This is a genomic window from Pedobacter sp. KBW06, assembly GCF_003852525.1.
Lineage (GTDB): Bacteria > Bacteroidota > Bacteroidia > Sphingobacteriales > Sphingobacteriaceae > Pedobacter.
In genome coordinates, this window is the sequence record NZ_QAJL01000001.1 from 230,687 (window position 1) to 288,357 (window position 57,671).

The 57,671-nt window shown below is 43.2% G+C and carries 50 protein-coding genes (2 of these 50 running past the window's edge); 19 read left to right on the top strand and 31 right to left on the bottom strand.

Features of this window, described 5'->3' with window-relative positions:
- A protein-coding gene (locus tag DBR43_RS00855; protein WP_124577014.1) for an NUDIX hydrolase crosses the window boundary here: on the bottom strand, positions 1-390 show its 5' portion. The gene continues 318 nt to the left of window position 1, outside the view; the window shows 390 of its 708 coding nt (coding positions 1-390); it begins with the start codon at positions 388-390; the stop codon falls past the left edge of the window.
- Between the two features lie 227 nt (positions 391-617).
- Here DBR43_RS00855 and DBR43_RS00860 point away from each other — a divergent pair, with 227 nt between their 5' ends.
- Positions 618-1,454, top strand: coding sequence for a hypothetical protein (locus DBR43_RS00860; protein WP_124577016.1), 837 nt, complete (start codon positions 618-620; stop codon positions 1,452-1,454).
- A gap of 114 nt (positions 1,455-1,568) precedes the next feature.
- Here the strand turns inward: DBR43_RS00860 and DBR43_RS00865 are convergent, their stop codons facing one another.
- The 3 genes from DBR43_RS00865 to DBR43_RS00875 form a co-directional block, all read right to left on the bottom strand.
- Entirely contained in the window at positions 1,569-2,054 is a 486-nt protein-coding gene (locus DBR43_RS00865; RefSeq protein WP_124577018.1) for a DUF4112 domain-containing protein, read from the bottom strand.
- A 115-nt stretch (positions 2,055-2,169) separates the two neighbouring features.
- Positions 2,170-2,979, bottom strand: coding sequence for a hypothetical protein (locus DBR43_RS00870; protein WP_124577020.1), 810 nt, complete (start codon positions 2,977-2,979; stop codon positions 2,170-2,172).
- Positions 2,980-3,167: 188 nt separating this feature from the next.
- A complete protein-coding gene (locus tag DBR43_RS00875; RefSeq protein ID WP_124577022.1) occupies positions 3,168-3,962 on the bottom strand; it encodes an alpha/beta fold hydrolase in 795 nt (264 codons plus the stop codon).
- A gap of 516 nt (positions 3,963-4,478) precedes the next feature.
- On the opposite strand from DBR43_RS00875, the gene DBR43_RS00880 reads away from it, so the two are divergent.
- The gene (locus DBR43_RS00880) at positions 4,479-11,789 is read left to right on the top strand and encodes a LamG-like jellyroll fold domain-containing protein (protein ID WP_124577024.1); all 7,311 of its coding nucleotides are present in this window, start codon (positions 4,479-4,481) and stop codon (positions 11,787-11,789) included.
- Positions 11,790-11,837: 48 nt separating this feature from the next.
- Here the strand turns inward: DBR43_RS00880 and DBR43_RS00885 are convergent, their stop codons facing one another.
- Entirely contained in the window at positions 11,838-13,226 is a 1,389-nt protein-coding gene (locus DBR43_RS00885) for an aminopeptidase P family protein (protein WP_124577026.1), read from the bottom strand.
- A 269-nt stretch (positions 13,227-13,495) separates the two neighbouring features.
- On the opposite strand from DBR43_RS00885, the gene DBR43_RS00890 reads away from it, so the two are divergent.
- From DBR43_RS00890 to DBR43_RS00915, 6 genes are all read left to right on the top strand, one after another.
- Positions 13,496-13,975 (top strand): hypothetical protein, encoded by a 480-nt coding sequence (locus tag DBR43_RS00890; RefSeq protein ID WP_124577028.1) that lies wholly within the window; start codon positions 13,496-13,498, stop codon positions 13,973-13,975.
- 436 nt (positions 13,976-14,411) lie between these two features.
- Entirely contained in the window at positions 14,412-15,293 is an 882-nt protein-coding gene (locus tag DBR43_RS00895) for a DUF6694 family lipoprotein (RefSeq protein ID WP_124577030.1), read from the top strand.
- A gap of 269 nt (positions 15,294-15,562) precedes the next feature.
- Positions 15,563-16,120, top strand: a complete 558-nt coding sequence (locus tag DBR43_RS00900; protein WP_124577032.1) for a hypothetical protein — start codon at positions 15,563-15,565, stop codon at positions 16,118-16,120.
- A 1-nt stretch (position 16,121) separates the two neighbouring features.
- The gene (locus DBR43_RS00905; RefSeq protein ID WP_124577034.1) at positions 16,122-16,748 is read left to right on the top strand and encodes a T6SS effector amidase Tae4 family protein; all 627 of its coding nucleotides are present in this window, start codon (positions 16,122-16,124) and stop codon (positions 16,746-16,748) included.
- A gap of 77 nt (positions 16,749-16,825) precedes the next feature.
- Positions 16,826-17,350: a GNAT family N-acetyltransferase gene (locus tag DBR43_RS00910; RefSeq protein ID WP_199756925.1), complete on the top strand. Its 525-nt coding sequence runs from the start codon at positions 16,826-16,828 to the stop codon at positions 17,348-17,350.
- A 175-nt stretch (positions 17,351-17,525) separates the two neighbouring features.
- Positions 17,526-18,650 (top strand): serine hydrolase domain-containing protein, encoded by a 1,125-nt coding sequence (locus DBR43_RS00915; protein ID WP_124577038.1) that lies wholly within the window; start codon positions 17,526-17,528, stop codon positions 18,648-18,650.
- Positions 18,651-18,695: 45 nt separating this feature from the next.
- On the opposite strand, the gene DBR43_RS00920 is transcribed toward DBR43_RS00915, so the two are convergent.
- The 6 genes from DBR43_RS00920 to DBR43_RS00945 form a co-directional block, all read right to left on the bottom strand.
- Positions 18,696-19,076, bottom strand: coding sequence for a PH domain-containing protein (locus tag DBR43_RS00920; RefSeq protein WP_124577040.1), 381 nt, complete (start codon positions 19,074-19,076; stop codon positions 18,696-18,698).
- A gap of 26 nt (positions 19,077-19,102) precedes the next feature.
- Positions 19,103-19,447, bottom strand: coding sequence for a DUF6370 family protein (locus DBR43_RS00925; protein ID WP_124577042.1), 345 nt, complete (start codon positions 19,445-19,447; stop codon positions 19,103-19,105).
- Positions 19,448-19,555: 108 nt separating this feature from the next.
- Entirely contained in the window at positions 19,556-20,491 is a 936-nt protein-coding gene (locus tag DBR43_RS00930) for a helix-turn-helix domain-containing protein (RefSeq protein WP_124577044.1), read from the bottom strand.
- 21 nt (positions 20,492-20,512) lie between these two features.
- Positions 20,513-21,616 carry an efflux RND transporter periplasmic adaptor subunit gene (locus DBR43_RS00935; protein WP_124577046.1) on the bottom strand — a complete coding sequence of 368 codons (1,104 nt, stop codon included), beginning with the start codon at positions 21,614-21,616 and terminating at the stop codon, positions 20,513-20,515.
- A 36-nt stretch (positions 21,617-21,652) separates the two neighbouring features.
- Positions 21,653-24,931: an efflux RND transporter permease subunit gene (locus tag DBR43_RS00940; RefSeq protein WP_124577048.1), complete on the bottom strand. Its 3,279-nt coding sequence runs from the start codon at positions 24,929-24,931 to the stop codon at positions 21,653-21,655.
- Between the two features lie 11 nt (positions 24,932-24,942).
- Positions 24,943-26,340: a TolC family protein gene (locus tag DBR43_RS00945; protein WP_124577050.1), complete on the bottom strand. Its 1,398-nt coding sequence runs from the start codon at positions 26,338-26,340 to the stop codon at positions 24,943-24,945.
- A 234-nt stretch (positions 26,341-26,574) separates the two neighbouring features.
- On the opposite strand from DBR43_RS00945, the gene DBR43_RS00950 reads away from it, so the two are divergent.
- Positions 26,575-28,038 (top strand): hypothetical protein, encoded by a 1,464-nt coding sequence (locus DBR43_RS00950; protein ID WP_124577052.1) that lies wholly within the window; start codon positions 26,575-26,577, stop codon positions 28,036-28,038.
- A 2-nt stretch (positions 28,039-28,040) separates the two neighbouring features.
- Here DBR43_RS00950 and DBR43_RS00955 read toward each other — a convergent pair whose 3' ends face one another.
- Both DBR43_RS00955 and DBR43_RS00960 read right to left on the bottom strand, forming a co-directional pair.
- Entirely contained in the window at positions 28,041-29,519 is a 1,479-nt protein-coding gene (locus DBR43_RS00955) for an arylsulfatase (RefSeq protein ID WP_124577054.1), read from the bottom strand.
- Positions 29,509-31,023 carry an alpha-L-fucosidase gene (locus tag DBR43_RS00960; protein ID WP_124577056.1) on the bottom strand — a complete coding sequence of 505 codons (1,515 nt, stop codon included), beginning with the start codon at positions 31,021-31,023 and terminating at the stop codon, positions 29,509-29,511. The genes DBR43_RS00955 and DBR43_RS00960 overlap by 11 nt, the downstream gene beginning before the upstream one ends.
- A 157-nt stretch (positions 31,024-31,180) precedes the next feature.
- On the opposite strand from DBR43_RS00960, the gene DBR43_RS00965 reads away from it, so the two are divergent.
- The 4 genes from DBR43_RS00965 (at position 31,181) to DBR43_RS00980 (ending at position 34,340) form a co-directional block, all read left to right on the top strand.
- Positions 31,181-32,038, top strand: a complete 858-nt coding sequence (locus DBR43_RS00965) for an EamA family transporter (RefSeq protein ID WP_124577058.1) — start codon at positions 31,181-31,183, stop codon at positions 32,036-32,038.
- Between the two features lie 46 nt (positions 32,039-32,084).
- The gene (locus DBR43_RS00970) at positions 32,085-32,846 is read left to right on the top strand and encodes a helix-turn-helix domain-containing protein (RefSeq protein ID WP_124577060.1); all 762 of its coding nucleotides are present in this window, start codon (positions 32,085-32,087) and stop codon (positions 32,844-32,846) included.
- A 30-nt stretch (positions 32,847-32,876) separates the two neighbouring features.
- Positions 32,877-33,278: a VOC family protein gene (locus DBR43_RS00975; protein WP_124577062.1), complete on the top strand. Its 402-nt coding sequence runs from the start codon at positions 32,877-32,879 to the stop codon at positions 33,276-33,278.
- A gap of 105 nt (positions 33,279-33,383) precedes the next feature.
- Complete coding sequence (locus tag DBR43_RS00980; protein WP_124577064.1) at positions 33,384-34,340, top strand: NADP-dependent oxidoreductase; 957 nt, start codon at positions 33,384-33,386, stop codon at positions 34,338-34,340.
- A gap of 5 nt (positions 34,341-34,345) precedes the next feature.
- Here DBR43_RS00980 and DBR43_RS00985 read toward each other — a convergent pair whose 3' ends face one another.
- Positions 34,346-35,191 carry an AraC family transcriptional regulator gene (locus DBR43_RS00985; protein WP_233602793.1) on the bottom strand — a complete coding sequence of 282 codons (846 nt, stop codon included), beginning with the start codon at positions 35,189-35,191 and terminating at the stop codon, positions 34,346-34,348.
- Positions 35,192-35,351: 160 nt separating this feature from the next.
- Here DBR43_RS00985 and DBR43_RS00990 point away from each other — a divergent pair, with 160 nt between their 5' ends.
- Positions 35,352-37,031 carry a GMC oxidoreductase gene (locus DBR43_RS00990; RefSeq protein WP_124580352.1) on the top strand — a complete coding sequence of 560 codons (1,680 nt, stop codon included), beginning with the start codon at positions 35,352-35,354 and terminating at the stop codon, positions 37,029-37,031.
- Positions 37,032-37,035: 4 nt separating this feature from the next.
- Positions 37,036-37,641, top strand: a complete 606-nt coding sequence (locus DBR43_RS00995) for a gluconate 2-dehydrogenase subunit 3 family protein (protein ID WP_124577068.1) — start codon at positions 37,036-37,038, stop codon at positions 37,639-37,641.
- 71 nt (positions 37,642-37,712) lie between these two features.
- Here DBR43_RS00995 and DBR43_RS01000 read toward each other — a convergent pair whose 3' ends face one another.
- The 5 genes from DBR43_RS01000 to DBR43_RS01020 form a co-directional block, all read right to left on the bottom strand.
- Positions 37,713-38,978, bottom strand: coding sequence for an ATP-binding protein (locus DBR43_RS01000; protein ID WP_124577070.1), 1,266 nt, complete (start codon positions 38,976-38,978; stop codon positions 37,713-37,715).
- A gap of 45 nt (positions 38,979-39,023) precedes the next feature.
- Positions 39,024-39,338 carry an antibiotic biosynthesis monooxygenase family protein gene (locus DBR43_RS01005; RefSeq protein ID WP_124577072.1) on the bottom strand — a complete coding sequence of 105 codons (315 nt, stop codon included), beginning with the start codon at positions 39,336-39,338 and terminating at the stop codon, positions 39,024-39,026.
- Positions 39,335-39,793: a DinB family protein gene (locus tag DBR43_RS01010; protein ID WP_124577073.1), complete on the bottom strand. Its 459-nt coding sequence runs from the start codon at positions 39,791-39,793 to the stop codon at positions 39,335-39,337. Before DBR43_RS01010 ends, DBR43_RS01005 begins: the two co-directional genes overlap by 4 nt.
- A 57-nt stretch (positions 39,794-39,850) precedes the next feature.
- Positions 39,851-40,363 (bottom strand): hypothetical protein, encoded by a 513-nt coding sequence (locus tag DBR43_RS01015; RefSeq protein WP_124577075.1) that lies wholly within the window; start codon positions 40,361-40,363, stop codon positions 39,851-39,853.
- 97 nt (positions 40,364-40,460) lie between these two features.
- Complete coding sequence (locus tag DBR43_RS01020; RefSeq protein WP_199756926.1) at positions 40,461-41,426, bottom strand: prolyl oligopeptidase family serine peptidase; 966 nt, start codon at positions 41,424-41,426, stop codon at positions 40,461-40,463.
- 212 nt (positions 41,427-41,638) lie between these two features.
- Between DBR43_RS01020 and DBR43_RS01025 the strand changes: the two genes are divergently transcribed.
- A complete protein-coding gene (locus tag DBR43_RS01025) occupies positions 41,639-42,181 on the top strand; it encodes a GIN domain-containing protein (RefSeq protein WP_124577077.1) in 543 nt (180 codons plus the stop codon).
- 72 nt (positions 42,182-42,253) lie between these two features.
- On the opposite strand, the gene DBR43_RS01030 is transcribed toward DBR43_RS01025, so the two are convergent.
- The 10 genes from DBR43_RS01030 to rpiB all read right to left on the bottom strand — a co-directional run bounded on the left by DBR43_RS01030 (position 42,254) and on the right by rpiB (position 54,866).
- Complete coding sequence (locus DBR43_RS01030) at positions 42,254-43,606, bottom strand: PhoH family protein (RefSeq protein ID WP_124577079.1); 1,353 nt, start codon at positions 43,604-43,606, stop codon at positions 42,254-42,256.
- Positions 43,607-43,739: 133 nt separating this feature from the next.
- Complete coding sequence (locus DBR43_RS01035; protein ID WP_233602794.1) at positions 43,740-45,617, bottom strand: alkaline phosphatase; 1,878 nt, start codon at positions 45,615-45,617, stop codon at positions 43,740-43,742.
- On the bottom strand, positions 45,617-47,140 hold the full coding sequence (locus DBR43_RS01040; RefSeq protein ID WP_124577081.1) for a RagB/SusD family nutrient uptake outer membrane protein: 1,524 nt from the start codon (positions 47,138-47,140) through the stop codon (positions 45,617-45,619). The genes DBR43_RS01035 and DBR43_RS01040 overlap by 1 nt, the downstream gene beginning before the upstream one ends.
- Positions 47,141-47,158: 18 nt before the next feature.
- The gene (locus tag DBR43_RS01045; RefSeq protein ID WP_233602795.1) at positions 47,159-50,545 is read right to left on the bottom strand and encodes a SusC/RagA family TonB-linked outer membrane protein; all 3,387 of its coding nucleotides are present in this window, start codon (positions 50,543-50,545) and stop codon (positions 47,159-47,161) included.
- 131 nt (positions 50,546-50,676) lie between these two features.
- Positions 50,677-51,633, bottom strand: coding sequence for a FecR family protein (locus DBR43_RS01050; protein WP_124577083.1), 957 nt, complete (start codon positions 51,631-51,633; stop codon positions 50,677-50,679).
- Between the two features lie 63 nt (positions 51,634-51,696).
- Positions 51,697-52,266 carry an RNA polymerase sigma factor gene (locus DBR43_RS01055; protein ID WP_124577085.1) on the bottom strand — a complete coding sequence of 190 codons (570 nt, stop codon included), beginning with the start codon at positions 52,264-52,266 and terminating at the stop codon, positions 51,697-51,699.
- 82 nt (positions 52,267-52,348) lie between these two features.
- Complete coding sequence (locus DBR43_RS01060) at positions 52,349-52,903, bottom strand: GNAT family N-acetyltransferase (RefSeq protein ID WP_124577087.1); 555 nt, start codon at positions 52,901-52,903, stop codon at positions 52,349-52,351.
- 511 nt (positions 52,904-53,414) lie between these two features.
- Entirely contained in the window at positions 53,415-54,113 is a 699-nt protein-coding gene (locus tag DBR43_RS01065; protein WP_124577089.1) for a DUF2931 family protein, read from the bottom strand.
- 1 nt (position 54,114) lies between these two features.
- Entirely contained in the window at positions 54,115-54,426 is a 312-nt protein-coding gene (locus DBR43_RS01070; protein WP_124577090.1) for a hypothetical protein, read from the bottom strand.
- Positions 54,420-54,866, bottom strand: coding sequence for a ribose 5-phosphate isomerase B (gene rpiB / locus DBR43_RS01075; RefSeq protein WP_124577091.1), 447 nt, complete (start codon positions 54,864-54,866; stop codon positions 54,420-54,422). The genes DBR43_RS01070 and rpiB overlap by 7 nt, the downstream gene beginning before the upstream one ends.
- A 181-nt stretch (positions 54,867-55,047) precedes the next feature.
- On the opposite strand from rpiB, the gene DBR43_RS01080 reads away from it, so the two are divergent.
- A complete protein-coding gene (locus DBR43_RS01080; RefSeq protein WP_124577092.1) occupies positions 55,048-55,758 on the top strand; it encodes a DUF4397 domain-containing protein in 711 nt (236 codons plus the stop codon).
- Between the two features lie 63 nt (positions 55,759-55,821).
- Here the strand turns inward: DBR43_RS01080 and DBR43_RS01085 are convergent, their stop codons facing one another.
- Complete coding sequence (locus DBR43_RS01085) at positions 55,822-56,346, bottom strand: hypothetical protein (protein WP_199756927.1); 525 nt, start codon at positions 56,344-56,346, stop codon at positions 55,822-55,824.
- Positions 56,347-56,388: 42 nt separating this feature from the next.
- Complete coding sequence (locus DBR43_RS01090; RefSeq protein WP_199756928.1) at positions 56,389-56,994, bottom strand: hypothetical protein; 606 nt, start codon at positions 56,992-56,994, stop codon at positions 56,389-56,391.
- A 237-nt stretch (positions 56,995-57,231) separates the two neighbouring features.
- On the opposite strand from DBR43_RS01090, the gene DBR43_RS01095 reads away from it, so the two are divergent.
- Both DBR43_RS01095 and DBR43_RS01100 read left to right on the top strand, forming a co-directional pair.
- On the top strand, positions 57,232-57,510 hold the full coding sequence (locus DBR43_RS01095) for a hypothetical protein (RefSeq protein WP_124577094.1): 279 nt from the start codon (positions 57,232-57,234) through the stop codon (positions 57,508-57,510).
- Between the two features lie 9 nt (positions 57,511-57,519).
- Positions 57,520-57,671, top strand: partial view of a response regulator transcription factor gene (locus tag DBR43_RS01100; RefSeq protein WP_124577096.1) — the 5' portion only. It continues 523 nt past the right edge of the window; only the first 152 of its 675 coding nucleotides appear in the window; it begins with the start codon at positions 57,520-57,522; its stop codon lies off the right edge, out of view.

Here is a 57,671-nt window from a genome sequence, read left to right on the forward strand (position 1 = left end):
CAGTGCGGGAAGGTCATAAATATTGAACCAGGCAGCTTCTGAGGCATCTGTGGAGGCAAACAAACTGAAATCAGCAGATTTAACCAGTCCGAAGTAAGCAACGGAGATGATGCGGGTTCTGGGGTCACGGTCGGGTTTGCCAAAGGTAAAGAGCTGCTCCAGGTAATTGATCTCGACTCCTGCTTCCTCCTGAAGCTCTCTTTCTACCGCCGCTTCCAGGCTCTCCCCATTGTGTACAAATCCACCGGGTAGTGCCCAGGCCCCTATAAAAGGTTCAATCTTCCTTTTGATCAGGAGTACGGAAATTCCATTTTCCTGATTGTAGCCAAAAACAATAGCGTCAACGCTCACTTTTATATCCTGTTTAATGGCAGATGTAGTTTTATTCATTTGTAGAGATAGCTTGCTGCAAAGTAATAACATTAATCGGGGAATCGGAAAAGAAGAAGAAAACTTCGGATAGCAAAAGGAAAAGCGAAAAGCAACCGGAAATCACCAGGCCCATCCGGAAACAGTACAATTCACAAAATAAATATTTTTTGTTTCATTCCGACTATGGAGTTATATTCGTTTAATCAATTCTATTATTATTAAATTTCCCAAATAATCACCCGTTTATGAACGAGCAAAAGGATTATATCGTTGTCCCCTTCCCAGAAATCGAGGGCCGGTTTGGCCTGAATATTCAAGACTACAGTTCCGGATTGTTTTTATCTAATAACCCGGCGGATCCGGCAGTATATGAAGATCCGGGAGCGAATACTTTTGCGGTTTATGAGGGCGACACCAGGATGGATATTTTAGACCTCAGTGTTTTAGGACAGGGATTGGCGCAGGCCCAAAACAGGGCAATCCTGGTGGTCGGGAATCTTCATGTAAATCAGCACATCAACATGTACGGAACAGATGTCGGTTATCCGATATGTCTGTATGTGACCGGAAATTTAACGGTCAATAATGTGGTGATGAGCTCATTGTCTGATCTTGTTGTACTGGGTAATATTGAAGTGAAAAACGCTCTCTATGCCGTAAATACGGAATGCGGCTATATTGCCTGCGGAGGAAACTTTAGTGCAGCGAATGTATACCTGGAATCCTTTGGTTTAACCGTTAAAGGCAATTTAAATGTTCCGGATTTTCATTATTATGTGAATCTGAGCAGAACAGACATCGATACTCCATTAGAAGATTTGGACATAAATATTGGTCAACTGGCCGGGGCAGCCCCCATTGCCTGCGGAGAGAGCGGCATTAAATATTTTGACCTAATGGAGGATATTGAAAATGGAGATCTTGATTTTGATGATCTGGATGAAAATGAAATGAGTAAAGTGGATGCACTTTATAAGGAACACTTCGTTTTTAAAGCTCAGTATTATTCTAAACACAATGAATTTGACGTATCGAACAAGGTGTATCAGGAAATACTCAAGGGCGAGGATATTTTTGGATAAAGTTTTGAGCAGCTAACATTTTTTACTGCCCAGGTAATTTCTTCTTCTACCTGATTTTTTAAGACTTTAGCCTTTTCTCTGTTAAAGTACATACCAAAAATAAAGATTAATCATCTAAAACAAACTGATGATCCAGGCTGCAACATACCACAGGATAACCAGAAGTATGATGAAGATGATAAAAAGCACAGCCAAAGCCAAAAGAATGGTACTTTTCCCACTTCCCTGATGCTTTCCTTCATGGTAATACTCTTCCATGAGCTTCATGTTCCTGGTATTTGATTTAAAGAAGAAATCCCAAACCTGGCCGATTCCTGGGATCGCACCTATGGTGGCATCAAGAAAGATATTGAGGCACATCAAAACAACGATCTTACTGGTTAATCCTTTACCGGACATCGCCAGAACTAACCCTCCGGAGATGATGAATCCGGCGAAATCTCCTGCAAAAGGAATGAGGTTCAGGATTGGGTCAAGTCCGAAGCGAAACTGCGTTCCCGGAAGCCGAAACTGCTCATCCATGAGGTAAGAAAGCTTCCTTACCGTCCTGATGGTCGGGGAATCGGGAATTTCATTTTGGTGCTGGGCAGTCTTTGACATTTAAGGTAAACGGAATCTGAAGCCAAATGTTTTAGCGAGGTGGGTTATTGAATGTTATTTTACAACCCGCATGGCCTGATTGCTCAAATCATGCGGGTGTTCAGTTTATAAAAGTCTAAGGCATTGCATTTAACTGATTAGCCCAGCTTGGTTTTGTTGAATTGAACAAAGCATTGCGCTCTCCGTATTTCACCCCATACATATGAAGTGTCCCACCGCCCAATTCCTCTAAATCCAATACCTGACCAGCGAATCTGGAAGCGATATAAAAATATTCAGAATAGGCGATTTTCACATATTCTATAATTCCTGCAGGCAATGTCCCTGGGTAAGAAAGGAGTGCTGCGCGCTGTTCTGTAAAGGAACCTGGCACAGAAACTACTTTTTCCGGGTGCGGAAAAACCTGAAGAATAACTTCGTTATAACTTCTTAATCTTTCTTTAATTGCCGGTATTTCCTGTGGAGCAAGCACGGAACCACTTGCCCCCCCCAGTGCGTACCAATAAAGGTGCATAAAGGATTCCTCTCCGATTTCAACCTTGCATGTAATACAACCTCCCTCTTCCAGCAGCTTTTTCTTTTCTGCTTCTGTAGTTGGAATTTTATTCTTTCCGCTTAAGGCCCCAGCCATACACTTCTCATAGTTGTCGTTTGCTGCTGCCCAACCCGGAGAACCCCATTTCTGCTTTTTCATCTCATCGCCCAGATTTATGGAGCAGCCAATTGTTCCTCCCACCCATTCGATTTCGTCGGGCCCCAGGATTCCTACGCCCGGATCTATTCCTACCCCGCCGGTAGCAGACTTTTTCGACAATACCTGAGCTTCGGGTAAACCTGAGGCCGCTTTTTTACAACTCCATAAAGTAGCAGTTAAAACTAGCGCAAAACAGCCCCCTGTGATTACATTTTTAAATTTCCTCGACATACATTTTAAATTATTTGGTTTTTAACCGACAAGATAAGCCAACAATTAACAATACAAAACAAAAAGGCATTAAAAAAGTAAAATATTTTACTTTTTTAATGCCTTTAGATAAACAAATTGAAAATAAAGCAGAAAATCTCTATAAATTATAAATGCAAAAAATTTATAGAAAATCTGGTTTTGCTCCGCTATAACCTGATGGCATTTATCGTATCATTTAGGGCTTCATTGAATGCGTCCGGATGTTCGATCATTGGGTAATGGCAGGTTCCTGCGATTTCTTTTAACTCGAAACCATGAACCGCATTCTTTTGTAATGCTTCAACATTAGTGGGGTAATAGCTTACATTGATCAGGTAGATTTTCAGCTTTAAAAGGGGAAGCAAAGCCTTTTCGATCTGATCCAGTTTAAAAAACTCAGGCATCGTTGCCTGGCCCAGCGGCTCATAGGTATTCCTGTAGTCAGCTACAATTCTATCGGTAACCGATAACGGAGTATTAGCGCTTACCAATGCCATCCTTGCATATTGCTCATTGGTTCCTGCAAAGTCTTTCCTCAGACTGTCGATGATCCCTCCTACCTGAGCCTGAAATTCCGGGGCCAAAGGGGTAGCGACATTCTTAAAATTATCCACCACGATAAACCCGATAACAGGATCCGGAAATTTTGTTGCCGCAATCAGGTTAAGGTCAGCACCCAGAGAGTGACCAATCAGGATCACTTTTTCCAGCTGATGGTATTTGATTAAAGCGACGATATCATCCGCGAGGCCTTCAATTGACCAATCAGCGCGTGATCTTCCTGATTTACCATGACCGGCAAGGTCTAAAGTAACCACCGTATAATCACGTTTGAAAAAGTCTACCTGCGCTGCCCAGTAACTTTGGTCAATGTAGGCACCATGAACGAATAACAGGGTAATTTCTCCTTTACCCTCAATATGGTGGTTAATCGTAGTTCCATTGTTTTCGAATTCTCTCATCTTAATGTATTTTGGCGACAGCAATTTAAGATTTTATCGTTCAATATGTTTTTTTTCCTGATTTTTTAATCCTGAATTAACGAAGTAGAAACAAGGTTATCAAAAGAAAAGACCAGTTCCTGTCAGTTCATGCAAACGTTTGCGTTGAAATACACAGGGTTGCATTACAATACGAATATGAGCGCAAAACCAGCGTTATTATATACTGATTTAGTAGATTTTATACCCTAAACTTCGTTAAACTGTGGCTGATCCCGGAAAAATATCCATCTCATTTTATGATCCTGACAAAAAAGCCCTCAATTGGCTTAATTAAATCAATATCAATCGTTTGCGCAATGATAAAAAACAGATTCCAAACAAAAGCCCTTAAATTGGATTTACCAAACCAACCATCCTAAATCTTCTCTTATGAAATCTCTCCTTCATTACCTCTTCCTCTTCAGGAAATCCCCTGTACTCCTTTACATTCGAAGTACCCCACAGCGCTAAACCAATCAAACCCTATATACCATTATGAAGAAAATTTTATTATTTCTTTGGGGCATTCTTGTGCCTTTATTTTTAGCTGCACAGGTTGGGAAGCCTGTCGAAAAAGACTTCCGGATCCTCCATACCAACAAAGAATTTAAGCCCGAAAAAGGCTTTCGTTCTGATCAGAGTGGCAATATGACGGACCAGAAAAAAGGAAGGGTAAAGTACAGCAAAGGCGAATACTTTCTCGTCCAGTTTGAAGAACTTCCTGACGCATCACAAAAGGAAAAGCTAAAAAATCTGGGCATAAGACTGCTCGACTATGTGCCCAATTATTCCTATTACGCACACTTTAAAAAAGAACTCAGCTCAGATCAGTTTCCCGCCCTGGGCATCAGAACGGTTTTACCCATAGACGAAGGTTTCAAATTATCCGAAAATCTTTTCAGGAACCAGATCCCGCAGCATGCGAGGAAAGGCACTGAACTGGAACTGGAAGTTCTGTTTTATGATGAAGCAGACCTTGCTGCCGCTGAAACTGCCCTCCTGAAAGAGGCCAGGATTAAATCTAAAGGTCAGCCCAGAAAATGGACAATTCTTATCGCTCAGCACAAGTTGAAAAAACTCGCGGCCATTAAAGAGATCAAATTCATTTCTCCTGTTGAAGACGCACCAAAGCCGGAAGTAGATGGCCCGGGGGACATTTTTGCCAATAATATTGGCCGGTCCAACTACATCAACAGCGGCTTTAACGGATGGAACTACAATGGGGCGGGTGTCAATGTACACATCCGTGAAAATGATTTTCTGCAGGACATCGACATGCAGGGCAGAATGATTCCGGGCTCCGCAAATGTGAATCCCGGAGGGCATTCCTGGAGTGTATCCAAACGCATGGGCAGTGCCGGAAATTACGATCCTAAAGATCAGTCCAACGCATGGGGTTCGAATTTCTATGTTGTATCCGGACAAAACACCTATACCAATTACGATGATCCCAATAAAAAGATCAGGGTCACCAATATGTCTTATGGCTGGGGTGCCGATGCCAACTACAGCTCCTTATCAAATGAGCACGACAACTATATCCGGACCAGACCGGAGGCCATGCTCGTTTATTCTTCCGGGAACAGTGGAGACATCGTTCCAATCGGTGGAAAATACAATGGTTTACCAGGTTGGGGTAACCTAACCGGAAGTGCCAAACATGCGAAAAACCTGTTGACGATCAGTGGTACTGATTATGATGATAATTTTCTGGACTGGACCAATAAAGGACCGGCTTATGACGGCAGGATTAAACCAGACCTGACCATCGAAGGCTCCGGGGGAACTTCTTATGCAGCGCCAAAGGTATCCGGTATTTTCGCCATATTACATCAGGCCTATAAAGCCGAAACTCAGGCTGCAAGTGCGCCTTCTGCATTGATTAAGGCCATTCTATTGAATACTGCCGACGATATTTACAATGCAGGGATCGATTTTAAGACCGGGTTTGGTCGTCCGAACGTTCGTCGCGCTTTTAAAACCATCCAGAACCGAAGCTTCAGCACTGGTCAGATGGCAAACGGCGGATCAGCAACTAGCAGCATTGAGGTTCCTGCGGGAACGAGCCAGGTCAGGGTCTTGTTATATTGGGCAGATTATGAAGCTACACCTGGCGCAGCTCAATCCTTAGTGAATGACCTGGACCTGAATGTAACCGACCCATCATCCAATACTTTTCTGCCATGGGGATTAGATACCGCCGCCAATGCGGTAAGCCTGAACTCCTTACCTACCAGAAAAGCAGACCACATCAATAACGTGGAGCAGGTAACCATAGACAATCCTGTAGCCGGAACCTATACCTTAAACATCAATGGAAACCTGATCCCACAAGGACCTCAGGAATATTTCATTGTGTATGAGTTTTTAAAAGACGAGATCATGATGGCCTACCCTCTTGGAGGAGAAGCCATGGGGCCGGGAAAATCAGAATACATCCGTTGGGATGCTTATGGCGTTCCGGGGAGTTTTAACCTGGACTATTCCACAGACAACGGAAGTACATGGACAGCCATTGCCAGCAATATCGCTGCAGACAAACGACAGTTCAAATGGACCGTTCCAACCCTTTCTTCGAAAATAAAGATCCGCGTAAAAAGAGGCACACAGGAAAGTACCGCCAGTAATGTGAATGTCCTCGCCGCCCCTGAAGGTTTAGAAGTTGTCTGGGCGGGCAGCAGTTCTTTACAGTTGTCCTGGAGGAAATTAACACCTGCTGTCCAATATGAAGTATTTAAGCTCGGGGAAAAATACATGGAATCGGCAGGTCTGACCAGTGATACCAGCATCGTCCTGAATGGCTCAGATCCGAGCAAACAGGAATGGTATGCGGTACGTGCCATTGGTGCGAACGGATTACAGGGACTTCGGGGAAACAGCATTCCTAAAGAAACAGGCCTGTTGAATTTTAAAAACCTGATTACAGGAACGGCGTTCAACGTGCGTAAAAATGCAGCCCTGCTGACAGGAAAAGTCAACTCACTTGGGGGAACATTGACAAACCTGGTTTTTGAATATGGTCCTACCACTGCTTATGGTTCACAAACCAATATCGCCGGTTCTTTTTCAGGTTCCAATCTCATTCCTGTTCAGCAGGAGGTTCCGCTAACCATGAAATCCGGAGAAGTATGGCATTACCGACTGAAAGCACTGGCCAATGGTGCAGATGTTTTTGGAGAAGACCATACCTTCCAGCCTGCTCCGGGGAACTCCGTTGCCTTTACCGGAACCGGAACAGAATTTATTACTTTAGGCAGCAATGCAGCCATCAACGGAACCAAGGCAAGAACGATTGAGCTTTGGGCAAAGGCCGATGCCTTTAATGATGGCGGGGTGTTTGCAACGGGCATCACCGGAACAAATCTCGGGGAGTTCAGTTTGAGAACCACGACTACTGATAACCTTTGGAGGGCCAATTTCTGGAATTCCAGCAAAGATTTCACCTTAGCCAACAGCAAAGGCGAATGGCACCATTACGCATTGGTATTTGATGGGACCAACGTTAGTTTTTACTACGATGGAGAACAAAAACTTGCCCCAACACCAACGGCCTTAAATACGACAAACGGACTTGTGCGGTTGGGTCTATGGAACAGTGGGCCAAGCAATAAGTTTTTCAAAGGAGAGATCGATGAAGTCCGGGTTTGGAGCAAAGCATTGAGCTCATTCGAGATCAAGCAAGGTTTCCATCATCCTGTTCAGGGAAATGAAGCCGGCCTGGTTTATTATGCGAATTTCGACAATGCAGAATCTGAAATCTACGATATCGTGAGTAAAAAACCGGTATTGGTAACCGGAACTCCGGTCCGGGTCAAAACAGCTTACCCTTTTGGTGGTGGTGTTTCACAGGCAAAATCCGAAGTTGCCGGAAGTTCAGTTTATGGCAATGGGGTTGATGTTACGGCTTTCTACAATGCGGTCACACCTGTAATTGCAGGCTTCTCGAAGATAGATTTCAGTTCGCCTGCATTCAATGACTTCTCCCCTTCTGCAGTTAAAATAGGCAATGAATATTGGGTAGGGAACCGTTTCAATACGAATACCAACCTGAATATGAATTTAACCTTTAAAAGTTCAGAAGATTTAACTGCAGCAGATCAGCTTCATCCGGAGAAAATCCTCGTGCTGACCAGACCTGCTTATGGAAGTGCCAAATGGCAGTTCAGCACACCTGCAACAGCGGTAGACGAAGTAAATAATACGATTACCGTGAACAACTTAAATGCGTATTCACAGTATTTCTTTATCAAAGACAGCGCGCCTTTTCTGTTGAGCACCGCAGATTCACTGGTCTTCAGCGATGCAAGAACAGGATCAAAAACAAGGGCAGAAAACTTCCTGCTTTCGGGAACAAACCTTTCCGCAGATAGCATCAGGATTAAAGCACCTGCAGGTTATGAAATCTCTCTGGACAACCTGACTTTTACAGATGCCAATTCCTTTCTGACGGTCAGCCCTGTAAATGGAACGGTGAAAGACCTGAAGATCTATGCCCGTTTTGCACCTACAGCAGCTCAGCTTTATACCGGTACGATTAAGATCAGCTCAGGATCGCAGTTGTTTTCCGAAGTTAAAGTAAGTCAAAGAGGAATTAAGGCAGATGTCATTGCCGGAAAAGCAATGACTTTTGACGGGAACGGGGATTACCTGGAAATTCAGGAGCTCAACTGGCAGCCAAAGGTGTTTACCATTGAATGGTGGCATAAAGCTAAATCTTATAAAAACTATAACCAGTCTATCGGTAATGGATGGGGTTCATTCCTCGTTCATTCCGATACTGGTGGGGGATTGAATATCGGCGTTGCCAACAATTCGGCATCCAGACTAAGCATCCCGGAGGCCTTTAAAGACCTTGCCTGGCACCATTATGCCTATACGTTCAATAACGGCGTTGCGAAAATTTACAGGGATGGCAAGCTGGCCGACAGTAAAACGGCTTCTTCGCTCCCACCGGTATGGAGCAGTTTCAAAATCGGATCTACCGATGGCAATTCTATTGATGGAGAGATTGAAGAATTCAGGATGTGGTCTGTGGAAAAAACGCAGCAGCAGGTTCGCGAAGGAATGCACCTGACATCAGTAGGAAATGAACCCGGCTTAAAAGTCTACTTACAGTTTCAGGATGCCCTAAAAGGCGTATCAGATTTGTCGGATAACGGCTATAAGGTTTCTTCAAATGGCGATGCCAAAAGATTGGTTTCTACTGCTCCCGTGGCTGCCGGAATCAGCGAAAGCAAACAAATTACCGCAGCCGGAATCAGCGATTATCCACTGGCAGGTTTAAGTTTGCAATTTTCTGAAACCGGAAGTAATCCGAACGGAGAAGTGGTTGTGAGCCGCTTAAAATCTATTCCAAACGAAAATACCAGCGTTTCTGTATTAGACAGTACTTATTGGGTGATCAACAATTATGGAACCAATACCGCTCCTACCGGACTTGTTGGATTGAGCCTGAAGAATGTACAGGATCCCTCCTCAACAGAGGGGCTCTACCGCCTGAGTTCCCGCGCTTTTAATGCTTTTGGCCAGAGCTGGAGCTCCATGGCTACCCAGCTCAGCCCTACTGCCAATCCGGTTAATTTCAGCTTCAGCCCTGCTGCTGCAGGTGTGGCTTTAGGACAAGTTGCAATGAGCAAAATTTCAGGATTTGAAGCCCTGGAAACGCTGGCAGGAAAGGCCTACCGGTTTGACGGAGCTGCCGGTGCCTTAAAAATAACAGGACTGAACTGGAAGCCGACTACTTTTACTATTGAATACTGGCTAAATGCTGCTTCGGCAAAATCATGGAATCAATCGGTAGGAAATGGCTGGGGAAGCTTTCTGATGCATGCAGACAATGATAAGGGTCTGAGCATTGGGATTGCAAACAATGCCGCGTCAAGAATCGACATTCCGGGAATGTTCAATACTTTAAATGTCTGGCATCACCTGGCCTTTAGTTACGACAACGGCCTGGTTAAACTCTATATAGACGGCCAGTTGTCGGCATCCAAACCCGCCTCATCGGCTCCACCCCTATGGGACAACTTTAACGTTGGAAGTATGGACGACAATACCATCAATGGAAGAATGGATGAGTTCCGTTTATGGTCTACCCCACGTACTTCGCAGGAAATCCAGGAAAATATGCACCTAACATTAAGTGGCAATGAGCCAGGATTAAAAGTATATTTACAAGGGCAGGGAAATGCAGGCCCGGCACAGCTCATCGATGTATCACCGAACCATTATGTGGTGGAAGCGACCGGAAATGTACAGCGCGAAGCATCTTCTGCTCCGGTAGCCAATGGGATTAGTCAGACGCTGGCTGTAAATGCCGCTGGAAAGTATGACTTTAACCTCAGCGGACTGGCTTTAAACTACGCAGCTACGGGAACTTATCCTAAAGGAAATGTAGTGATCAGCAAATTGAACAGCCTTCCCTTTAACCAGGCTGCCAATATTAGTCCCCTGGATTCAAAATACTGGATCATCAGGAATTATGGGGATGCCGAAGCCAGCGCGCTTGAAAGTGCTGAACTATCCGGTGTTGCCAACAGCAATGTGAACCTGAAACTTTATAAACGCGGGTTTAATCAAAGCGAAGATTGGAGTACCGGAATTCAGGGAAGCACCCAGGTGGGTTTCAGCAGTTTCGCTGCAGGAACTGCAGACCTGAGAAACAGTCAGATTATCATCGACAGTAAAACGAATACTGCACCGCTGATTGCTTTCAGCGCGCCTTCGGATAACAGCAGCTACAAAACTACAGATTCGATCAAAATGACCGGAACAGCTACAGATCCGGACGGACCTGCACCAGTTGTTTCACTGTACAATGGGGCAACAAAAGTTGCGACGCTCGCCGGACCTTCTTTTAGCTATAAGCTTGAACCGCTTCCTGCGGGAACTTATCAGCTCCTGGCCACAGCTACAGACAAAGCTGGATTGATGGCTGCAGATACCGTTTCCATTACCGTTAAGACGAATATTAATCCGCTCATTGCTTTAACCTCACCTGCACAAAATGCGACATTTGACACCTCACAACCCATCCTTCTGAAAGCAGAGGCGAGTGATGAGGATGGCAGCATTGCCCTGGTGGAATTCTATGACGGAACCGTAAAAATCGGAGAAAGCAATACCTTGCCTTATGAGTTCAACTGGAGCGGAGCAAGTTTGGGCAATCATCAGCTGACCGCAAAAGTGAAAGACAATAATGCTGCTGAAAGTATTTCCGATGCTATTGCCGTGCAGGTCGTACCGGTAAATACGCGACCTGCGGTAGCGATCATCAGCCCTGACAATGGAAGTCTTTTTAATCCGAATAAAAAGGTCACCATCACTGCACAGGCGACGGATTCAGATGGAAGTGTTGCTAAAGTCGAATTCTTTGAAAGGTCTTCTAAAATTGCTACGGTGACGGCTTCACCTTACACTTTTAAATGGCAGCCCAAAGATCCGGGCACTTATTACCTTAGCGCTGTCGCCACCGACAATAAGGGCCTGACAAATACCTCAACTACAGTAATTGTTAATCTGGCCAAGAAGAAGGATGCGATTTCGGCTTCGAATATCATCACACCAAACGGAGATGGTAAAAATGACAAATGGATCATCGAAGACATTTCCAACTTCCCGAATAATAAGGTGACGGTTTTCACTAAAAAAGGAAGAGTAGTGTTTAGTACCAGAAATTATTCCAATGATTCTAATTATTGGGAAGGGCTATTTGATGGGAATCCCCTGAGAGAAGACACCTATTTCTACTCCATTGACATCGGTGCAAAACAAGCCTATACCGGCTTTATCACACTAATCAGATAATGGTTATTTTATTTACCGGATGCATTTTTGTGCATCCGGTAAATAATTTTAATAAGCGTTGGCTCTTATGGCCTCTACGTCTTCTACAGAGATCGCCAGGTCTTTACCCAGCTTACGGGAACCTTCATCGGTGATGACATAATCATCTTCTACCCTAATTCCACCAAAGTTTCTATATTCCTCTACTTTATCATAATTGATATATTCTGACAGGTGATTGCTTTCTTTCCACTGGTCAATCAGTTCGGGAATAAAGTAAAGTCCGGGTTCTACGGTCAGGACATAACCTGCTTCCAGGGCTTTCCCTAACCTCAGAGATTTCAGTCCGAATTGAGTGGTGTTCTTTTTCAATTCTTCTGTATATCCTACGTATTGTTCGCCAAGATTTTCCATATCGTGAACATCAAGCCCCATCATGTGACCGGTTCCACATTGGAAGAACAAGGTATGTGCCCCTTGAGCGACCGCATCTTCCAGGTTCCCTTTCATCAGGCCTAGAGATTTTAATCCTTCAGCAAGGCTGAGGCAGGATTTATTATGGATATCGAGATAACGAACTCCTGGTTTCAGTGCATTTACCCCTTCATTGTACGCGTTGAGTACAATGTTATAAGCTTCTTTTTGTGCCGGAAGGAATTTCTTTCCTGCCGGAAAAGTACGGGTAAGATCGCCGGCATAGCCCATTGGGGTTTCCGCACCTGAATCGTTTAAGACCATATCCCCTTCCTTTAAAGTATTGCCATGGTAATGGTTGTGCAGGATATGTCCCTGAACACTTAAAATTATCGGGTAAGAAAGTTGTCCGCCTGACTTTAGTGCCACCTGGTGAACCGCAGCTGCAATTTCGTTTTCGGTCATGCCAGGTCTTGCGATTTGCATGGCCATCAGGTGCATGTCTGCAGAGATCTCAGAAGCTTTATCAAGCTCTACCAGTTCTACTGCTGATTTGATAGAACGCTGCGCTACAACTGCTTTAATGAAGGGTACAGAAACCTCAGCGCTCAGCTGGCTTTGTTTAAGGTCCAGTAAGTCTGCCAGTTTGATTTTGGCTTCGGCACGGTATGGGGGTAAGAAATGAACTTTTCTTTTATTTTTAGCAAGGTAGCTTTCGAGTGCTGAAGATGGAGAAACGTTGGTAATTCCAGCGTCGTCTGCTTTTGCAGCAAGCGTCTTTTGTCTGCCCATCCATACGATGGCATCGATGCTCATCTCATCCCCAAAAAGGACCACTTTATCTTCGTCGATATCGATAATGGCGTTCAATCCTGGTTCCTGAATCCCAAAGTAATAAAGAAAAGTACTGTCTTGTCTGAAATGATAGGTGTTGTCAAAGAAGTTCATCGGACTCTCTTCGTTTCCTAAAAAGAGCAGGATTCCCGTGCTGAATTGTGCGGCGAGTTGTTTTCTTCTTTCTATATATTCGTTTTTATGAAACATATGTGGTGATTTTAAGGTGTTGTCTCAAAGTTAGAAAAAGTTCATGTTGTTAACAGCGGTTCTTGATTTTTCCTCGTTTCTTATTCGCGGAGCATGTGGGGCTGATGTTGTTGCTATATCTGTCTTGATACCTGTCGCTATACCTGGAAACCAGTAGGAAAAACTACTGGTTTTCCACGATTGTAAGTCAGCAGTTGCATTTTTAGCTTTGTCGGAATCAAAATAACCTTAGCCTCTTTGCAGCTAAAGAAACATTAAACAAACACATAATGACCTTTAAAAAACTACTTTTTTCTTTTACCGTTGTTGCGGCTTTATTTACCATGAGCAATGCTAATGCTCAGGATTACAAACATGCAATTGGTGGCCGTTTTGGTAATGCCAATGGGGTAAGTTTTAAAACAGCGCTTAACAAAGGCGCAATGCTGGAATTAATTGGAAATTTCAGAAGCAATAGCGGTGTGACTTATATGAACCTGACCGGTTTATACGAAGTTTACAATCCTATAAAAGGTGCGGATGGCCTTAACTGGTTTTATGGTGGCGGAGCAACGGTTGGTGCTTACAAAATAAAACACGGTGGTGGCAGCGATGTATACTTGTCGGCAAATGGTGTTTTAGGATTGGATTATAAAATCAAGAATGCGCCGATTAACTTGTCGTTGGACTGGATTCCTGCGCTTCAATTCACTCCGGACACCGAATTTTGGGGTGGTGATTTCGGTTTAGGTGTCCGCTTCACTTTCTAAAAAAACAGATTTATCTCAATTAGTTGTAGCCGGAATAATCGTAATTATTCCGGCTATTTTTTTTATAACAATGTCAAAATTACTATCCCCAATAAGCCCAGGACCATCATCACAGGTCCAACATAGCTATAGATTCCACTGTTGATGATATAGTTTTCCGGTTTGGGTTCCATACAGAGAAATTCAACACCACTAATCTCCGATCACTCTCTACAGCACCATTGAATTTCTCAGTGATTAGTCGCACAATTTCATCCTCATTAATAAATTCAGCCTACAAAGGGTTTGCATATTTTTCACTCAGGAGATCCGGACTTCTTTCCGATTGTGCCATTTAACTTCATAACTTTCTTAAATCAATTCATCTAACAGGTTATTTTTAAACAAAAAAACAGATCTTTAAAAAACAAACGCTTAAAAGACAAAAATTCACCTAATGAAGAAATTAGTTATAATCAGCAGTATTCTGCTGTTATTTTTATCCAGCTGTTCAGAAAAAATTGACGGCAGTTCTGAGGAAAAGTTCAAAGCCTCTGCTGAAAAAGTAAAAAGTAAGCTTAGTACAGAAGATCAAAAAAGATTTGAAGTCGCTTTAAGGGTCATCACTGCATCAGCTATGAAACATAAATTTGATCATCCGGAGGAAGATAAGGACAAATCTTTTAATGAAATTGTCCTGGAGATGGTGAATGGTAAAAGTTACGATAATGTAGTTGATATAGCAGAACAATACCTGGCAGAGAGCCATAAAATGGAAATTGCCGGTTTGAAAAAAGACATGGCCGATCTTGCCGGCAGAAAGGCCCAGGAAGTTGCGTTAACAAAAGAGTTAGATATGTTGAAAGGAAGCCTGGTTAAAATTGACCTGGTGAACGGAGAGCCTACTATTTTTGCTGAATTTAAAAACCTATCAAAGGATACACTCTATCGGTTTACCTGTTCGGTATATTTAAAAACAGATTCTGGAAAGTTCCTGACCTCATCCTCGTCCAATTCACATACGGGTAAAACAAGTGCTAACGGAACTGTTAATCCCAATGACACCTTTATTGCCACGGCAGGGATAGGACAGCTCATCATGCGGGATTATCCTCATGTTCCATGGAAAACCATGAAATATCCGGTTAAAGACCTAAGCCAGTATCATCTGATTGCTGGTGGAATGACTAAACAATTGCGTATGTATGAACGGGAGCATGACCTGTCTTCAGTGAAATGGGATTACTGGGATGAAGTGAATTTCGTGAAGATGACCACTTTAATCAAAAAACGGGAAGCCCAAAAACCAACGCTTGATAACCTCGAGCTCAGCAAATAGAACACAGTTAAAAAGCAGGGCGTAATTATAGTGGTTGAATTCTATCCAATACCTCCATCTTTTTTCTCTTTTTCAGGTTTTGGACAAATGTAAGCCCATTTACTGATTGTGAGGAGATAGTTTGTGCAGATAGGTGCAACTATGGCTCATTTGAGAAAAAAGATGTCGTTAATTTCCCTCAACACCATTTCCATTAAGTAAAAATAAATAATGGTACTATTTTTGCAGGATAAGGAAAATCATTCTATTCAAAAAAAGGACAGCTATTTATGATGATGCAAAGCCAGTTTAAACCATATCATACCAAAATGATTGTTAAAGTAGTTGTCGTCATTTTAAGTTTTTTGTCTTTATCTTCCTGCAGAGGAGAAGGTCAGGATGCTAAAAGCAATCAGGATACTGCCCGGAAAGATAGTTCAATTGTTCAGAAAGACAGTTTAATAAAAAAACAAACTACCCCACAGCCTGTTGCGGAAACAGTCCATCTTCCTGAATCTTTTTACAAAGATATCCAGTCGAAGGCAACGGATATTGTCAGGGTGAGGTTTTTAAAGGTTGATACTTTTAAATACAATGTAAAGGTCTATAGAACACAAGTATTGAAAGTGTATAAAGGAAAGCTAAAAACAACTCAATTCCTTGATTATGCAGGAAGGTCAGAAAGAAACTTTAGCAGCAATCCCACAGATACGGTTATTGTGTTCCTTTATCACCATAAAAAACCACTTGAACATTTTGAAGACAAAAACCTGCATTACAGCGTAGTGGAAGATAACGCAACTGTGAACAACTCAAAATATATCGATAGTTTATTAAAAAAACGCTAAAATGGGCATCTCTCTTCCTCCATTCTCAGAATTACGTGTCAACTATCCTGTGGTCGAACATCAGGCGCTGTTAAGTTCGATTGGCGGCGGCGTTAATTCCGTATTAATGGATAATGGCTGTGTGATCAGAATGAGTAAAGCTTTTAACTATCTCGGCGATCCAGCTATTCCCTTTGATCAGTGGCCTACACCTTCATGGAAAGTAATTCCAAAATCGATTGATTTTGATAAACTCAGTAAAGATAAGATTCAGAGAGATAGCCTGCATGCCATTCCCAGAACCTATAAGTATGTGAATGCTTTTGAGACCACCTATGGTGCCGATAAAAAGCGCTATTGCTTTCGCGTAAACGAATTCTTCGACTATGTGAACCACAAGTACAAACAACCGGATCATAAAGTACTGCTGGAACCACGTCAGACCATGCTGACTACAGGGCAGCTCAGCCAATTCAAAAGGACCATTTACGGAAAGACAGGGATCATCTGCTTCAAAGCTAAATTTGGGGCAGACAGGCCGGGGTCCGCGGCATCAGGACATTTTACGCTATGGGATGGCAATGTCTGCCTGTATGGTGATTATTTTCAGGACCCCAGAACTTATGCGATCTATTTCTGGACCTGCTGACATAATAATAGTTGATTTTTAGAAATGTAGCTGGTGTTTTCCAGAAAAAATAAGGACTTTTGCTGCTGATGAATACCATGTCCGTTTCGAAATCTTCCATTGCTGATTTAGCAGAATTATTAACGTTAGTGAATGTCACGTACCGTGGCGAATCGTCAAAAAAGGGATGGACTGATGAGAGTTCCTTTATCGCAGGAGAAATCAGGGTCGATGAGGAAGCCCTAAGTGCATACCTTACCAATCCAGACATCTGCATTTTAAAATATACCGATGAAAATCAGCAGATCATTGGCTGTGTTAATTTACATAAAAAGCAGAACAAGCTTCATCTGGGTATGTTTGCCGTTCATCCTAAACTTCAGGCAGCTGGAATCGGAAAGATTTTATTACAAGCTGCTGAGCTGCATGGAAAGGCGGAAGACTGTACCGCAATTAACCTGACGGTGATCGAGGGCAGGGATGAATTAATCGCATTTTACGAAAGAAGAGCCTACGTGCTGACGGGTAAAAGCTTCCCTTTTCCTGTAGAACACCATAGGTTTGGCGTTCCTTTAAAAGAGGTCATCTTATTGGAAATGGAAAAGGAGCTTGCCAGCAGCTAAAATCGGGGCATCCATCTGATTTACCGGGTATAGCCTCAATAGCTCTCTTTTGAGTTTATCATCTAATTTTATTATAATTGATATATCCTAATTAACCGACACCAAATAAGCTTATTTATTCCTAAACGACAAGAGGTTTCTGGCTTTTCGGAATAAATAAAACCAAACCGACACAATGTTTATCAAAAAACCTCAGAACAAACAGCTCTTCCTGATTGCCCTTATTTTTATTATCGGAGGCATTGCTTCCTGTAAAGTTGCCCGTTTTGTCTATTACAATTTCGCGGATATCGGAGATTATAAAAAGTTCCCTTCCCGGCCATTGCATAATGATGGGCCGAAATTCGTTTTCCATCAGACAGAAAAAGGGAGGTTTCCAAAAAACATCAATCCAGACAAACAGGGAGAAGTTCCTTTTGATCAATACCTGGAGGACAACAATACCGTTGCATTTATGATCATTAAGAATGACACCATTCAATATGAAAAATATTTCAAAGGCTATGATCAGGCAGCCATTGTCCCCTCCTTTTCTATGGCGAAATCTGTGCTTTCTATCCTGATCGGTTGTGCAATTGATGATGGTCTGATTAAATCAGTCGACGAACCGGTTACCAATTACATTCCTGAATTAAAAGAAAACGGCTTTGATAAAGTCAGCCTGGAACACCTCTTACAAATGACCTCAGGGCTGGAATTTAATGAAGGTTATAGCAACCCTTTCGGAGAAGTAGCCACCTTTTATTATGGCACCAACCTCAGAAAAGCGACCACTCAGCTGAAATTAAAAAGAGCACCGGGAACCGCATTTGAATACGTAAGTGGCAATCCTCAGATCCTGGGACTGGCGCTGGAAAGGGCATTAAAGACAAAAACCATTACCGCTTACCTTCAGGAGAAGCTATGGCAACCTTTGGGAATGGAATATGATGCCAGCTGGAGTCTGGACAGGAAGAAAAACGGACTCGAAAAAACATTTTGCTGTATTAATGCAAGGGCCAGAGATTTTGCTAAAATCGGCAGACTTTACCTGAATAAAGGAAACTGGAACGGCCGGCAGATCGTATCTGAAAGCTGGGTAAAGCAATCCACCAAAATAGATACCAGCAAAGGAAGTGCTTCCTATTATCAATATCAGTGGTGGCTTCCTACGAAGAAAGGTGATTTTATGGCCGCAGGGATTTTGGGACAATACATTTATGTTAATCCGGCAAAAAACCTGATCATTGTGAGGTTGGGAAAAAATAAAGGAAAAGCCGATTGGCAGGGCACTTTTGTAAAACTGGCTTCTTCCTATTAAGCGATCCGGCATCCTTGATGGAATGCCGGATAAACCGGTTAAAGACTACCTAAGCACATGAAAAGCCAATACATTTTGCACATCAAATACATTGACCGACTTGTTAAATTTCTTTCTGATGCTCGGCAGTGCTTCACCTGAAATCCAGATTTTAAGCTCTGCATCCAGGTCGAAAGTACCTGAATTTTCTACACTGAAGCGGGAGATGCTTTTATAAGAAACCGACATGTATTCTACTTTACTGCCTGTTAATCCCTGAACATCTACCAGGATCAGTCTTTTTGAAGTAAAGATGAAAGTATCACGAATCAGCTTAAAGCCCAGCTCGATCTCCTCTCCTTCTACCAGTAATTTGCTAAAATCTTTATTTAGCTGATCATTCTTTACAATTCCCGCATTGCCCATCAGGGCCGAAAATAATCCCATAAATATAATTAGTGTAAGTTGTTTGCTTATTTTTTGTCTTTCAATAATTTGAAAGAAGTGGCTTTGAACCTGCCATCAACAACTTTTCCTGTCACCTCTGCTTTTCTGATTTTGTTGCAAAAGCCATCTTTGGCATGGGCATCACCATGGTCATCAATGCTCGTTCCATCCACAAAATAAGCATGTCCGTCTATGCGTACTGCAAGGTCACATTCTTTTCCTTCCAGGCCAAACTTACATTCCCCGCAGGCAGTCTCTACCACCTGAGGCTTTTGTTTAGCAGCGACAACAGTTTCTTTTTTCACTTTTTCCTGCGCCTGTGCAGCGATTGCAAAACAGGCAAAAAACACGAGTGTAATCAGTTGTTTCATGGTTATTAAATTTTCTATAATATTAAGAATAATTCTTTCAATAATCAGAAGCAGGAAGGCTTATTTTTTCATTTCTCCGGGGCTGGCTGCTGCTTATCTCCCCTGACCTTATCGAAATGATTTTGGCGTTCCCTGCATTTGTCTGCGGAAAAAGATGTTAAAGTTGGCCGGATATTCGAAACCAAGGCAATAAGCGATCTGGGCAACATTCCATTCTGTATGTTTCAACAATGCGACTGCTTCAGTGGCAATTCTTTTTGAGATGTGTTCTGAAGTGGTTCTCCCCGTTACTTCTTTTACGGCATGGTTCAAATGATTCACATGTACGGAAAGTTTATGTGCAAAGTCATGAGCCGTTTTGAGTTCCAGAATGTGATCCGTGGAGCCGATCGGAAACTGTCGTTCTAACAATTCCAGAAAAAGGGAAGTCAGTCTGACCGAGGCATTGTTTTCTTTGAAATAAGTATCTGCAGGTCTTACTTTCAAGGCTTCATGAACGATAAGGTGAATGTAATTGCGCAGCATTTCATATTTATGGACATAATCCCCATCCAACTCTCCCATCATTTTCACAAAGATCTCCATAAAGGTCTTTTCCTGTTCTTCACTGATATTGATCATCGGGCAATCGTGAATTCTCCAGAGCAGGGATTCCCTCAGGCTTTCGTTTCTCTTATGGATGAAATTTTCTGTAAACAGGCAAAAATATCCGGATTGGGTATCAGAAGTACATTCCCATGCGTATGGAATATTTGGGTTGGTAAACAACAGTGCCCTGCCGTTTACCTCTATCCGCTGATTTGGATAATGAAGAATTCCGGAGCCAATGATCAGGGAGATTTTATAAAAATCCCTGCGGTTATAAGGTGTTGGATTTAAGGTGCAGTGGGTAGACCTTTTGAACACGCCAAAATGCCCGATATCACTCACCATATCTAAATTGGGAATACTGATATCCGGACGGATCACCCTCAGCCAGTCGTAATAATCCTGTAAACTTTGCGTCTTGTTCGCTAAGTGAAGATCAGGGTTCTTGGTTAACATTACTTTAATCACTATATAAAATTACGGTTTGATCACGTTACCTTCACGAAGTTCTTCAGATGGTTCCGTAACAATTTCATCACCAGCATTAAGTTCGCCAAAAATCTCGGTTTTACCGTCTGTTAATCTTCCTTTTTTAACGTTTACTTTTACCGCTTTATTTTGTACGACTTTCCAGACAAAGATCCCCTCCGCGGTTTCAAGAATAGCTTTTCTCGGAACGGTGAAAGTACTTGCGTTTGCAGGGAGCGGAATATGAACCTCGGCCACCATTCCCGGCAACAGCTCTTTACCCGTATTGGGCACGTCTATTTCCACCCGTTCTGATCGCAGGCGCAAATCCAGGGCTCCGGATAAGCGTTTTACTTTTGCGGTAAAGGTTTTTTCAGGCATGGACTTCACGCTAAAAGTCACCTCATGTCCGTCTTTCAGGTACCCCGTATACACCTCTGGTATGGACACCGCAAGGCGAAGGTTTTTCTGTTCCTGCAAGGTGAACAACGGAAATTCAGAGCCTTTTCCTGAGGGGCCTACATAAGCTCCTAAATTCACATTCCTTGCTGTGATGATGCCATTAAAAGGGGCACGTATTTCCAGGTAATCCCGGATATTGCTCACTTCTTTATAAGCAGCTTTTGCGGCTTCAAACTGTGCGAGGTCCGAATTTCTGCGGGCAACTGCCTGGTCGAGGTCATTTTTCGAGATCGTCCCCGGAGTTTTACTCGTTTCATATAAGCGGTCGTAATTTGCTTTGCTGGCGGTATATAAGGCCTCCTGAGCTTTTAACCTCGATTGTGCAGCAGCAAGCTGTGAATTGGTTTCCGGTGCCTCGAGTGTCATCAGCAGCTGTCCTTTGGTCACTTCTGATCCGATATCAACTTTTAAAGTCTTCACAAAGCTGCTCACCTTTGCGTACAGGTCTACCTGCTGGAAAGCGCTCAGCTCTCCCGGCAATTGTAAAGCCGTAGAGAGTTTTTCTTTTTCGAGTTTAAATGTAGCGATCTCCGGCTTTTTCTCTGTCGTAACTGCTTCTTTCTTTGCGGTGGCGGTACAACCATTGATGATCGTTAACAGGGCTAAGCCTCCTGTTAAGATCATGGCATTTCTTGTGGTGTTTGTTCTCATTGGTGTATATTTTTATGGGGTTGGCCCCCTGATTAATTAATCTTCTAATCCTTTGATATAATGTTTGCTCTCTTTATCCTCCGGATCTAAAGAGATCGAAGCTGTAGAGACCTTTCCCTGTACCCATGCAAATACGAGTGGCAGAATGATCAATACGGCAAAGGTAGAGGCGATCAAACCTCCGATCACTGCTCTCCCCAAAGGAGAAACCTGATCTCCGCCTTCTCCATGTCCAATCGCCATTGGCAACATCCCTGCAACCATAGCCACACTCGTCATGATGATGGGCCTGATCCTTAAAGCCGCAGCTTCTCTGGCAGATTCCAGTGCATTGCCATTGTGCAACCGCAAATGTTCCGCGTTGGTGATGAGTAAAACTGCATTCGCAATAGACACCCCTACCGACATGATGATCCCCATATAGGACTGAAGGTTCAGCGTAGAGCCGGTGATCTTCAGCAACAGCAGGGATCCCAAAACCACTGCGGGTACGGTCGTGAGGATCACCAATGGTACTTTAAAGGATTGGAAATTGGCAGAAAGCATCAGAAAGATGACGACAATAGCCACCAAAAGTCCGGATTGCAGGCTACCCAATGTTTCGTCCAGCACTTTGATCATTCCGACAGGCTGTACAATCAATCCCCTGGGTAATTCCCCTACTGAAGCAATTGCTTTTTGAACATCTTTAGCTGCAGAACCCAGATCCATTTTATTCAGATTTGCCGTAACGGAAAGGTAAGGCATGGCCCCTAAATTGTCGTTCTCTCCGTAAGTGGTATCAGAAGTGATTGTTGCCACGTCGCTCAATACCGGCCGGTTGACATTTCTCAATAAAGGAATCTCTCCCAAATCTTCTTTGCTGTTCATCTGGTTAAAAGGTACCTGAACCTGGACACTATAAGCCAGGTTGATCTTTTCATCTATCCAGATATTTTTATCGGTATATCTCGAGGAAGAAGTGGAAGCCACGAGAGATCTCGAAATATCGGTCAGGTCTACGCCCAGCTGTGCTGCTTTAACCCGGTCGATATTCACGTTCAGAGAAGGATATTTAACGGCCTGTGCCAACTGAATATCCCGCAGATAAGGAATCGTTTGTAAGGCTTTCATGACCTTTCTTGCATACACTTCATTCTGCGCTTTGTTTTTCCCGGCAATGCGGACTTCTACCGGTGTTGGAGAGCCCTGGCTCAGCACTTTATCCGTGAGTTCTATCGGTTCAAAGGAAAGTTTAACATCAGGTTCCAGCTTTTTCACCCTTTCCCTCAGCTGATCTTTAAATTCTTCCATATCTTCATGGTAATCCTTAAATCCCACCTGAAAAACAGCTTCGTGCGGACCAGCCATAAACAGGTAGATCGGGTTTACGGAGAATAAAGCAGGGTGTTGCCCAACATATACAGAAGAGATAGACAAGTGTTCCGGGCCAACGATGTTTTTTAATTCTTTCAGGATCACCTGTACCTTTTCTTCCGTACGTTCTAACCTCGTCCCGTCTGGTGCACGCATTCTCAATTGAAACTGACTGGAATTGACTTTAGGTAAAACATCCCTTCCGATATTGCTCAGCAATAAGGCTGCAGCACCGACAATCAGCACGAGATAACCCAGGACCACGATTTTCCGGTGCGGCATGATGCGGTCGAGGAAGCGCATAAAACGGTTCCGGAAGCGTTCAAAAAGAGAAATTTTACCATCGTTATTAAAATCTTCACGTTCTACCAGTACTTTCTTTTGATTTAAAGTATCCTTTTCGGACTCCAGGCTCAAACCGGTTTCTTTGAATACGGCTTCATCTTCTGTGATCTCAGCACCATGTGCTTTCGCTTTCTTGGGATGTGCCACCATCAGCCAGTTGGCCATGATCGGTACAAATGTTTGTGATAAGAAGAACGAGACAATCATCGAGAATCCGATGGCCAGGGCCAGCGGCAGGAATAAAGCTCCCGGAATGCCCGACATGGTAAATGCAGGTGCAAATACGGCCAGGATACAAAACAGGATCAATAATTTAGGAAAAGCGATCTCCTTACAGGCGTCCCAGATGGCAAGGGCCTTGGGTTTGCCCATATCGAAATGCTGGTGAATGTTTTCAATCGTCACCGTAGATTCGTCAACCAGAATACCGATGGCCAATGCCAGTCCGCTTAAGGACATGATGTTGATCGTTTGTCCGAAGAGCTTCAAAAACAACACCCCCGCCACAATGGAGGTTGGGATGGTCAGGATCACAATTAATGCGGCCCGTTTATCTCCAAGAAACAGAAGCACCATCAAACCGGTAAGCAGGGCACCAATAACCCCTTCACTGATCAAACTTTTCACGGCATTGATCACATATACGGACTGGTCAAATTCATAGGAAAGTTTAACATCTTCCGGCAGGGTATTCTGAATCGCCGGCAAGGCTTCTTTGAGCTTACTCACTACATCCCAGGTGGAGGCATCGCCTGATTTAGCAATACTCAGGTATACAGAACGTTTCCCATTGATCAGCGCATAACCAGCTGTCGCATCAGCTCCATCTTTCACTACTGCCACATCGCGCAGGTACAGGTTTTGCACCCCTCCTTTAAACAAAGGAATATTTTCAAATTCTTTAACTTTCTGAATCGTATAATTTGTTGGGGTCAGGTAGTTTTGATTGCCCATGCGCACATTCCCGGATGGTGCCGTTTGGTTGTTCACCTTAATCGCCTCTACCACCTGGTCTACTGTCATGTTATGCGATCGCAATAACCCGGGGTCGACATTGATCTCAATCGTCCTGATGTTTCCGCCAAATGGTGCCGGCGACAATAATCCGGGGATTGCGGTAAAGGAAGCACGTACATACGTATTGGCAAGATCCTGCAGCTCATTATTGGAGCGTATGGGACTACTCAGGACCAGTTGTCCGACCGGAAGAGAGGACGCATCAAACCTGATGATAAAAGGTGGCTGAGAACCAGGCGGGAAAATCGCCTGTGCCCTGTTCGACAAAGCACTGAGCTCTGAGGCGGCCTGCGCCATATTTGTTCCCTCATAATAAGTCAGCTTCATCAGCATCAGTCCCTGCACATTTTTGGTTTCAATGGTTTTCACTCCACTGGCAAAAAGCAATATGTTGATGTATTGCTTTCCGAAATAAGCTTCCATCTGTGTAGGTGTATATCCGCCAAAAGGGTGAGCGATATAAATGACCGGAAGGTTCATTTTAGGCAAAATATCTACCTTGATATCTTTGATGGCACCAATTCCGAAGAAGAACAATCCGGCAACAAGTACCAGAATGGAGATCGGTTTTCTAAGTGCGAAACGTATTAAATTCATGTAAGGGTTAATTAAAATTCGTTGATAAACAGGTCAAAATTTCCAAGTGCGGCAGATTTAAGCAGCAGGGCCTGCCATACATTGGTATAGGCAATGTCCCGATCTGTTTCTGCTCTGTTGAGGGTATAAAGTGCCTGAGTGAGGTCTACAATCGTGCTGAGTCCGTTTTTATACAAGGTGTTCTTTTGCAGGTAAGCATCAGAAGCTGCCTTCACCTGAACCGGTGCTTCGTTATAATTGCTCAGTGCATTTTTCAATTTAGCATCGGCGATGGCCACCTGTGCCTGTAATTGTTGCCCGACCAGCTCATATTCATCTTGCAGCCCTTTGGAAAGGTATTCCTGTGCCCTTACCTGAGGGTGAGTCCTCAGTATGCTGGTCAGGTTCCAGACCATTCCAACACCCACCAGGTAATTTCCTCTTACCGGATTGATGCCATCGGCATAGTTTTGAGTAAAAGCGCTTTGATTTTGCGCATAGGCGGAACTGAATCCTGATCCCCTGCCCTGCATCACTCCGAATAAAGAAAAGGTAGGATAATAAGATCTGCGGAATAATTTCGCCTGTTCGTTGCTCAGTTCCACCCTGTTGCGGTAGTACTTTAACAGCGGATGGGCATTTTCATTCAGCAGGCTGTCCTGATACAGGACCGAAGGAACCCGGGTAATGGAAGCCGTATCCAGCACCATATCTGTTGCCGTAATGCCCATCAATATGCCCAATCGGTTTGCCTGTTCCTGTTCCAGATCCTTAGCCTTGGTTAAGGCAATTTTAGCACTGGAAACTTCGGCCTTGGCCAGGGAAGAATCTACACCTGCAATCAGGCCGTTGCTGGCCCTGATGACTGCTGTATTCTTAAAGGTGATTGCCCGGTCCAGGTTTCGCTCTTGTGATTTGCGAAGCCGTTGGGCAGCGATAAGGTTCAGGTAAGCTGCTGAAACTCTGATTTCATGTTGAAATTTCTCCTGCGCCAGGTCGTTCGCATCTCTTTTGAGCAGTGTTTGAGCAACTTTGATTTTCTCCTTTATCCTTCCAAAAGTAAAGAAGTCCCAGTTTACGTTGGCCAGGTATAAAGCGCCAAAAGCAGCATTCCAGTTCTGACGGTCAAAAGATGGTCCGCTGGAGGCAACGCCCAACCCACCCAAACCGTACGAAGGCCCGTTTTGTCCGTTGATCGTTCCGTAGTCCTGCTGTGCGGATAAACTCAGGTTTGGCAGGTAATCCCTGCGTGCCTGCTGAACGCCTGCTTCAGAAGCGTTCACATAATTCCCTTTTGCTTTGATGCTCCCGTAATTATTCAGGGCAGTACTGATCGCATCTTTTAATTTGAGCATTTGTGCATCTGCACCAGGGGTACCAAGGGTCAAAATGCCGAATAGTGTAATTACAAATAATAAGGGTTTAGGCATGGTGTGTGTTTTACACCGCAAATTTATCCCCTGCCCATAAAATCAAAGTATTCAGTTCAAACCAATAATTATGAAATTCAAACAATTGTACAGCTTTGCCATTAATGACATTTCCATTACAAGTCAAATATTAAGCAAAGATTTAACAGTTAATTAATTGTAACTACAAGAATGATATTTTATATTTATTCCAATCAAGAAACCAAATTTAATTATTCAAGTAAAAAAGTTAACATGACCACATTTATAAATGAACAAAATGAAAGTAATGGGCTTTTGAATGAAATCGCCTCAACAGATATTACCGTAGCTGCCGGAACTGATGGATTGCTGGCCGGCAATCTCCAGGATGCCCTGCAATTATTGGCTTCCCGGATCAGCGCTTTGGAGCATGCTGCAGGTCAGAACGGCAGAATCATTCCTGTAGGTACGGGAACAGGTGCACTGACCATTGATGGCGATCAGCTGAGCCTGAATGGCAATCCCATTACCCTTCAGGCAAATGATGTGATAGAGATTCAGGCAGGGACTTACCAATGGATCGACGTGAGCAATGTGACCTTTTCAGGAGCCGGGGTAATATATGTAAAGAACAAAGGGCTCGTGATCATCAATGAAGGGGGCTTTAACCTGAATGGAAATGTGCCGGTTAAAAATGTAGTTTTCGATTTCGCCAGTTTCCCTGGTTTGGAATATGGATTAAAAAACACGTTTACCGGACCGCAGGAAAGGTTCCACATTGATACTCACAGTATGGGAGGATATGAGAACATTACCATCCGCGGACTGGAATTTGTCAATGTCTGGGACCGGGGCATGAGGCTAGGCTCCCACAATGTGGATTACCTGAATACCGGTAAAAAAGCAATTTCAGGATTGTTGATTGAAAAATGTCGCTTTATATCAGACAATACGCCTGAATGGGGTGGTGGAATAGACCTTGGCGGAGAGCTGAATTATGAAACCGGTACGGACAGAGGATATATAGAGAATGTGGTGATCAGAGATATCAAGCTAATTGGAGGAGAGGGCCAGATCTCCCTCGGAAATGCCAACAATTATGAAATATATAATATTACCGTTGATAAAGTAAACCCAACTGCCACCCATCATGCCAGAATTGTATTTGCACAGGGATGGGGGGAAATTCATCACATAAAGGGGACAGAACATTATGGTAACCTGACCTGTCAATGGGTATTTACCAGGGGAAATGTGCCTGCAGAAGCGGTAGTTTCAAATGTTATCGCTTATAAAAGCAGGAAATATTCTGCTACAGAATTTCAATCTTTTAATCGTTTCCTGTGGCCCAACCGAACCACCTTCTGTCATGGGAAGGCATTAGGTATCACTGCGGTCGATATGGGAACAAATCTCGGTGTGCCTGCCGGCAATGAATACACCTCAACGGCAATAGACATCTATGGAATGTTCGGCGCTGAAGTAACAGTTAAAGATTCGGTAGCCATTCATCCATACAATTGTACTACGGTAAGTAATGGCCCCATCAGTGCTGATTCTTCCAATAACCTGGTTTATGCAGATCATACCGGGGCAAAGTTAATTGATTTCATCTCTTTTAAACCTGCATCCGACAGTCCGCTGATTGGGGCGGGCATTACAGATGCAGATTTAACAGATGATTATTATGGCGTATTAAGGGCCCTTCCTCCTACCGTTGGTGCGGTGGAAGGATAATATTATAAAAAGTTCCAGGCCTTCACATGGGAGTCCTGGTGCTCTTTTTTTACGATCTCATTAAACTGTTTGATGATTGCCGGGTGGTTGGCGGCCTCGTCCTTACTTTCAGTACGATCGGTTTTCAGGTTAAAGAGCTGCCATGGACTTTGCGGATCTTTTTTCAAATTGACCCGAACTCCTTTCCAATCGCCCATCCTGATGGCCAGTTGTCCGCCTTTCTCAGGGAATTCGAAATAAAGGTATTCATGCTTTTTCTGCTGGCCGTCTTTTCCGGTTAAGGTAGGAAGAAAGGAAATGCCATCGGTATCTTCCAGCTTTTGGCCGGTGAGTTCTGCCATGGTAGCCAACAGGTCGTATTGTGCGGATACCAGGTTTGAGGTGGATCCCGGTTTGATTTTCCCCGGCCATCTGGCCAAGAAGGGCTCCCGGATTCCGCCTTCATAGACATCCATCTTCAGTCCTTTTAACCCATCTACACTGTTGAAGAACTTCGCATTTACGCCACCGTTAAAAGTAGTCCCGTTATCACTGGAGAACATCACGATGGTATTTTCATCCAGTCCCAGGTCTTTCAGTCTTTTCATAATGAGGCCTACCTGTTTATCCAGGAAGGTAATCATGGCGGCATAGGTGGAATAAGGATATTTGTTTGCCGCATAGCCCTGCTGCCCATAATAAGGTCTTTCTTTGAACTTTCCGATGTATTCTTTTACGTCCCGGTCCGGCGCCTGTAAAGAAACGTGCGGCAATGGATAAGGCAGGTATAAAAAGAAAGGATTTTCTTTGTTTTTATCGATAAAAGCAAGGGCCTTTTCCGTCATTTTTTCCGGCGCGTAAACTTTTCCCTTATAATAATCAAAGTCTTTATCCGTCGCCTTTGTCGAGTCTAACTGCTTATGGACATTGATAAAAGTATTGCCCAGGGTATCCCATTTTTCATTTTCCCATAAATGGGTCGGGTAAAAACTATGCGCTTGTTTCTGGTCCAGAAGACCATAGTAATAATCAAAGCCCTGTTTCAATGGAGAACCTTCTGTAGCATTCATCCCCAGGCCCCATTTACCCACCAAAGCAGTTTTATATCCTGCCTGCTGCATTAAACGGGCAACAGTAAGTGTCCCTGCTTTCAAGGGCATTTGTCCGCGTTCCGTACTGTCAGGAAATCCACCCAACTCAAAATTACCCCGGATATAAGAGTGACCGCCATGTTTACCGGTCATCAGCATTGCCCTGGCCGGGGCGCAAACTGGCGTACCGGTATAGTGGTTATTAAACTTCATCCCCTGTCTGGCCATTTTGTCCAGATTTGGCGTTTTGATCTTTTTTTGGCCATAGGGGCCGATTTCAGCGTAACCAAGGTCGTCCGCATAAATGTAAATCACGTTTGGTTTCTGCCTGTTCTGCTGACTGAACACGGTACCATATTGCAGGAAAATCGCTGCAATGACCGCCAGCTTTAAAAACGGTTTATTTTCCATAATTGATCTTTCTTAAGCTTTTAGATTTCGTATCTGACACGGCAAAATGGCTGATGGAAGGAATGCCATTGGACGCAGTAATGTTTAACCTGATCTTTGAAGCATTTCCATATTTGGGAAGTGTAATGATTTTACAGGCGCCAATTTCATCTCCTTTATAAACCGGCTTCCAGTCGCCATCAAAGACCTCTATAGAAAAATGCTGCACATGAAAATTTCTGATGGTAGAGAACCCATCAGTCAGTGCCTTCATTTCCGGCTGCTCCATAATCGTGATTCTGTTGAACTTTTTATTCAGGTCCATCTCCAGTGTCGCAACGGAATCTCCGGCAGTCCACCAGGTTTCCAGGCTATAGTCATTCGCCTTCTCTGCTCCTCTTTTAGGATCAGTATCTGTGCTGGAAGCTTTTATCGCTGTATTAAAAGCCAGGTTCTCATAGCCTCCGGGCAATGTTTTTTTGCCACCTTTAATTCCGATCCGCTCAGCCAGTTCAATAATCCTGGCGCTTTCATGCGCTCTGATGCGGCCATGCTGATCAGGCGGAACATTGAGAATCATGATGTTGTTATTTGCGGTGGTCCAGTAAAACAGCTCTTCCAGTTCATCTACACCCCTGGCAGGCAGGATTGCTTTTTTCTGGAACCAGTTCCAGCGATCGGAAAGGCAAAGCGTATGTTCCAGGATCAGGTAATGGTTCCCGTTATTGTAGCTATATAATTTAGGATCATCCCATCTGGCCAGGTTTGGATCTTTGGTTCTGAAATCTACCGGCCAGAAACGGATAGGATCGCCTTCCTGCATATCCTGTGGCTGCTGAATGGCGGTAATGTTGTCCTTCTTTCCGATGGTATGGTTTACAGTAACCAGGCAACCCGGTTGCAACTTTTTGATGTGTGCGTATACTTCCGCCAGTTTCCAGTCGGCATCTTTCTTTGCCCATCCCCCATCAAACCAGAGCTCGCAGATGTCTCCGTAATTGCTGAGCAATTCACTGAGCTGGTTTTTCATAAAGCTCACATAAGCATCCGGATTCGGGTCATTGTGCGAAGGTTCATGTCTGTCCCATAGTGAATAGTACAGGCCAAGCTCTATGCCGTATTTTTTACAGGCTTTTGCCACCTCAGCCACGACATCCGTTTTTACGGGAGAGGAGGCGACATCATAATCCGTGTATTTACTATTCCAGAGCGCGAATCCATCATGGTGTTTCGTGACCAGGATGACATATCTGAAGCCTGCTTCTTTTGCGGTTTTCACCCATTGATCGCAGTCCAGCTGATCCGGCTGATAAGAGGAAACCGGCAGTTTTCCGTCAGACCATTCCGTTTCATTAAAGGTATTCAGTCCGAAATGGATGAACATCCCATAGCCTCTTTTGATTTGCGAGAGCTGCAATGCAGATGGTTTTTGTGCTTTAGATGCAGAGATTAAAAAAAAAGTCGAAGTAAGGAATAACAATAAGGCCCCCCTTATTATTTTAGTTCTGTTGAATTGGACAAACATATGTTTTGGTTTATTTGGTTACGGGTTTCAAATGTGTTGATTGTGTGGTTAAACGAAAGTAAAGAATTCTTTTTCTATTTCCCCTATTTCCCTGTTCATCCTATAGAATCCCTATAATTTACTTAAATTTGTCGCCTCATTTAACTCCCGGCCCATCATGAAAAACAATCGACTGCTTCAAATCCCACCCTTACCCGCAGTTTTATTGGCCATCATCAGTGTACAGGCCGGGGCTGCAATTGCGAAAGGACTTTTTCCGGCGATTGGTCCGGCGAGTACGGCTTCACTCCGGATTGGTTTATCGGCCGTGATCTTATTCGTGGCCAACAGACCGAAGCTCGGAAAACTGACAAAAGTACAATGGAAAGCCGTTGCGTTTTACGGGCTGGTATTAGGTGCCATGAACCTCATCTTCTACATGGCCATTAAGAGAATTCCCCTTGCACTGGGCGTTACCCTGGAATTTATCGGCCCCTTGTTACTGGCTGTCCTGAACTCCAAGAAAGCCATGGATTACCTTTGGGTATTGCTGGCAGCGATAGGGATTGCGTTAATCGCGCCATGGTCTGAAAAAGGACTGGATTTAATTGGTGTGCTGCTGGCTTTACTTGCGGGTGGTTTATGGGCAACGTATATCGTTCTTGGCGGCAAAATCTCAAAGGTTATGAAAGGTGGAGATGCGGTTTCTGTAGGAATGATTTTCGCTACTTTATTGGTTGTTCCTTTTGGGATTGGCAGCGGAGGATTCGGGAATTTAACTCCTGGTTTGCTGCTGATGGGTGCGGCATTGGCCCTGCTGTCCAGCGCTATTCCCTTTACCCTGGAAATGAGCGCGCTTAGTCAGATGCCGGCCAGGACTTTCAGTATTCTGATGAGCCTGGAACCTGCCGTTGCTGCATTGTGTGGAATTGTGTTCCTGAACGAACACCTTTCTCTGGTCGAATACTGCTCTGTGGCCCTTGTGATCATTGCCAGCGCAGGAGCTACAATTACTTCAAAAAGGGAGACATTATAATTCAAATTTGAGCGTTATCTTGTAGAACCAAATCACATGCATTCCTATGCAAGAGACAAACAACGTAGAATATCAAAGGGCAGCACCTGACCATTTGTTGTCCGGCTTTGTAAAATGTTATTGGTCGGTACACAATCCCGATCAGGAAGAAAAAAAGTTCAGCATTCTCCCGGATGGCCATTTCGACCTTCTTTTTCGTGCTGTCGAAGGCGAGGCTGTCCGCATCTCTATCAGCGGATTGTGGAACCAGGAAACCACATCTGTTGTTCCGGGAAAGGCAACAGTTTTTGGGCTCAGCTTTAAATTACCTGCTTCAGAATACATTTTAAAAGAAAGCATTGCAGCACTGCTAAACGCAGAACAAGATTTACCTCCGGATTTCTGGGGACTTGAAATCAGGGATTTATCGGATTTCAATAGCCTGGTCACCATACTTCAGCAAAAAATGCAGCAGCGTCTCTGTAAAAACATCGACAACAGAAAACTGCACCTGTTTGATACTTTATATGCTTCCAATGGTTCCATCACCGCGGAAGAAGTTTCCAATACCATTCTCTGGAGCAACAGACAGATCAGTCAGTATTTTAAAGACCAGTTTGGGATTTCATTAAAATCTTACTGTACGATTCTCCGTTACCGTGCTTCTTTTGATCATTTAAATGAAAAAGAGCTGTATCCACAACAGAATTATAGTGATCAGGCACATTTCATCAGGGAAGTGAAAAAATATTCAGGCGTTACGCCCGGCGTGCTCGCAGAAAATCAAAACAACCGATTTATACAATTATCGACACTTAAGAAGGAATAATTTTGCGGTATAACAGCTAACAAAATTATTATGGAAAAATTAAGCGAAAAAACAAATGTGATCAATTGGTTCGAGATCCCGGTAACAGATACAGCCAGGGCAAAGCAATTCTACGAGACCATTCTTGATATCGAAATGAAGACGCAGCAGTTTGGCGAGGAAGAACTTACTTTCTTCCCTTCTATTCCCGACGTTGTTCAGGCCACTTCGGGACGGGTGACCGGAGTTTTGTTAAAAAATGAATTTTCAAAACCATCTCAGGACGGAACTGTTGTGTATATCAATGCCAGTCCGGATATTCAGAAGGTGCTCGACAAAATTGAGGCCTGCGGAGGAAAGGTACTGGTTCCAAGAACACAAATCATCGCTGGCTTTATTGCTCAGTTTATAGATACTGAAGGAAATAGGGTCGCGTTACACTCAGAATACTAAAAAACAACTTATGAACCCCACATGATTAAAAAAATTATTAACCTGTGTGCTTAATAATTTTTTTAATCATCCAAGGCTCCATCTGACAATTTAAAAAACAACGAGATGAAAGCGATCAGACTGCACGATTATGGTACCCCTGAATCATTAGTGACAGAGGAGGTTCCGGTACCGGAAATAAAGGACAATGAAGTATTGGTAAAGGTTCATGCCGCTTCCGTCAACCCCATCGACTGGAAAAAGGGTTCTGGAGCGATGAAGGCTTTTTTCCCTGTTCATTTCCCCTGGATTCCCGGTGAAGATTTTGCAGGAACGATCGCCGCAACCGGTAAAGAGGTCCATGATTTTAAGGTTGGCGATGAAGTATATGGCGATACCGGCCATGGTGGTGCTTATGCAGAATATGTAGCAGTAAAGACAGACATCATTGCCAAAAAACCAGGCTCCTTATCTTTTACCGAGGCTGCTTCGGTGCCTGTGGTGGCGGAAACGGCATGGCAGGGCTTATTCAAGTATGCGAAGCTGGAAAAAGGACAAAGCATTCTGATTCATGGTGGCGCGGGTGCAGTGGGTGCTTATGCTGTCCAGTTTGCCTGTCATGCAGGCGCCAAAGTCATCGTTACGGCTTCCGCGGCTGATGAGGAATTCCTGAAATCCATTGGTGCAGATCAGGTATTGGACTATAAAACCACCCATTTTGAAGAAGTCCTGAGCGATGTAGATGTTGTGTTCGACCTTGTTGGCGGCGACAATCAGCTGAGGTCATTTCAGGTGATGAAGCCAGGGGGAATATTGGTGGCCAGCACGCAGCCCATTGATGAAGCAGCAGCAGCCAAACATCAGGTTACCGGGGTTTTCATGGACATGAAACCATCGACGGCAGGCTTGAACAGGATTACCGAGCTGCTCGATGCCGGCAAAGTACGGACTTCTATCGCCAACATTTATCCTTTGGAGCAGGCTGTGGCAGGCTGGAACGACATCGCCAGCCGGCATTCAAAAGCAGGAGCTGCGCCGAAGGAGAAAAGTAAAAACGGGAAGACGGTACTTCAGGTGATTTAAACTACTCAGGCCAGGTGTTGCCTTCTGTACTGTGACGGGGAAAGCTTTGTGACATCCTTAAACTGCTTGCTAAAATTCGGCCAGCTGTTATACCCACTGTCGTAACAAATATTCAGAACAGGGCGGTTGGTTTCCCGCAGTAGTTTACAGGCACGGCCGATCCTGATTTCTTTGATGAAATCAAAATAACTCTTTTTGATGTTTCTTTTGAAGAAGCGGCAGAAGGAAGGGATAGACATTTTGGTCATTTCAGCCACTTCTTTCAGGGAAATGGGATCCAGATAATGTTTAAATGAATAATCGATAATGGTTTCTATCAACGCATTTTCTGCTCCGCCAGCCAGACTGTCAAAAGCAGTGGTAATGGTTCTTTGCTCGCTGGAAGTGCCGATCTTTTGCATTCCTTTTAAAAGCAGCTGAATGCGCTCCAGACCTTCCTCCTGCTCCATTTGTTTGATGATGATTGCGATATCCTCAGCCAGCTGACCTTGCAGCTGAATCCCTGTATCGTTGTTTTCCAATGGCCTGCAAATGTTTTTCAACTCCGGCAGGGATAAAAAAGTTTCCCCCAGAAAGTCTTTCAGAAAGTGGATCACAATTGCACTTCCTATCATTTTATGTTCCGATTTCCGAAACCAATGCGGCAGATCAGGGCTTAAAAAGAAGACATCACCTTCTTTATATTCTCCAATATAATCTCCGATTAATGCGGTCCCGTTTCCTTCGGTAATCAGGATGAGTTCACATTCCAGGTGTTTATGCCAGGCGGTTTCAAAATCAGGTGTTTTATAGGTCCGGCAGGCAAAAGAATGGTGTTCTTCCACATGAATTTTCTGGATCAGTGTCTTCATATTCCATGGTGATTCAACTGCTATATTAACCATAAATACTGTATTTCGCCAGAACAAATGATCAGATAACGTATTTTTTTCAATAAATAGCAGTTGAAGCGCGCTTGGATTAAGCTGTACATTTAAGATAACCAAATAAAACCTAAATGAACAAAGGATGATAGAAGACAACACCTACGATGCAATTGTCGTTGGCTCCGGCATCAGCGGCGGCTGGGCTGCAAAAGAGCTTTGCGAAAAAGGCTTAAAAGTTTTAATGCTGGAACGCGGCGGGCCTTATGAACATATTAAAGATTATGCAACCGCTCAAAAGAACCCCTGGGAGTTTGAACACCGGGGAGGAACCACAGTTGAGCAAAAAAAGAAATACCCCGTCATCCACCGTGGCTGGGCTGCTTCAGAAGCAGTAATGGATGCCTGGGCAAATGAAGAAGATTGTCCCTATACAGAAGTCAAGCCCTTTACCTGGTGGCGCAGTTATCGCATGGGAGGCAGATCTATTCTCTGGGGAAGGCAATCTTATCGCTGGAGTCCAATGGACTTTGAAGCCAATGAAAAAGAAGGCATTGCCGTTCCCTGGCCGATCGGTTATGCGGATCTTGCCCCATGGTATGATCATGTAGAGAAATTTGCAGGTATCAGCGGTTCTAAAGAAAACCTCGCTCAGTTGCCTGACGGACATTTTCTTCCTCCTATGGAATTGAACTGTGTAGAAAAAGACGTAGCGGAAAGGTTGAAAAAGCATTATAAAGATCAGCGGCACCTCATCATCGGAAGGACCGCCAACCTTACCGCCGCCATTCCCGGGAGAACAAAGTGCGAATTTAGAAACCGCTGCTGGGAAGGTTGCCCCTTTGGTGGTTACTTCAGTACACAATCTTCCACCCTGCCTGCGGCTATGAAAACGGGGAACCTGACGGTAAGGCCCTATTCGTTGGTGACACAGGTTTTATATGATCAAGACAAAAAGAAAGCAAAGGGTGTAGAGGTTTTAGATACCGAAACCAATAAAACGTATGAATATCACAGTAAAATAGTTTTCTTATGTGCCTCCACGCTAAATACTGCCTGGATTTTATTCAATTCCGCTACCAGTGTCTGGCCGGGAGGATTGGGGAGCAGCAGCGGCGAGCTTGGGCATAATGTAATGGACCATCATTATAACATTGGTGCCCAGGGAACAATTGAAGGCTACGAGGACCAGTATGTTTTCGGCAGAAGGGCAAATGGTTTTTATATCCCGAGGTTTGCTAATTTATCCGGTGATAAAAGAGATTACCTGCGTGGGTTTGGTTATCAGGGAGGTGCCGGCAGACAAGGCTGGAGCAGAGAAATAGCTGAGTTGAATATGGGTGGCAATTTTAAAGATGCTTTGACCGAGCCCGGACAATGGACGATTGGCGCAACCGCTTTTGGGGAGATCCTTCCCTACCATGAAAACAGGATTTCATTAGATAAGAACAAGAAAGACAAATGGGGCCTGCCTGTCCTGTCTATGGATGCAGAATTAAAGGAAAATGAGTTTAAGATGCGAAAAGACATGCAGGAAGAGATGAAGCAGATGTTTGATGCCGTGGGCGTGAAAAATGTAAGTACCTGGGACGGAGGACATGCTTTAGGACATGGCATCCATGAAATGGGGACAGCAAGAATGGGAAGAGATCCAAAGACCTCTGTATTGAACAAATGGAACCAGGTCTGGGATTGCCTGAATGTATTTGTAACCGATGGCGCGTGTATGACTTCCTCCGCCTGTCAAAACCCCTCATTGACCTATATGGCTTTAACCGCCAGAGCTGCAGATTATGCGGTAAACGAATTAAAGAAAAATAACCTCTGATGCTATGGAACGAAGAGAACTTTTAAAAATGATTGCATTGCTGACCGGTAGTGTGATGATTGGTGGCAATGCACTCCTTAGCGGCTGTAATCCGGAACCTAAAACAGGTCAGCATCATCTTTTCAGTAAAGAAGACATTGATTTTCTAAACGAAGTTTCAGACACCATATTACCGGAAACGAAAACCCCGGGTGCCAAAGCGGCAAACGTAGGGCAGTTTATGACGGTAATGGTGAGTGATTGTTATGAAACAAAAGATCAGAAAGCCTTTAGGGAAGGCATAAAAGCGTTGAACGTTGCTTGCGAGAAGATGCACAAAACCAGCTTTATGAAAGCCAGTCCGGAACAGCGGCTGTCCTTATTGGTTGAGCTGGATAAAGAGGCGAAAACCTATCAGTCAAAAAAGGGGGAACTGGAAGAAACCGAACGAAAAAAAGATAAAGATTTTCCAGGTTTGCCAAATCATTATTTCCTGATGATGAAACAACTGACCATGCTGGGCTATTTTACTTCCGAAGCCGGTTGTACACAGGCTTTGCGTTATATGGCTGTGCCCGGCAAATATGAAGGATCCGTTCCTTATAAAAAAGGAGATAAGGCCTGGGCCTGATCCAAAAAAAGGGTGCTCTTTTGAACACCCTTTTTTCTTCATCTTTAATCCTGCTTTTATTAATTCTGCTTTTATATTGCTAAAAAGCTCATCAGCTCTTCTCTTTCTTCTGCTTCCATTTCTACAATTCCTTCTATCACCTGGAACAGTTGTCCACGTTCTGTAGAATTCAACAGGACATGAACCAGTCTGACAAATGCTTTCTTTTGATCTATACTTAAACCGCTGAATAATTTCGGCTGAATCTCATAGATCACTTTTAATGTTTCTACCAGGTCCTGTCTTTTTGTTTGTTCTTCTGCTTCAAATTTCGGCAGCACTCCTTCCAGCTCATATTTCTCGATCAGCTTATTCGAAAACTCTTTCAGAAAAGGTTTTCTTTTTGTTCTCAGGAGCTCATTGATCTTTTTGATCAGGTATTTATATTCTGAAGAAGATTTGGTGCGGCTGTAAAGCTTCACTTGTGCATCGTGATCAGAACTGCTGAAATCAAACTCATTAAAGAATTCACTTTCGATGAAAACACCATGGTAATATTCGTCGGCCTTTTTGTTTAGCGTAGTATAATCTTTATAGACTTCCTGTCCTTTATGGTTGATGAAATAATTTTTAGACAATTCCTTATGTAAGGATTCCTTCCATTGAATAAACTTAACTTTAAACTGGGTATTGCTCTCCGGGTACCGGAATACCAATCCTTCTTCGTAATCGATGATGTTGTCCTGATAAGTTAAAGGTTGTCCGTTGATGATAATGGAAAATCCACGGTTTTTGTTCAATTCCAAAAACCAGCAGAATTCAGCCTGTAAATAAGGGATGATGCTCAACTCCATCGTTTCTTTAAAAAGCTGGATATTTGAAAAGGATACCGTAGTTCCGGTGGTGCTGGTCTTTACATCCTCATTTAATAATCTGGACTCGTAATTGTTCAGTCCGCCGATAGCCACCTGGATGCTTCCATTTTTATAAACACCATGTTCTTCATAAGTTGTATTCCATTCTGCATGGTGTGCAAAGGTGAAAAAGGTGAGCCTTCCTACCCCATTCTTTCCATGCATGGTCGATTTATGGAGATGAATCCGCTGTTCCATCGCTTTCTCCGACTCATAAAAGGGGTTAAACTTGTCCTTCAGGTAAGCAAAATTTATCCCGTAACCGTTGTCCGACACTTTGAGGCTTTCCAATGTACCCAGTTCATTGTGCGTATAATCGATCCGGATGGTATCCGCCTTTGCGTCAAAACCATTCCAGATGTATTCTGCAAGTGCCTGCTTTTCATTATAAAGACGCAGGACCTTTTTTATACCGGTAGAAGTGATGTTTACATGATTTGCCATATTCAGACTCTTTAAATTAGGAAGCACAAAGTTAAAGTTATTTGGCTATCCTTTATCCACAATCGGCTTCGGAACCACCATTTCATAATGCTCTACCCTTGGGAAGGGATCATAGTATTTATGCAGCAGTTTTTTCCATTCCTGGTATTCGGCAGATTGCCTGAATCCTATGGTATGGTCTTCCAAAGTATCCCAGTTGACCAGCAAGAGGTACCTGCTTCCTACTTCCAGGCAGCGCTGCAGCTGATGCCCCTGATACCCTTTCATCTTACTGATGATCAGCGATGCGGTAGCAAAATCACGCTCAAAGGAATTGGCTTCGGAAGGAATTACGTCCAGTACAGCAACTTCTAATATCATTTTTTTTCTCTTACATAGGTGATGTACATCAGGTCTGGTGCAGTGGTCAAATACGGCTTGATCAGGCTTACGATTTGTCCCTGATGGTATCCGGAATGGATGATCACGTGGCTCAGCATATCAGAGATGCTTGTCTCATAGCTGATTCCCTTAGTGGTGTAATAATGAACTTTTCTATTCAGGTCTTCCTCTTCGATGCTGTGGAGAAAATCCCTGATCAATGCCCTGTTGTAATCCAGTTCCTGCTGCCAGTTCTCCATGTCAAAATGTGCCCAGACTTCTACATCCTGCATTTCTCCAACCATCCTGCTCCCCCAGATTCGGCTGGCGGCGATTAAATGGTTAAAAAGGTCCTGCGCACGTTGAGGAATCTCTGTTGCGCCTTGCATTGCAGCGAGTAGTCTGGCATTGGTCCAGTAATCAAACTCCAGCAGATTGAAAAAATAATCCTTCATAAAATTGATTTTATGAAGGACAAGTTATTAAAAATCGTGAAAAGTTAACAGTCTTATTTACAACAGCAATAAGCTGTTTATTTCGTAGGCAAGATCCGGGGTATTGCCGATCTTATAGAGTCTTCCTGACATCACCACTTCTTTCGACAAGAGTGTTTTGAACTTCTCTGAGCCTGAGCGGTGGTGCAGTTTAAGTACTTTACCATCATTTAAGCTCATTTCCATCTGCCCGTTGGCATTCACTTTAGAAATGTGTCCTTTTATTTTCAATTCTGCTTCCTGTTTATTTTTCATAAAAGGGGCGATATTACTCAGGTCGAGAATTTCGACATTTTTTAAAGGTGTTCCCAAAAGCAGGGTTCCTTTCAGTTCTGCAACCGGCTGAAGTCTGACAACTCCTGCGTTTCGTTGTAAAAACTGATTGGCAATGATACCGGTAAGCAGCAAAAACACGATCACTTTCATGATACGGATGCCTTTTGCAGAATAGACAAAATATGTTTTTTCGGTGTTAACTCCTTTTAAAATTTCATTAACGCCTAATGATCTTTTTTTAATCAGATGTCCCATGACGGTTTGGTTATTTGTTTCTGATACAAATCTGGAGTATTTTTTCTCCACCAATCTTGATCTATGGTAAAAAAATGAAAATATTAAGAAACTATGACTATTCTTTTTTTATCAGTTGGTAAACCTCTCGTCTTCTATCATTAATCACAAACTGTTGTTTTTTACCTTTTCCCGAGAAAACAATATCCACAGGCTCATCCTCACTAATAAAAAATTTGTTTTTGTCGTAGGGTTTGATCTCGACCATACGGCCTCTGGTGGTTCCGATCAACGCTCCCGGCGCCGCCGTCACCCTGATCGTATCGTTGCCGATGCTATTTACATAATGCCCCTGATAGTTTTCCAGAACCTGCTGATCCAGGGTTATCGCTTTATACTTAAACACCTTCTGACTGAGCATCCAGGTATATAGACTATCGGTATCATAGGCGGCTGTCCAGCTGTCGTGCCCGGCTTCCGGAAAAACAGTAAACTTTACCGATGGGTTTTCTATTCTCAGGGCATCTACCATTTCCTGACTTGCCTTTAGCGGAACCGCATCGTCTTTTGCCCCATGGAATACCCAGGTTGGCGTATGCCGCATGTTCCAGACTGTTGAGGGATCCCCACCTCCGCAAACAGGGATGACTGCTGCAAACAATCCCGGGTATTTGGTCGCCATGTCCCAACTCCCATAACCGCCCATGCTTAAACCCGTGAGGTAAAGACGTTCATCGTCTATCCGGTATTTTTTTTCAAGGCCCTGTAATAAAAGCATCAGATCTCTTGTTTCCCAGTCGGCCACCGATTGCGGGGAAACCAGGATAAAAGGAAACTTCTTTCCTGCTTCCACCAGACGGGGAAGCCCTTGTGCTTTTACTTTATCCAGGTCATTTCCTCTTTCTCCACTCCCATGCAGAAACAAGACCAAAGGGAATTTTTTCAATGAATCCTGCTGATAGTCTTCCGGGAGGTACAGTAAATAATTGCTTTCTATGATTATTTTTTCGTGGCGCTGCTGAGCGGAAACCGTCCTGTTGAAGAAACAGATCAGGAAAAGCATAGCTAAAAATGGTCTTTTCATAAGGTTAAAATGATCGGTTTTAGATTTGTTATCCTCTAAGATACAAAATCGACGAAAATATTTTCGTCGATTGGTCGAATACTATTGACCGTTGGTCGACTGGGATTTCCGCATGGTCTAATGCTGCAAAAACCGCTGAAACGTTTCTGCCGGGATGATGTCTTATCTACAAAACAACAATTAAATAATTAAAAACTTTAAAACTAAAAGATATGAAAACTGCCATCAAAACCCTAATCGCTTCTTCGTTAACAGCTATCGTTTTAACTTCTTCAGCATTCACAACTTTTGCTAAAGAAAAAGCACCAATCCACAGTTCAGCTGCTGTACAGTTCAACAAAGTAGTCGTAACCGGAAACGCCAAAGTAGTATTGATTCAAAGCAATACAGAAACCATTACTTCGAACGAAGAATTGAATGAAAACACAACCGTTAAACAAAAAGGATATACTTTGTACATCAACTCTACAGAGAAAAACCCTTCTACGATCTATGTACATGTGAAAGACCTGCAAAGAATCGATGCCTCCAATACTGCCAGTGTAAAAACCCGTGGTGATTTCGACCTTCAGGTATTACAGATCTTCTTAAAAGATGATGCTAAAGCAAATGTAAATGCAAAAGTAGGTAGTCTTTACACCGACATGCAAGGTCAGTCTGACTTAAAATTAAGTGGTTCATCAGCAGAACACCACCTGGTTAGAAATGAAGTTTCCAAATTAAACCAGAATGATTTCGTGATCGCAAAACTGTAAGCCCGATTTACCGCCCAAAGCGTTCTTATACGCAAGAAGAAACCGTTCCAAGCCATGAACGGTTTTTTTTTGTTAAAGCAAATCGTTCGCCAGGTTGGCCAGTTCGCTCCGTTCCCCTTTATCCAGCGTAATGTGTGCATATAAAGGATGGTTTTTAGCACTCTCAATCAGGTACGACAGGCCATTACTTTCTGCGTCAAGATAAGGCGTATCGATCTGATAGATATCACCCGTAAAAATGATCTTGGTTTCTTCTCCTGCCCTGGAAATGATCGTTTTAATCTCATGTGGCGTTAAGTTCTGCGCCTCATCTACAATAAAAAATATTTTGGTCAGTGTTCGTCCCCGGATATAGGCCAAAGGGGCGATGACGATTTTCTCTGTATTTACAAACTCATCGATTCTTGCCTGAGCTTTTGGGTCGTCGGTATATTGTTCCTTAATAAAGCGAAGGTTATCCCAGATGGGTGCCATATAAGGGTCTATTTTTGATTTCGCATCGCCGGGAAGGAAGCCGATATCCTTATTACTTAAGGCCACTATTGGCCGTGTAACATAAATCTGCCGGTAATCCTTGCGTTGTTCCAGTGCACTGGCGATGGCCAGTAATGTTTTTCCCGTTCCGGCCTTTCCCTGGATGGTGACCAGCTTTACTGCCGGGTTCAGCATCGCATGAATGGCCATACTTTGTTCCTCGTTTCTTGGCGCAATGTTGAACACCTTTTGCGCTTTTACCGTAACCATCATTCCTGTTTTCACATTATGATAAGCAGTAACGGGTTTGCGTTTGCTCTTCAGGATATAAAAATGATTGCCTGTTTCCGGGGCAAGCTCCAGTTGATCCGCACTTGCGGTTCCTGTAGCTTTCAATACATCCAAAAGCTCAACATTCACATTTGTCAGCGTTGTTTTTCCGGTATAAAGTTCATCGACATTTTTAATTTTTCCGGTTTCATAATCTTCGGCATATAAATCCAGGGATTTGGCCTTTAACCGCAGGCAAATGTCTTTGGAAACCAATACGATTTTTTTCTCCGGAAACTCTTCTTTCAAGCTCAATGCTGCATTTAAAATGCGGTGGTCAAATTTACCGGTTCCAAAGATGGCTTCGGCATCCAAAAGGGAGGGTTTATAATCCATCACCACTTTAAAATGGCCACGTTTACTCCCTTTCAAGGGAATCCATTTGTTCATGACCTGCTCTCCGGAAGCATTGTCCATCAGCCGGATAAAACTCCTTGCTTCCGCATTTCTTGTTTCATTCCCATTTTTCATATTGTCCAGTTCTTCCAAAACCTGGATGGGAATCGCCACATCATGTTCCTGAAAATTATTGAAAGCATTGTGATCGTATAAGATAACCGAGGTGTCCAATACAAAGATCTTTTTTTTGACGGATGTGCGTTGTAGGATAGATTTACTCATGACACCTAAAAATAGCGAAAATCATAAATAAATTTTGTTAATTAACGGAATAAGTTCCGAAACCTATGGAAGAGAAGAGCAGGAATAAAAACCCGACTGCTTTCTGAACTGAAAACAGCCGGGCAGGGTACTTCTATTTTTTCTTTTTGTTTTTCAGTCCGATCACTTTAAGAATCTTATGAAAGATTTCATTATTGGCATAAGTCCCACGGAATTCCGCTGAACCAGGCCCATAAGCAAATACAGGGACCATGATATTCGTATGATCGTTGGTACTGAAATGACCGCTGATCATTCCTTTTTCTGCTGAGGCATCCAATAAGGTCAGTCCGCCTGTTTCATGATCTGCCGTAATCAGCACCAGAGTTTCTCCATTCTGATCGGCAAAACGTAAAGCAGCTTCGACCGTTTTATCAAAATCAAGAAGTTCAGTCACCACATAAGACAGGTCATTTGCATGACCTCCGTAATCGATCTGTGCGCCCTCAGCCATCACAAAGAACCCCTCTTTATTTGCAGAAAGCATTTTCAAGCTGTGCACCAGGGCTTCCTTTAGCAACGCTCCGCGGCCATCTTTTACCGGACGGGTAGCCGAATCAGGAAGCAATACCAGCTGTCTGCCTTTGCTTTCTTTGTAAAAGCCGGCGGCGCTCGTGTTCAGCTTAAATCCCTGATCTGTTAGTTTGTTCATCAAAGCAGCATCTTTATTTTTAAAAAAGCTTTTTTGATTGGAACCAACCAGAATTTCCACTTTGCTGTCCAGCAAATCAGCCGCGATTTCTGAACTCATGGAACGGTCTGGCTGATGTGCATAAAATACGGCGGGAGTAGCATCGGTAATGTCGCCAACGCTGATGATCCCGCTTTTAATCCCATAACCGGCCAGGGTATCCACCAGGTTCGTTCTTTTCTTCTGATCTGCGCCTACCCCGATGTAGCGGTTATTGGTTTTCTCGCCTATGGCTATAGCCGAACCACCGGCAGCGGAATCTGTATTTCCTGCATCCGCCGCAGCGGTTTGTGAAAAACCAATGTTGTGGATGTTGCTCATATTGAGCTGTCCGTGATTGGCAATATAGCCAGCGTGAATTTGTGCCAGTCCCATTCCGTCTCCAATCAGCAGGATCACATTTTTAACCGGCTTCTGAAGTCCGTCAATCTTATACTCCGGAGTGTATACCGGATAAGCGACCGGATTCGTGTAACTGATTTTATCCTTGTGGAGGTAAAATTCTTTTAATTTTTCAGGCTGATCGGTATTGATCCAGTCTGCACCCAATCTTTCCAGTACGATCCAGGTATTCGGACTGTCCTGTGTAGCCCAAAAACGGAATGGCTTATGCTGCTGATGGGCCTTTTCGATAACAGTACTCAGCTTAGCAAGGTCCGGGGCTGTTGGATTTCCTTTTCCATTCCAGGGGGTATAGTTCTTGATGTCATCGCTGATCATGGCCACCCGCTTCAGTTGATCCTCCGTGTATGTTGTATAGGGACGACCATCAAAAGAAATGTAATCCGGATAATTCTTAAAATCAGCCGGGCCAGGAACATCACCACTAATGACAATTCTGATCGCCTTTGAATTTTTGCTGCTGTTGAATACATCCTGATAACCTTCCAGGTCTTTGATCAATTGGGCAAGCACTTTTGCATAGTCTTTTTTAATGTCGACCACCAATTGCAATCTATGGGTAGAATCCTGGTAAGGCCTGTTTCCATTTTGACGGTAAAAGCTGGCCAGGGGCTCCAGGTATAGTTTTTTCAGGGTAATGCCGGCTTTTATTTCTGAAAGATCATGCGCTACATACAATGCGCCATCTTTTAAAAAAACATCGGCTTCAATCGAACCCATTCCGGCATAATAGGCCGTCAACAGCGGAATATTCTGGTGATAGTCGTTATGACTATGACCAGAATTAACATTTAAAGTCCGTTGTGCCTTTGCTTCCCCTGCACATAGCGCAGCGACAAACAGCGCACAACGAATCATATTTTTCATTTCGTTTCTCATTACCAGCCTGGATTTTGAGCAATCACCCCACCACTATTGTCAATTTCTCTCTGCGGAACTGCCCATACGTCGTGAATCTGTGGATCAAATGCTCTCGAAGCCCAGATTTCTTTTCCTTGTGAGTCATGTAATGGCAAAGCATAGGTTGCCTTTGCATCTCCCCATCTTACTAAATCGCGATGACGATCGGCCCACTCTCCGGCCAGTTCATTGCGGCGTTCCCGTTTCAGGTCTGCCATGGTCATCCCACTTTTGGCAAGTAATCCTGCGCGAAGTCTGATTCTATTTAATTCTGTATCTCCTGCTCCTGCACCATTTAACTGAATTGCTGCCTCTGCTTTGATGAGTAATACTTCTGCAAAACGCATCAATGGCACGTTAAGATCTGTGGTACCGTTATCCCCATTGGGATTCACATGTGTAGGGATAGGATTTGCATAGGAGAAAGGCTCCATGTATTTCTTAAACTGATAATCTGAGGTTGCTCCTCCGTCTTTGGTAAACGCACGTTCCTGACCAAAAAACATGAACTTATCTCCTGGCTTCAGGATGGTTGCTTCGCGACGCTGGTCGCCTGCTTCATAAGAATCGTACAGTTCCTTGGTGGGCAGATAATAGCCCCAGCCGTTATACAACGTCCAGCCTTTATTGGTGAGCATTACTCCCGGCAACTTACTGCCCCAACCTGTACCGCCTCCGTTAGGGGTACAAACTACCGACCAGATGTATTCCTTAGACCAGTTATTTGATGCTTTGAAAACATCTGAAAAACCCGTTAAAACCAAGTCATGTTTACCAGAATTGATCACCATATCTGCATATTTAGCCGCGTTGGCATAGTCTTTTTTATAAAGATAGACTTTTGACAAATAAGCCCATGCAGCAGTTTTATGTGCTTTTCCGTAATCTTCTGCTTTCATATCGGTAAAGAAAGGTAAGTTCTCTGCCGCCTTCAAAAATAGTTGAATGATGGAATCATAATTTTCATTTACATTTTTCGCTCTTGGAACCGCTTTTGCAGGATCACTGTCAGGGGTTACAATAGGCACACCGGCTTTTTCATTTCCATAATTTGCAGCCAGCTGAAAATAGACCAGTCCTGCATTAAAATAGGCATCACCAATCATCGATTTTTTCAATTGTTCGTCCATTGGAATTCCCGGCAGATTTACGATGATGTCATTTGCACGTTTGATAATGGCATAACGCATGGACCACTGACTTTCGGTGTATCCGCCACCCAAATAAGTTTTATTGAAATTTTTAATGTTATCCGCCTCCGGTTTATTTCTTCCGGTCACCATATCGTCGCTGGCATTGATAAACCAAAACATTCCCCTGCCATAGAAATTCTCATCATTGTATTTCTCATACAATCCATTCTGAGCTTTTATGGCATCTTCTTTAGTCTTCCAAAAGTTTTGCGCTGATGGTGCTCCTTCAGGGATGATGTCAAGTTGTTTGGTACATGAACTTAAAAATGCCAGGGCTGCGATGGCGATATACTTTATATTTTGTTTCATTTTCGTTGCTTTTAAAAATTATAAATTCAGACTAAGACCTAAGAGAAAGCTCCTTGCCTGTGGGTATCTGCCCACGTCTAATCCATTATTATCCATCCCGATTTCCGGATCGAAACCAGAATAGTTGGTAATCGTGAACAAATTGTTTGAGGTCGCATAAACACGGACTGCACCAATTTTCATTTTATTGGTAAATGATTTAGGCAAGCTATAACCCAATGTCAGGTTTCTCAGACGCAGGTAAGATCCGTTCTCTATATAAAAATCTGAAGCATTGAAGTTTCCGTTGGCATCAGCAGTAGAGATGATCGGAACTTTTCCATTTGGATTTTCCGGAGACCAGGCATCCAATATTCCGGTCAGCTTATTATAAGAAGGACCACTTGCACTATAGGTTGTTCTTTTTACTGCGTTAAAAAGTTTATTTCCATACACCCCCTGAGCAAAAATATTCAGGTCGAAGTTTTTATAGGTCGCATTGAAACTCAATCCGTAACTGAAATCCGGATAAGCACTACCCGCGAAATAACGGTCTTTGGCATCAATAGATCCATTGTTATCCAAATCAGCGAATTTAAAATCCCCTGCTTTTGCCTTAGGCTGTATTTTCTCTCCCCTGGCATTGGTATACTGGTCTACTTCTGCCTGACTTTTAAATATCCCCTGAGTTTTCAGTACATAATAGCTGTATAATGGCTGTCCTTCTTTGATCATCAATGGAGCCAGCTCGTTTCTGAAATTTGTACTTACCGGAATGATTTCCTGACCTTCCGCCAACTTGATGACCTTATTGTTTACTTTAGTTAAAGTAAGGCCAACGGAATAGCTGAAATCACGATCCTTATTGCTGTTATAGTTGATTCCAAGTTCAAATCCACGATCTCTGACCAAACCTGCATTGATCGTTTGTGTACTCAAACCAGAGGTTCCCGGCAATGGCTTTTGTAAGATCATTTTATTTGTATTTTTAATAAAATAATCTGCCGTAAGGGTCAGTGTATTTTTCATGACACCCAGGTCCAAGCCAAAGTTAGTTTGCTCTGATTCCGCCCATTTCAAGTTCGGATTCTCCAGGATATTGGAAACATAGCCCGCACCTAATGCCGGGTTTTGTCCGAAATAAGAATTGGTGCGTTCTAACAAGGGGCTCACATCCTGTATCGATAAACTGGCAAGGTTGCCTAATAAACCATAACTTCCCCTCAGCTTCAATTCATTTAACCAGGTACTTTCCGACAGAAAATTCTCTTTGGTCAGCACCCATCCTGCCGAAGCAGAATAGTAGTTACTGAATTTATTCTCCTTTTTGGGAATCAAAGAAGAGCCGTCACGGCGACCAATCAGAGACAGTAAATATTTATCTGCGTAGTTGTAATTCGCCCTCAAAAATGAAGAAGAAAGGGCGATGGCCTGAAATCTGGTAATTGCCGGCTCAAATACCGAGGCATTTACCAGGTACCTTTTTGAAGGAGATTCATCATCAAAACCATTCCCCTTCACGTAGGAATCATTGTATGTTGCTTTTTGATAAGAGAATCCTGCTGTAAAATCAAAGTGATGAAGCCCCAACTCCGTTTTATAGTTCAGGATTTGTTCTGCAAGGATATCACTTCTTCTGTTTTGTCCCACTTCCAGGGAATTGATCAGCATAGGTTTTCCTATTTCCGGGCGCTTAGGTGTAAAAATAGTGGCATTAAAGAAATCTTTGGTCAGGTTGAAGTTAGATTTGAAAGACAAGCCTTTTGCCAGGTCAATCAGCAGGTAAGGATTGATCACAAATATATTCTGCGGCATTTTGATATCCAGTCGTTTCAATTCCGCTACCGGGTTTACAATATCACCATAATCGCCTGCATAGTCTCCGCCAGGTAAACCGGCAAATGAGCCATCAGGGTTATAAGGTGTTCCATTTGAAGGGTAATAAATGGCAGATAACAGCGCTCCTGTATAGTCGCTCTTGGTATTTGCGCCCTGTCCGTTTGAGCTGCTAAAGGAAAGGTTTTCCCCTATTTTTAACCAGGAATTGAGTTTATAGTCGGAATTAATCCTGAAATTATATCTTTCTGCAGATGTATTTAAAACGATTCCTTCGGCTTTACGGTAATTAAAACTCATATAGATACTGGATTTCTCCGTTCCACCTGAAAGTCCCACGTTATAATCCTGAGTGGTTCCTCTGCGGAAAACCTCGTCCATCCAATTGGTACGGGTTACCCTCCCGTCCGGATATTTTGTCGCATCAAAGGCAGGAAGTAAAGTACTGTTTCCATTTTTTGCAGCTGTTTCCGCTACAAATGCCCTCTGTTCTGCGTTTAAAGGCGTTAATTTTTTCCAAGCTTGCTGCGTACCGACTTTTGCATCAAAATTGATTTTCATTGCGCCGTTTTTTCCCTTTTTGGTAGTGATCAGTACTACTCCTCCTGATGCCCTTGCGCCGTATATTGCGGCAGCACCATCTTTTAGTACGGAAATCGATTCAATATCATTCGGATTCAGGATTGGGGCACCGGAAGCACCTCCATTTAGGGTTAATGATCCGGGAAAGATTGTTCCGTCAATTACATATAAGACGTTTTCACCGTTAATTCCCCCCGAACCACGGATATTGATACGTGGTGATGAGGTAGGGTCTCCGCCTTCATTGGTGACAATTACACCAGGGGCTTTTCCGGCCAGAACCTCGCCAACACTATTTAAAGACCTTGAAGACACTTTATCTAAAGACACCACACTCACGGCACCTGAAAGGGTTGCTTTTTTCTGGGTTCCATAACCTACAACAACAATTTCAGATAACAGCGCTTTGTCTTCCAGAAGCACCACATTAATCTCCTGGTTATCCAGGACTTTGACCTGTTTGGTCTTAAAACCAACCATCGAGAAAGACAATACTGCATTTTCAGGAACCGGAATGCTATATGTTCCGTCTCCTGCCGTTGTGGTTGCTTTTCCGCCGATCACGTTGACAGATACGCCGGGCATTGCCATTCCTGCTGAATCTGTCACCTTTCCTTTGAGGATCCGATCCGGCTTTGGCGGAGCAACAGGGATGTTTCTAAGAATTACATGACCACCTTTTTCCTGAAAGTCGAAACCCAGAATTCTGAGCAATGAGGAGACCTTCTCGTTTTTAAAAGAAGTTGTAGCCAGGTTTTGATTTCCGCGAATGGCTTCCGGATTATACACAAAATGAAGTCCTGTACCAGCTTCAATTTCTTTGAGAATGGAACTGGTGGTACGGTTCGCAGCAATTTTAATGCTGATCCTGCTTTTTTCCAATGTCTGTGCCATGGTCAGGGACGCAAAGAGCGTTCCGCAGAAGGTACATAGAATGGAAAAAGTTAACACTGAATATTTCATGGCTTTATAAAGAGCTGGTAACCTCTTATATGAGGATTTTTTCATATTTTTATTTGTTTTATACGCTGTAAGGGTGTGTTAAAATAAGGTTGGCTGTGTAATTGTCGTTAGGCAGCCGAATCAAATTTTCCGGTACTGATCTGATCAGTACCGGTTTATCGGTCATTCTTATATTTTCATTTTCTATATACATTAAAGGTTTTATGATCTTCAGATGTCCTGAGCCGGAGATGATGGAGACTACAAATGATATCCAGAATCTCTTCAGGGCTTTGTTTGGTGTTAAAGGTGGCATTGCATTTCAGCTTTTTAATGGAGGGGCTGTTTAACGCAATGCGAATGCTATAGGCATATTCCAATTGACGGGCTACCTCTTGCAGCGCGGTATTGTCAAACCTGAGGTTTACATAGGTTTTTACAGGAGTATAGCTGATCTCTGCCCGCTGGTCAATTTTATCGTAGGCAATTTGCTGACCCTTGATCAGTGTTCCAAATACCTGGCTGGAATTTCCGACTGCCACTTTTCCCGTCACAACGGCGACAGAAATATGACGGCTTTTCAGATAAGATTTAATCCTGAAAGAAGTTCCGAGTACTTTCGTATACAGGTCTTCCCTGGTTTTCACCATAAAAGGCCGGTCTTCCTCATGGGCGATGTTAAAGAAAGCCTCTCCTTCTGACAGGGATACCGTTCTATTTCCGGATTTAAATTTTGCAGGATATAGTAAACGGGAAGAAGGCCCAAGGATAATTTCAGAGCCCTCAGCAAAAACAATCTTTTTCTTTTCGCCTGCCCTGGTGGTCAATGACAGCAACTGCTCGTCGACTACCTGTTTTTTACTGAACAGCCAGCCACCAAGGCCTGCAGCAGAGATCAACAACACTGCGGCGGCTACTTTGCGTATTTGATACCAGGCAGGAAAGCGGGATGTTTTTATTTCCTCTTTTTCCATCTCCTGGCGGAGCTTCCCCAATACATTTTCTGCAATTGCTTGTTTTTTCTCCTTCTCTAAAGAAGGAAACGCATCCCCGGAGGACGTATACCAGCGTTCTACCTGCGCTATTTCTGCAGGGCTGGCTTCCTTTTCGATATATTTTCTCAGCAGTTCTCGTGCCTGTTCTTCCTTTGTCATCTAACTACATGTCAAAGCAAAAGAAGAATGGTACTAACCAAAGCTGTTAAGCTTAGGTTAAGTTTATATGAATACGATACAAATGATTAAAAACAGCAGATAAGAGAGTCTTTTCTTCATCACTTTTAGCGCTGCACTAAGTTGATTTTTAACGGTTTGCGCAGATAAGCCCAGCTCATCAGAAATTTCTCCGATACTTTTCTCCTGTTTTCTGCTCATGGAGAAAATCAGCCTCATTTTTTCAGGCAGATCCAGCATTGCCTCATCGACTTCCTGATGAAGGTCTTTGAGCATCAGCCTGTTTTCCGCAGAATGTTCCAGATCATCCCGGAGGAGAAGCGACAGATCTTCTTTGTGCTTTTCTTTAATTGCTGATGAACGAAAATAATTGATCACCCGATATTTCACTGCGCCTTCAAAGTAAGCGCGTAAGGTACCTGTTAACTGGACTTTTTCCCTGTTCTCCCATAAAGAAATGAAAATCTCCTGGGTAATGTCCTGGGCAATTTCTTCATCACGTAACCGTCTATAGGCACTGTCCAGCACTTCTTCCCAATAGAGACTGTAAATATCTTCCATAGCCTTATGGTTCCCCTTCTTTAGAAGAGAGATCAGCTGGCTGCCGGAAATCATTTGATTTGTTTCGATGGGATTTTTTTGACAAATCTACTTCTGTCATATTCCCTTAATGTTAAGAAATCCTTTATTTAAAGATTTAAAATGGCAAAACACGTAAAAAGACATGCTCCGGGCCATCTACTTCATCCATCACTTCATCAATTTTAGAGAAACCAAAGCTGCTGATCAGTTTTAAGGAGGCTTCATTATCGGGAGATACAGAAGCTACAAAATGGCGGATATTAAAATTTTCTGCGGCCCATTTCATGATTGCCCCAGCAGCTTCTCTCGCATAACCTTGTCTCCGGTACGGGGTAAAAACTTCATAACCAAACTCTACCGCATCTGCAGCATATTGTTGCAGGTATTCAGGGTTGGGAAGACTATGAAACCGGATCATCCCGACAACAGCGCCTTCCGCTTTGGAGACCATCGCTCTTGCAGACCATGGTAAATAAGCGCTGTCGGCTTCCAGTTCTTTCCGGCCATATTCAAGTCCGCTCATGTCTTCCAGCAATTCGGCGGGAATGTCAGTTCCAAACAGACGTACTGCCTGCTCAAGCTGATGAGACAGACAGGCTGCAATGACCTCTTCCGGCATTAAACGCAGTACTAAACGCGGGGTGACGATATCAGCTAAAGGATTGAACATAAATAAATGGCATGATCATTCGAAAAAAAAGACAAAAAGAAAACGGAGTCCCTCTTCTAGCGATTTGGTTCTCCGTTTCCACCTTTTCATTGCCGTAGCACCGAAAAAGCATCAAACTTTCCATATTTTAACCTTCATTGGTCCTCTTAGTATATTTCAACTTTGATTCCTCCGAACTTCTCCTTTTCACATCGTTCCGTAGAATAATGGATAGGTTTTAATGTCTGTCCCGAATTTAGTGAATATACCCTTACTTAACAGTTCTGGCATTTTAAGCATCATTTTCTCTGTCTCCTTTGAATCTGATCTTTTACTAATTCCTTGAAATCTCCAGAACTTTTTGCCCTGAGGCTATTGTTCTTTTTGGAGTGTTTCTTTCAAACGGTCAAATTACTTCCTTTTTGATAGATCTAATTTACGAACTATAACTATCTAATGCAAAGATAAATGCATTTTATTTTTAACATGTTACCAACAGCTTTTCAACAGTTTTTACACAGGGTTATCCACATTAACGGAGGTAATTTGAAGCACTGTCAATATAGTTGGCATCTTTAGCCAGTCCTTCAGCGAGGTTCTTAAAAAAATCATCGCTCAGATCGGCAAAAGCCTGCTTCAGGTACTGCTCCTTAGTCAGCTGTCTTTCATTGAAAAGGTCAGCAGCAGAAGGCTCCCGGGCCGCAATTTTATGTTTTAGTAAGACCCGCTCGTATTTATCACCCTGTAACCAAACCAGGACATTTCCATTGTTTGCGATGCCTGCAATAAAAACAAGCCCGTCAGCATTTGTACCATACTTATGTATAGACTGTTGAATTCCTGCTTTTTTGCTGTTGCGAAAGATGGAGTCGATTAGCTGAGCCGGAAGATTGATCGTATCCTTATAAAAGGATTGATCCCGGTAAGAAACATAATCCAGCACCAGTTTTACCGGCAACTGCTGCCGTTCAGATGTTTGCGAAAACTCTCCCTGCCCCCAGTCTAACCGCTGATCGTTCACATCACTGGTTTTTAAAGATTCAGTCTTTCCGTCTGAAAGCACAAAATCCGCACGATAAACTTTTATCGGATACATCCTGGGTGCAGAAACCGAAGCACTGTAATAATAACGGCTCCAGCCCTTGTAATTCAATAACTTTACAGCGATAGCAATAACCAGCAAGACGAAGATCAGAAGGTATATTTTGTTTAATACATTTAGTTTCTTCATGTTAATTCCTGAAAGCACTGCCCAAAGCCACTATATACATAAAGCCCGCCAGAACAAGCAGGCTAAGGAGGACAAAAACGATAAAAACTGCCCTTGCTGTCCTACTGTTGCTGCCCCGGTAGACGAAAAGATAGGCAGCCAATAACACCGTAACGATCGGAGTCACGAGCACTATATGTAAAAGTGTTTCATTTTCAGTCGCGGGGGTACAGCGCATGTATACAATGGACATGATGATGATTCCGCAAATTAACCCAACGCTCCAATCTTTCTGAACAGACTGAGCTGCTGAAGATTCCCCTTTTGCTACCATTTCGCTTCTATTGCACTGATCTTTGCCAGACGCTTCAGGTGACGTTCTTCGTTGGAGAATTCGGCTTTCAGGAAAGCAAATACAATATCTTTGGCCAGCTCTATGCCAATTACCCTTTCCCCGATACATAGAATATTTACGTCATCGTGCTCCACCGACTGGTGTGCAGAATATGTATCATGACAAACGCCTGCGCGGATTCCTCTAAATTTATTGGCAGCAATACTTACCCCAACGGAACTTCCACAAATGAGGATCCCCCGTTCTCCCTCTTTATTAATCAGGGCTTGGGCTACATCGGCAGCATGATCCGGATAATCGCTCGGCAATTCTGTCTGGGTACCGAGGTCAATGACTTCATAGCCATGCTCTTTTAAAGCAGCGACAATAATGGTTTTATAGCGGAAGCCCGCATGATCTGAACCTATAATAACTTTCATGATGATTTCTGTTTTTTGCCCTAATTAAGCGGTGTTTAAATATTGTTCCTAAGGTACAAAATTAGCAGCCCGCAGTTTACAGGTTACAAATTTCATTCCTTTTTCCGGTTAAACTGTAGCGTTTCGCTCTGGTGTTCCGTTTTACCCCCAGTAACATTCAAAAACCCTAAGCCCCATCAAAATGAAATTTTTTACAGAAAACAAGCGTACAAACCTTTACAGATTAGCAGCGGTATCTTTATTTAGCATAGGTACATTATTATCATCCTGCTCTACAAAAGAAACACCTGTTCCGGAATCCGCTTCTTTAATGGTCGTAAATACTTCTCCCAGCCCTGCCACTTTCAATGCCTACATTAACGGCGGTAAAATAACTTCCTCAGGTGCTTTAGCTTTCGGCGGTGCCCTTGCTTATTTGAGGCTCAACACCGGAGAACATACTGTTAAATTTACAACCGCGAGCAGTACGGAAAGTCTGATCACTAAAAAGATCACTTTAGAGAACAAAAAGATCTATTCACTTTTCCTTATTGATAAAGAGACAAAGCTGGATTTTATAGTTGCTAACGACGATGTCGCTACTGCACCGACTACCAAAGCTTTGATTCGTTTCATTAATCTTTCTCCTGATGCGCCGGCACTGGACCTGGCGATAAAAGATGGTGCTGCACTGATTACAGATAAAGCTTATAAAGCGAGCAGCAGTTTCATAGAAATTGAACCTAAGAAATATATTTTCCAGATCAAAGATAAAACAGCAAGTCCTGTGCAGGCAGAACTAGCTGAGACGGAGATTAAGGCAGGCGGAATTTATACATTATTAAGCACCGGCCTGGTAACTCCTTCAGGATTGGATCCTAAAATTACCGCAAAACTAATCACCAACAAATAAGAAATACACAAAAAAACGGGCCTTCCATTTTCATGGGGCCCGTTTTAGGTTTATTTGTGTGTGTTAATCTCTTCCTTTTCCACGACCTCTATCGTGGTCATTGTGGTCATCTTTCCACTTCCCTTTATCTTTTCCTTTGTTGTCTTTACCGTAGTATTTTTTTGCCTGTCCCGGAGGCATTCCATGAGGATGGCCCTTTACCACATAATATCTGGAATCATTGCTGTATTTGATCACCTTTTGTGTGCGGACTTTTTTATATTTCGCATACTTTACCCGATCCGAATTAAAGTTATCGTAGGAATTGACCACTACTTTATACCCGTTATACAAGTTGTAGCCACTATATCTCGAAGGTAATGACCTGGAAAAGATCCACCTTCCATTATCCATGTAAACGAATTCCCGCTTAGGCACAGAATAATAGCTTTCAATATCAGGCAGATAATAATAATCTACATGATCGTAACCTACCGGTCCCCATAAAGGCTGGGAGCCAATATTTACGTTAACGCTGATTTGCGCTGCTGCACGGTACGGAATTACACCGATTACCCCCAGCAAGCCTATTATAATTAATTTTTTCATGGTTGATGTTTTTGATACTTAAATATACCCAATAATTAACGGTTAATCTCTTCCCCTGCCATGACCTCTGCCATGATCCCTATCACCACCTCTGCCTCGGTTCCAGTCGCCATGTCCGCGACCTCTATCGTCATCCCTGTCTCTACCCCTTCCATGACCTCTGTCGTCATCTCTGTCGCGGCCTCTCCAGTTTCCATTTCCCCTATCGTCCCTGTCTCTTCCATAAAATCCTCCATGTGGATGTCCTTTGACAACATAATACCTGGAATCACGGCTATATCTGATCACCTGCTGACTTCTTACATTTCTATACCTTGCATAACTAATCCGGTCGCGGTCGAAATTGCGGTAAGGATCTCTGGAATTTACCACAACCTTATACCCGTTATAAAGGTCATAACCTCTATATCTTGAAGGCAGAGAAGAAGAATAAATCCACCTGCTATTGTCCATATAAATGAACTGACGTCTGGGTACGTTATAATAGCATTCGATATCAGGCAAATAATAATTGTCTACATAATCGTAACCTACCGGTCCCCATAAAGGCTGTGAGCCAATATTTAAGCTGATGCTAACTTGTGCTGCGGCACGGTATGGCATCCATCCTATTACACCGAGCAGTCCTAATACTATTAACTTTTTCATAACCCTGTTATTTAATGTTTCATTTGTGTGTTGTTGAATCAAATCTCCATACCGAAGATGAAATCAACATGAAATTTTGGATTTATTTAATTTATTTTTCTTTTTCATCTTAATTTCATGTTCAGCCCTCATCTTCGTATCATTCAATTAGAGTGGCGCAGATAATAAAACACACAAATGTTTTAAGTGAGGGAGTGTTAGTTTGCCTCGGAAGAGGCAAACTTTCCATATATTTACATGATGAGCAACAATAATTTCTTCCGTTCATTTATCGCAGCCATACTTTTCATCTGGCTTCCCCTTGGCACATTTGCCAGAGACACCACCACTACATCCTTGATTTCCAGTAACAATTTATTCCAGGACAGAAGGGATAAAAAGCAGGAACGTGGTAAAGAAAATAAGAAACCTGATGTGAAAGAAGTACCTCAGTCCAGAAGACAGGAGAAACCAGGAGAAGTAAAGCCTGAGAAAAGAGAAAGACCATCCAAAGAAAATAAACGAAGAAACGACTAAGCCGGCGGTATGAAAGTTCTGATAGTTGAAGATGAAAAAACCCTGGCCTATGAAATGGAAGATTTCCTGAAAAAGGCTTTCTATATCTGTGACCTCGCCCATAACATCAAAGACGGACTGGAAAAGATAGAACTCAACAGTTACGATTTTATCCTTCTTGA

Coding starts and splice junctions, on each gene's coding strand:
- DBR43_RS00860 (WP_124577016.1), top strand. CDS start 618: ATGAACGAGCAAAAGGATTATATCGTTGTCCCCTTCCCAGAAATCGAG.
- DBR43_RS00865 (WP_124577018.1), bottom strand. CDS start 2,054: ATGTCAAAGACTGCCCAGCACCAAAATGAAATTCCCGATTCCCCGACC.
- DBR43_RS00870 (WP_124577020.1), bottom strand. CDS start 2,979: ATGTCGAGGAAATTTAAAAATGTAATCACAGGGGGCTGTTTTGCGCTA.
- DBR43_RS00875 (WP_124577022.1), bottom strand. CDS start 3,962: ATGAGAGAATTCGAAAACAATGGAACTACGATTAACCACCATATTGAG.
- DBR43_RS00880 (WP_124577024.1), top strand. CDS start 4,479: ATGAAGAAAATTTTATTATTTCTTTGGGGCATTCTTGTGCCTTTATTT.
- DBR43_RS00885 (WP_124577026.1), bottom strand. CDS start 13,226: ATGTTTCATAAAAACGAATATATAGAAAGAAGAAAACAACTCGCCGCA.
- DBR43_RS00890 (WP_124577028.1), top strand. CDS start 13,496: ATGACCTTTAAAAAACTACTTTTTTCTTTTACCGTTGTTGCGGCTTTA.
- DBR43_RS00895 (WP_124577030.1), top strand. CDS start 14,412: ATGAAGAAATTAGTTATAATCAGCAGTATTCTGCTGTTATTTTTATCC.
- DBR43_RS00900 (WP_124577032.1), top strand. CDS start 15,563: ATGATGATGCAAAGCCAGTTTAAACCATATCATACCAAAATGATTGTT.
- DBR43_RS00905 (WP_124577034.1), top strand. CDS start 16,122: ATGGGCATCTCTCTTCCTCCATTCTCAGAATTACGTGTCAACTATCCT.
- DBR43_RS00910 (WP_199756925.1), top strand. CDS start 16,826: ATGTCCGTTTCGAAATCTTCCATTGCTGATTTAGCAGAATTATTAACG.
- DBR43_RS00915 (WP_124577038.1), top strand. CDS start 17,526: ATGTTTATCAAAAAACCTCAGAACAAACAGCTCTTCCTGATTGCCCTT.
- DBR43_RS00920 (WP_124577040.1), bottom strand. CDS start 19,076: ATGGGATTATTTTCGGCCCTGATGGGCAATGCGGGAATTGTAAAGAAT.
- DBR43_RS00925 (WP_124577042.1), bottom strand. CDS start 19,447: ATGAAACAACTGATTACACTCGTGTTTTTTGCCTGTTTTGCAATCGCT.
- DBR43_RS00930 (WP_124577044.1), bottom strand. CDS start 20,491: ATGTTAACCAAGAACCCTGATCTTCACTTAGCGAACAAGACGCAAAGT.
- DBR43_RS00935 (WP_124577046.1), bottom strand. CDS start 21,616: ATGAGAACAAACACCACAAGAAATGCCATGATCTTAACAGGAGGCTTA.
- DBR43_RS00940 (WP_124577048.1), bottom strand. CDS start 24,931: ATGAATTTAATACGTTTCGCACTTAGAAAACCGATCTCCATTCTGGTA.
- DBR43_RS00945 (WP_124577050.1), bottom strand. CDS start 26,340: ATGCCTAAACCCTTATTATTTGTAATTACACTATTCGGCATTTTGACC.
- DBR43_RS00950 (WP_124577052.1), top strand. CDS start 26,575: ATGACCACATTTATAAATGAACAAAATGAAAGTAATGGGCTTTTGAAT.
- DBR43_RS00955 (WP_124577054.1), bottom strand. CDS start 29,519: ATGGAAAATAAACCGTTTTTAAAGCTGGCGGTCATTGCAGCGATTTTC.
- DBR43_RS00960 (WP_124577056.1), bottom strand. CDS start 31,023: ATGTTTGTCCAATTCAACAGAACTAAAATAATAAGGGGGGCCTTATTG.
- DBR43_RS00965 (WP_124577058.1), top strand. CDS start 31,181: ATGAAAAACAATCGACTGCTTCAAATCCCACCCTTACCCGCAGTTTTA.
- DBR43_RS00970 (WP_124577060.1), top strand. CDS start 32,085: ATGCAAGAGACAAACAACGTAGAATATCAAAGGGCAGCACCTGACCAT.
- DBR43_RS00975 (WP_124577062.1), top strand. CDS start 32,877: ATGGAAAAATTAAGCGAAAAAACAAATGTGATCAATTGGTTCGAGATC.
- DBR43_RS00980 (WP_124577064.1), top strand. CDS start 33,384: ATGAAAGCGATCAGACTGCACGATTATGGTACCCCTGAATCATTAGTG.
- DBR43_RS00985 (WP_233602793.1), bottom strand. CDS start 35,191: ATGAAGACACTGATCCAGAAAATTCATGTGGAAGAACACCATTCTTTT.
- DBR43_RS00995 (WP_124577068.1), top strand. CDS start 37,036: ATGGAACGAAGAGAACTTTTAAAAATGATTGCATTGCTGACCGGTAGT.
- DBR43_RS01000 (WP_124577070.1), bottom strand. CDS start 38,978: ATGGCAAATCATGTAAACATCACTTCTACCGGTATAAAAAAGGTCCTG.
- DBR43_RS01005 (WP_124577072.1), bottom strand. CDS start 39,338: ATGATATTAGAAGTTGCTGTACTGGACGTAATTCCTTCCGAAGCCAAT.
- DBR43_RS01010 (WP_124577073.1), bottom strand. CDS start 39,793: ATGAAGGATTATTTTTTCAATCTGCTGGAGTTTGATTACTGGACCAAT.
- DBR43_RS01015 (WP_124577075.1), bottom strand. CDS start 40,363: ATGGGACATCTGATTAAAAAAAGATCATTAGGCGTTAATGAAATTTTA.
- DBR43_RS01020 (WP_199756926.1), bottom strand. CDS start 41,426: ATGAAAAGACCATTTTTAGCTATGCTTTTCCTGATCTGTTTCTTCAAC.
- DBR43_RS01025 (WP_124577077.1), top strand. CDS start 41,639: ATGAAAACTGCCATCAAAACCCTAATCGCTTCTTCGTTAACAGCTATC.
- DBR43_RS01030 (WP_124577079.1), bottom strand. CDS start 43,606: ATGAGTAAATCTATCCTACAACGCACATCCGTCAAAAAAAAGATCTTT.
- DBR43_RS01035 (WP_233602794.1), bottom strand. CDS start 45,617: ATGAGAAACGAAATGAAAAATATGATTCGTTGTGCGCTGTTTGTCGCT.
- DBR43_RS01040 (WP_124577081.1), bottom strand. CDS start 47,140: ATGAAACAAAATATAAAGTATATCGCCATCGCAGCCCTGGCATTTTTA.
- DBR43_RS01045 (WP_233602795.1), bottom strand. CDS start 50,545: ATGAAAAAATCCTCATATAAGAGGTTACCAGCTCTTTATAAAGCCATG.
- DBR43_RS01050 (WP_124577083.1), bottom strand. CDS start 51,633: ATGACAAAGGAAGAACAGGCACGAGAACTGCTGAGAAAATATATCGAA.
- DBR43_RS01055 (WP_124577085.1), bottom strand. CDS start 52,266: ATGATTTCCGGCAGCCAGCTGATCTCTCTTCTAAAGAAGGGGAACCAT.
- DBR43_RS01060 (WP_124577087.1), bottom strand. CDS start 52,903: ATGTTCAATCCTTTAGCTGATATCGTCACCCCGCGTTTAGTACTGCGT.
- DBR43_RS01065 (WP_124577089.1), bottom strand. CDS start 54,113: ATGAAGAAACTAAATGTATTAAACAAAATATACCTTCTGATCTTCGTC.
- DBR43_RS01070 (WP_124577090.1), bottom strand. CDS start 54,426: ATGGTAGCAAAAGGGGAATCTTCAGCAGCTCAGTCTGTTCAGAAAGAT.
- rpiB (WP_124577091.1), bottom strand. CDS start 54,866: ATGAAAGTTATTATAGGTTCAGATCATGCGGGCTTCCGCTATAAAACC.
- DBR43_RS01080 (WP_124577092.1), top strand. CDS start 55,048: ATGAAATTTTTTACAGAAAACAAGCGTACAAACCTTTACAGATTAGCA.
- DBR43_RS01085 (WP_199756927.1), bottom strand. CDS start 56,346: ATGAAAAAATTAATTATAATAGGCTTGCTGGGGGTAATCGGTGTAATT.
- DBR43_RS01090 (WP_199756928.1), bottom strand. CDS start 56,994: ATGAAAAAGTTAATAGTATTAGGACTGCTCGGTGTAATAGGATGGATG.
- DBR43_RS01095 (WP_124577094.1), top strand. CDS start 57,232: ATGATGAGCAACAATAATTTCTTCCGTTCATTTATCGCAGCCATACTT.